The organism is Chitinophaga pollutisoli (assembly GCF_038396755.1).
Lineage (GTDB): Bacteria > Bacteroidota > Bacteroidia > Chitinophagales > Chitinophagaceae > Chitinophaga > Chitinophaga pollutisoli.
In genome coordinates this window covers 2,363,116-2,420,786 of record NZ_CP149822.1, presented here as the reverse complement: position 1 = coordinate 2,420,786, position 57,671 = coordinate 2,363,116, and the positions used below count along the sequence as shown (strand labels likewise).

General features: G+C 52.8%; 50 protein-coding genes (2 of these 50 only partly in view). 37 read left to right on the top strand and 13 right to left on the bottom strand.

Annotated elements, in window-relative coordinates; all coding sequences use genetic code 11:
* The 4 genes in view from WJU16_RS09790 to WJU16_RS09775 are tightly spaced (at most 35 nt apart) and all read left to right on the top strand, a layout consistent with a single transcriptional unit that may run on beyond the window.
* Positions 1-170: the end of a HAMP domain-containing sensor histidine kinase gene (locus tag WJU16_RS09790; RefSeq protein WP_341838137.1), read on the top strand. It extends 1,135 nt beyond the left edge of the window; the window shows 170 of its 1,305 coding nt (coding positions 1,136-1,305); its start codon lies off the left edge, out of view; it ends in the stop codon at positions 168-170.
* Between the two features lie 35 nt (positions 171-205).
* Complete coding sequence (locus WJU16_RS09785; protein ID WP_341838136.1) at positions 206-1,012, top strand: HesA/MoeB/ThiF family protein; 807 nt, start codon at positions 206-208, stop codon at positions 1,010-1,012.
* 29 nt (positions 1,013-1,041) lie between these two features.
* Entirely contained in the window at positions 1,042-1,206 is a 165-nt protein-coding gene (locus tag WJU16_RS09780; RefSeq protein ID WP_341838135.1) for a hypothetical protein, read from the top strand.
* A 13-nt stretch (positions 1,207-1,219) separates the two neighbouring features.
* Complete coding sequence (locus WJU16_RS09775) at positions 1,220-2,038, top strand: alpha/beta hydrolase (RefSeq protein WP_341838134.1); 819 nt, start codon at positions 1,220-1,222, stop codon at positions 2,036-2,038.
* A gap of 16 nt (positions 2,039-2,054) precedes the next feature.
* On the opposite strand, the gene WJU16_RS09770 is transcribed toward WJU16_RS09775, so the two are convergent.
* Complete coding sequence (locus tag WJU16_RS09770) at positions 2,055-2,966, bottom strand: LD-carboxypeptidase (RefSeq protein WP_341838133.1); 912 nt, start codon at positions 2,964-2,966, stop codon at positions 2,055-2,057.
* A 109-nt stretch (positions 2,967-3,075) separates the two neighbouring features.
* Here WJU16_RS09770 and metG point away from each other — a divergent pair, with 109 nt between their 5' ends.
* The 7 genes from metG (at position 3,076) to lpxB (ending at position 11,653) form a co-directional block, all read left to right on the top strand.
* Positions 3,076-5,157: a methionine--tRNA ligase gene (gene metG, locus WJU16_RS09765; protein ID WP_341838132.1), complete on the top strand. Its 2,082-nt coding sequence runs from the start codon at positions 3,076-3,078 to the stop codon at positions 5,155-5,157.
* A 108-nt stretch (positions 5,158-5,265) separates the two neighbouring features.
* Complete coding sequence (locus WJU16_RS09760) at positions 5,266-7,665, top strand: 3-hydroxyacyl-CoA dehydrogenase NAD-binding domain-containing protein (RefSeq protein ID WP_341838131.1); 2,400 nt, start codon at positions 5,266-5,268, stop codon at positions 7,663-7,665.
* Between the two features lie 32 nt (positions 7,666-7,697).
* Positions 7,698-8,591 (top strand): ABC transporter ATP-binding protein, encoded by an 894-nt coding sequence (locus tag WJU16_RS09755; protein WP_341838130.1) that lies wholly within the window; start codon positions 7,698-7,700, stop codon positions 8,589-8,591.
* 10 nt (positions 8,592-8,601) lie between these two features.
* Positions 8,602-9,381 carry an ABC transporter permease subunit gene (locus tag WJU16_RS09750; RefSeq protein ID WP_341838129.1) on the top strand — a complete coding sequence of 260 codons (780 nt, stop codon included), beginning with the start codon at positions 8,602-8,604 and terminating at the stop codon, positions 9,379-9,381.
* 75 nt (positions 9,382-9,456) lie between these two features.
* Positions 9,457-10,230, top strand: a complete 774-nt coding sequence (gene surE / locus WJU16_RS09745) for a 5'/3'-nucleotidase SurE (RefSeq protein ID WP_341838128.1) — start codon at positions 9,457-9,459, stop codon at positions 10,228-10,230.
* A gap of 10 nt (positions 10,231-10,240) precedes the next feature.
* Positions 10,241-10,537 (top strand): hypothetical protein, encoded by a 297-nt coding sequence (locus WJU16_RS09740; protein ID WP_341838127.1) that lies wholly within the window; start codon positions 10,241-10,243, stop codon positions 10,535-10,537.
* 9 nt (positions 10,538-10,546) lie between these two features.
* Positions 10,547-11,653 (top strand): lipid-A-disaccharide synthase, encoded by a 1,107-nt coding sequence (gene lpxB / locus WJU16_RS09735; protein WP_341838126.1) that lies wholly within the window; start codon positions 10,547-10,549, stop codon positions 11,651-11,653.
* Here lpxB and WJU16_RS09730 read toward each other — a convergent pair.
* Positions 11,640-11,807 carry a DUF6728 family protein gene (locus WJU16_RS09730; RefSeq protein ID WP_341838125.1) on the bottom strand — a complete coding sequence of 56 codons (168 nt, stop codon included), beginning with the start codon at positions 11,805-11,807 and terminating at the stop codon, positions 11,640-11,642. The two genes, lpxB and WJU16_RS09730, sit on opposite strands and share 14 nt — an antisense overlap.
* A 79-nt stretch (positions 11,808-11,886) precedes the next feature.
* Between WJU16_RS09730 and WJU16_RS09725 the strand changes: the two genes are divergently transcribed.
* Together WJU16_RS09725 and WJU16_RS09720 are read left to right on the top strand one after the other, a co-directional pair.
* Complete coding sequence (locus WJU16_RS09725; protein ID WP_341838124.1) at positions 11,887-14,436, top strand: glycosyl hydrolase 2 galactose-binding domain-containing protein; 2,550 nt, start codon at positions 11,887-11,889, stop codon at positions 14,434-14,436.
* A 38-nt stretch (positions 14,437-14,474) separates the two neighbouring features.
* Positions 14,475-15,896, top strand: coding sequence for an alpha-L-fucosidase (locus WJU16_RS09720; protein WP_341838123.1), 1,422 nt, complete (start codon positions 14,475-14,477; stop codon positions 15,894-15,896).
* Positions 15,897-15,985: 89 nt separating this feature from the next.
* Here the strand turns inward: WJU16_RS09720 and WJU16_RS09715 are convergent, their stop codons facing one another.
* Together WJU16_RS09715 and WJU16_RS09710 are read right to left on the bottom strand one after the other, a co-directional pair.
* Entirely contained in the window at positions 15,986-16,789 is an 804-nt protein-coding gene (locus WJU16_RS09715; RefSeq protein ID WP_341838122.1) for a hypothetical protein, read from the bottom strand.
* 53 nt (positions 16,790-16,842) lie between these two features.
* Complete coding sequence (locus WJU16_RS09710; protein WP_341838121.1) at positions 16,843-17,874, bottom strand: LacI family DNA-binding transcriptional regulator; 1,032 nt, start codon at positions 17,872-17,874, stop codon at positions 16,843-16,845.
* A gap of 72 nt (positions 17,875-17,946) precedes the next feature.
* Between WJU16_RS09710 and WJU16_RS09705 the strand changes: the two genes are divergently transcribed.
* A complete protein-coding gene (locus WJU16_RS09705; RefSeq protein ID WP_341838120.1) occupies positions 17,947-18,498 on the top strand; it encodes an HPP family protein in 552 nt (183 codons plus the stop codon).
* Between the two features lie 476 nt (positions 18,499-18,974).
* Here WJU16_RS09705 and WJU16_RS09700 read toward each other — a convergent pair whose 3' ends face one another.
* Positions 18,975-21,545, bottom strand: a complete 2,571-nt coding sequence (locus tag WJU16_RS09700; RefSeq protein WP_341838119.1) for a zinc-dependent metalloprotease — start codon at positions 21,543-21,545, stop codon at positions 18,975-18,977.
* A gap of 580 nt (positions 21,546-22,125) precedes the next feature.
* On the opposite strand from WJU16_RS09700, the gene WJU16_RS09695 reads away from it, so the two are divergent.
* The 5 genes from WJU16_RS09695 (at position 22,126) to mnmE (ending at position 26,731) form a co-directional block, all read left to right on the top strand.
* Positions 22,126-22,980 (top strand): MotA/TolQ/ExbB proton channel family protein, encoded by an 855-nt coding sequence (locus WJU16_RS09695; protein ID WP_341838118.1) that lies wholly within the window; start codon positions 22,126-22,128, stop codon positions 22,978-22,980.
* A gap of 71 nt (positions 22,981-23,051) precedes the next feature.
* Positions 23,052-23,711: a biopolymer transporter ExbD gene (locus WJU16_RS09690; protein ID WP_341838117.1), complete on the top strand. Its 660-nt coding sequence runs from the start codon at positions 23,052-23,054 to the stop codon at positions 23,709-23,711.
* Between the two features lie 52 nt (positions 23,712-23,763).
* Complete coding sequence (locus WJU16_RS09685; RefSeq protein ID WP_341838116.1) at positions 23,764-24,351, top strand: biopolymer transporter ExbD; 588 nt, start codon at positions 23,764-23,766, stop codon at positions 24,349-24,351.
* Positions 24,352-24,396: 45 nt separating this feature from the next.
* Positions 24,397-25,233 carry a TonB family protein gene (locus tag WJU16_RS09680; RefSeq protein WP_341838115.1) on the top strand — a complete coding sequence of 279 codons (837 nt, stop codon included), beginning with the start codon at positions 24,397-24,399 and terminating at the stop codon, positions 25,231-25,233.
* Positions 25,234-25,348: 115 nt separating this feature from the next.
* Positions 25,349-26,731 carry a tRNA uridine-5-carboxymethylaminomethyl(34) synthesis GTPase MnmE gene (gene mnmE, locus WJU16_RS09675; protein WP_341838114.1) on the top strand — a complete coding sequence of 461 codons (1,383 nt, stop codon included), beginning with the start codon at positions 25,349-25,351 and terminating at the stop codon, positions 26,729-26,731.
* 398 nt (positions 26,732-27,129) lie between these two features.
* Here the strand turns inward: mnmE and WJU16_RS09670 are convergent, their stop codons facing one another.
* Genes WJU16_RS09670 through WJU16_RS26050 form a run of 3 tightly spaced genes read right to left on the bottom strand, consistent with a single transcriptional unit; the run spans position 27,130 to position 28,658 of the window.
* Entirely contained in the window at positions 27,130-28,116 is a 987-nt protein-coding gene (locus WJU16_RS09670; RefSeq protein ID WP_341838113.1) for a HipA domain-containing protein, read from the bottom strand.
* Positions 28,117-28,119: 3 nt separating this feature from the next.
* Positions 28,120-28,443 (bottom strand): HipA N-terminal domain-containing protein, encoded by a 324-nt coding sequence (locus WJU16_RS09665; protein ID WP_341838112.1) that lies wholly within the window; start codon positions 28,441-28,443, stop codon positions 28,120-28,122.
* Positions 28,440-28,658: a helix-turn-helix domain-containing protein gene (locus WJU16_RS26050; protein WP_404980324.1), complete on the bottom strand. Its 219-nt coding sequence runs from the start codon at positions 28,656-28,658 to the stop codon at positions 28,440-28,442. Before WJU16_RS26050 ends, WJU16_RS09665 begins: the two co-directional genes overlap by 4 nt.
* Before the next feature lie 517 nt (positions 28,659-29,175).
* On the opposite strand from WJU16_RS26050, the gene WJU16_RS09660 reads away from it, so the two are divergent.
* The 8 genes from WJU16_RS09660 to WJU16_RS09625 all read left to right on the top strand — a co-directional run bounded on the left by WJU16_RS09660 (position 29,176) and on the right by WJU16_RS09625 (position 40,948).
* Entirely contained in the window at positions 29,176-30,447 is a 1,272-nt protein-coding gene (locus WJU16_RS09660; RefSeq protein WP_341838111.1) for a glycoside hydrolase family 88 protein, read from the top strand.
* Between the two features lie 72 nt (positions 30,448-30,519).
* Positions 30,520-31,101 carry a sigma-70 family RNA polymerase sigma factor gene (locus WJU16_RS09655; RefSeq protein WP_341838110.1) on the top strand — a complete coding sequence of 194 codons (582 nt, stop codon included), beginning with the start codon at positions 30,520-30,522 and terminating at the stop codon, positions 31,099-31,101.
* A 177-nt stretch (positions 31,102-31,278) separates the two neighbouring features.
* Positions 31,279-32,343 carry a FecR domain-containing protein gene (locus WJU16_RS09650; RefSeq protein WP_341838109.1) on the top strand — a complete coding sequence of 355 codons (1,065 nt, stop codon included), beginning with the start codon at positions 31,279-31,281 and terminating at the stop codon, positions 32,341-32,343.
* A 255-nt stretch (positions 32,344-32,598) separates the two neighbouring features.
* Positions 32,599-36,009, top strand: a complete 3,411-nt coding sequence (locus tag WJU16_RS09645) for a TonB-dependent receptor (RefSeq protein WP_341838108.1) — start codon at positions 32,599-32,601, stop codon at positions 36,007-36,009.
* A 14-nt stretch (positions 36,010-36,023) separates the two neighbouring features.
* Positions 36,024-37,493 (top strand): RagB/SusD family nutrient uptake outer membrane protein, encoded by a 1,470-nt coding sequence (locus tag WJU16_RS09640; RefSeq protein ID WP_341838107.1) that lies wholly within the window; start codon positions 36,024-36,026, stop codon positions 37,491-37,493.
* A 13-nt stretch (positions 37,494-37,506) separates the two neighbouring features.
* Positions 37,507-39,201: a BNR-4 repeat-containing protein gene (locus tag WJU16_RS09635; protein ID WP_341838106.1), complete on the top strand. Its 1,695-nt coding sequence runs from the start codon at positions 37,507-37,509 to the stop codon at positions 39,199-39,201.
* On the top strand, positions 39,147-39,671 hold the full coding sequence (locus tag WJU16_RS09630) for a hypothetical protein (RefSeq protein WP_341838695.1): 525 nt from the start codon (positions 39,147-39,149) through the stop codon (positions 39,669-39,671). Before WJU16_RS09635 ends, WJU16_RS09630 begins: the two co-directional genes overlap by 55 nt.
* Positions 39,659-40,948, top strand: coding sequence for a hypothetical protein (locus tag WJU16_RS09625; RefSeq protein WP_341838105.1), 1,290 nt, complete (start codon positions 39,659-39,661; stop codon positions 40,946-40,948). The genes WJU16_RS09630 and WJU16_RS09625 overlap by 13 nt, the downstream gene beginning before the upstream one ends.
* A 244-nt stretch (positions 40,949-41,192) precedes the next feature.
* Here WJU16_RS09625 and WJU16_RS09620 read toward each other — a convergent pair whose 3' ends face one another.
* A complete protein-coding gene (locus WJU16_RS09620) occupies positions 41,193-43,634 on the bottom strand; it encodes a TonB-dependent receptor (protein WP_341838104.1) in 2,442 nt (813 codons plus the stop codon).
* Positions 43,635-43,732: 98 nt separating this feature from the next.
* Complete coding sequence (locus tag WJU16_RS09615; protein ID WP_341838103.1) at positions 43,733-44,692, bottom strand: fasciclin domain-containing protein; 960 nt, start codon at positions 44,690-44,692, stop codon at positions 43,733-43,735.
* 147 nt (positions 44,693-44,839) lie between these two features.
* On the opposite strand from WJU16_RS09615, the gene WJU16_RS09610 reads away from it, so the two are divergent.
* A complete protein-coding gene (locus tag WJU16_RS09610) occupies positions 44,840-45,454 on the top strand; it encodes a MarR family winged helix-turn-helix transcriptional regulator (RefSeq protein ID WP_341838102.1) in 615 nt (204 codons plus the stop codon).
* 186 nt (positions 45,455-45,640) lie between these two features.
* Positions 45,641-46,042, top strand: a complete 402-nt coding sequence (locus WJU16_RS09605; protein ID WP_341838101.1) for a hypothetical protein — start codon at positions 45,641-45,643, stop codon at positions 46,040-46,042.
* 241 nt (positions 46,043-46,283) lie between these two features.
* On the opposite strand, the gene WJU16_RS09600 is transcribed toward WJU16_RS09605, so the two are convergent.
* Both WJU16_RS09600 and WJU16_RS09595 read right to left on the bottom strand, forming a co-directional pair.
* Complete coding sequence (locus WJU16_RS09600; protein ID WP_341838100.1) at positions 46,284-46,640, bottom strand: hypothetical protein; 357 nt, start codon at positions 46,638-46,640, stop codon at positions 46,284-46,286.
* 61 nt (positions 46,641-46,701) lie between these two features.
* A complete protein-coding gene (locus WJU16_RS09595; protein WP_341838099.1) occupies positions 46,702-47,928 on the bottom strand; it encodes a right-handed parallel beta-helix repeat-containing protein in 1,227 nt (408 codons plus the stop codon).
* Between the two features lie 217 nt (positions 47,929-48,145).
* On the opposite strand from WJU16_RS09595, the gene WJU16_RS09590 reads away from it, so the two are divergent.
* The 5 genes from WJU16_RS09590 to WJU16_RS09570 all read left to right on the top strand — a co-directional run bounded on the left by WJU16_RS09590 (position 48,146) and on the right by WJU16_RS09570 (position 54,735).
* Positions 48,146-48,556, top strand: a complete 411-nt coding sequence (locus WJU16_RS09590; RefSeq protein ID WP_341838098.1) for a hypothetical protein — start codon at positions 48,146-48,148, stop codon at positions 48,554-48,556.
* A 141-nt stretch (positions 48,557-48,697) separates the two neighbouring features.
* Positions 48,698-49,780 (top strand): efflux RND transporter periplasmic adaptor subunit, encoded by a 1,083-nt coding sequence (locus tag WJU16_RS09585; protein ID WP_341838097.1) that lies wholly within the window; start codon positions 48,698-48,700, stop codon positions 49,778-49,780.
* 28 nt (positions 49,781-49,808) lie between these two features.
* Entirely contained in the window at positions 49,809-52,973 is a 3,165-nt protein-coding gene (locus WJU16_RS09580; RefSeq protein ID WP_341838096.1) for an efflux RND transporter permease subunit, read from the top strand.
* The gene (locus WJU16_RS09575; RefSeq protein ID WP_341838095.1) at positions 52,966-54,393 is read left to right on the top strand and encodes a TolC family protein; all 1,428 of its coding nucleotides are present in this window, start codon (positions 52,966-52,968) and stop codon (positions 54,391-54,393) included. Before WJU16_RS09580 ends, WJU16_RS09575 begins: the two co-directional genes overlap by 8 nt.
* 186 nt (positions 54,394-54,579) lie before the next feature.
* Entirely contained in the window at positions 54,580-54,735 is a 156-nt protein-coding gene (locus WJU16_RS09570) for a hypothetical protein (RefSeq protein ID WP_341838094.1), read from the top strand.
* Positions 54,736-54,786: 51 nt separating this feature from the next.
* On the opposite strand, the gene WJU16_RS09565 is transcribed toward WJU16_RS09570, so the two are convergent.
* Positions 54,787-56,199 (bottom strand): PLP-dependent aminotransferase family protein, encoded by a 1,413-nt coding sequence (locus WJU16_RS09565; RefSeq protein ID WP_341838093.1) that lies wholly within the window; start codon positions 56,197-56,199, stop codon positions 54,787-54,789.
* 105 nt (positions 56,200-56,304) lie between these two features.
* On the opposite strand from WJU16_RS09565, the gene WJU16_RS09560 reads away from it, so the two are divergent.
* The 3 genes from WJU16_RS09560 to WJU16_RS09550 all read left to right on the top strand — a co-directional run.
* Positions 56,305-56,535: a thioredoxin family protein gene (locus tag WJU16_RS09560; protein WP_298717393.1), complete on the top strand. Its 231-nt coding sequence runs from the start codon at positions 56,305-56,307 to the stop codon at positions 56,533-56,535.
* A gap of 82 nt (positions 56,536-56,617) precedes the next feature.
* Positions 56,618-57,352, top strand: coding sequence for a YggS family pyridoxal phosphate-dependent enzyme (locus WJU16_RS09555; RefSeq protein WP_341838092.1), 735 nt, complete (start codon positions 56,618-56,620; stop codon positions 57,350-57,352).
* Between the two features lie 251 nt (positions 57,353-57,603).
* Positions 57,604-57,671, top strand: partial view of a carboxy terminal-processing peptidase gene (locus WJU16_RS09550; protein WP_341838091.1) — the 5' portion only. It continues 2,002 nt past the right edge of the window; only the first 68 of its 2,070 coding nucleotides appear in the window; it begins with the start codon at positions 57,604-57,606; its stop codon lies beyond the right edge, outside the window.

Below are 57,671 nucleotides of genomic sequence, written 5' to 3'. Positions count from 1 at the left end.
TCTTCGAGAAATTCTACCGCGCCCACACCGGCAACGTTCACAACGTAAAAGGTTTCGGCCTGGGCCTCACCTATGTGAAAGCCATCGTGGACGCGCATAAAGGCAAGATCCGCGTGGAAAGCGTATTGGGCAAAGGCAGCCGTTTTACGATGGAGTTTCCGCAGGAGTAGGTATCTTTGCCCTGGAAATCAGACTGTAGCACAACATGTTGTCAGAAAAAGAACTCAACAGATATAAACATCCCATCGCAGTGCCCGGTATGGGCGTGCAGATGCAGGAACACCTGAAAAAAGCGCGTATCCTTATCATCGGTGCGGGCGGATTGGGAACCCCCGTGGCCCATTACCTCAGCGCCGCCGGCGTGGGCGTGATCGGCATCGCCGACTATGGCGTGATCCTGGAAGAAGACCTCCACCGCCTGCTCATCTTCAATATGCAGGACCTCCGCAAGCACAAAGCCAAAATGGCCGCCAGCCGCCTCTTCTCCCTCAACCCCTGGAACAAGCATTACCCTTTCCTCATACAGGTCCGCCCGGATAACGCCCGGCAGGTTTTCCAGGGATTCGATCTCATCATCGACTGCTCCCAGCACCGCGCCACCCACCTGGTGGTCAACGATGCCTGCATCCTCGATAACAAACCGTTCGTTATGGGCGAAGTGCATAACTGGACCGCCTGGTGGGGTGGGTTCAACATGGCGCCCGCCAGCGGAGCGCCCCCCGCTTCGTACCGCTGCAACGAATTCCTGCTCGACGACTTCCGCAATTTCGACGCCGGCGCCATGGGCGCCACGCACGGCGCCACCGCCCTGCTGATGGTGAACGAAATCATCAAATACCTCGCGGGCGTACCCGGTCTTGCAGGGAAATTGCATACCTTTAATTACCTGCATCACCAGTTCGACGTACAAGACCTTCATTCCGACGCGGCTAAAATCCAGGGCGTGAAAGAACAGGGGCTCCTCTCCGCCGACGACTACGGCCTGGAGATCGTGCCGGATGTGGAAGACTGACCCGTTTTTACCCAATACCCCGGTCCTGTATGGTTGGTACGAAAGTCTGGCTGATCCCTATCCGCCACAGCGAGAGCCTCCGCGACCTGAATCCCGATAAGGTCACGCTGATCCGCATCCTGGGCGGCGGGCATGACAATCTCCCGTCTTTCCCGGAATACCATACGTTCATCCGCGATATCCTGCAGGTATAAATCCTGAAACAATATGCAAGAGCCGCCGACATTACGCAGATATCTGAAAAAGATCGCCCTCTGGGCCATCGCCGTGTACCTCGTGGCGGGCGTGGTGCTGTATTTCATCCAGGACCGGCTACTGTTCCACCCGGAAGTGCTCCCGGCCAATTACCAGTATAAATTCGACGTGCCTTTCCAGGAGATGCTCATTCCGGTAAATAAGAAAGTGAAGCTGAGCGCGGTATTGTTCAATGCGGAGAAGCCGCGGGGGATGGTGCTGTACTTCCACGGGAATTCCGCGAATATCAACCGGTATGCGAAGTATATGCCCGGTTTCACGAAGAACGGGTATGATGTGCTGATCATGGATTACCGGGAGTTCGGGAAAAGTACGGGAAGATTAACGGAAGAAGCGTTGTATGAAGACGCGCTCCTCATGTACAAAGTGGCCCGGACCCGTTTCGCGCCGCACCAGATCGTGATTTACGGGAAATCCCTCGGCACGGGGATCGCCACCCAGCTGGCGTCTGTCCGCGATTGCCGCCGCCTCATCCTCGAAACGCCTTATTACAACATCGGCGACGTGGCGTCCGAAGCCGCGCCCATCTACCCCTACAGCCTCATGCTCAATTTCAGGCTGCCTACCAACGAATTCCTGCCCAAAGTGGCGGCACCGGTGGTGATGTTCCATGGTACGGATGACGATACCGTGCCTTACGCATCCGGCGAAAAGCTCACATCCTTGTTCAAAAAAGGGGATACGTTGTTTACCATCGAGGGCGGGGAACACAATAACCTGAACGATTATCCCATTTTCCACCAAAAACTCGATTCCGTCCTGCAACTGTAAGGGCTGAACTGCTTTCCTATCGCACTTCTGTCAGCGAAACGCCGCGGGGCGTCACTTTCAGCTCGTGGGGAATGCCCATTTTGAGCGCGAAGTTCTCGTCCTGGTGCCCGACGGGGAAGTTGTAGCACACGGGATATCCGTATTCCGCCACCATGTTCCGGATGATTTCGAACTCGGTTTGCCCGAACTGGGTTTCCGTTTCGCGGGGATCGGCGAAGGAGCCGACCACGAGCCCTGCCAGCTGATCGAGCCAGCCGGCGCGTTTGAGGTTGTACATCATGCGGTCTACGTTGTAACGGTATTCGCCGATGTCTTCCAGGATGAGAATCTTTCCTTTGGTGTTTGGCTGGGAAACGGTGCCGGAAACGTTGGAAAGGAGCGTGAGGTTGCCGCCGGTGAGGGCGCCGGTGGCCTTGCCGGGGCGGTTCATGTCGTGGGCGTCGGCCGCATAACGGCTGCGCTTGCCCGAAAGTGCGTCTTTCAGGCTGGAAACGTAGGCGTTATCCTTTGTGGCCGGCGTGATGCCGCTGCACATGAGGCTATGGATACTGGGTATTTTGAAGGTGGATTGAAGATGGGTGTGGAGAACGGTGATGTCGCTGTAGCCGCAAAGCCATTTGGGGAAGCGGCGGAAGCGGGTGAAATTGATCCGGTCGAGGATGCACACCATGCCGTAGCCGCCGCGGCCAAATAGGATCGCCTTGATCTCCGGATCGTCCATCATATCCTGCAGCTCTTCGAGCCGGAGCTCGTCCGGGGCGGAGAAATTATGGAAGCTGGTGCCCACCGTAATGCCTAAGTGTACCCGGTACCCCCAGGAGCGCAGTACATCTGCCGCAAACTCGGCTGCCTGGAGCTCCATTTTGCTGCTGGGACACATAATGCCTATGAGGTCGCCTTTTTTCAGATATGGCGGAATTTTGATCATTCGTCAGCGCTTTAGTTTACCTTTGCAGATTAGTAATAAAATCACAAATAACCTGCTTCGGGTGACCAAAGTAAGTGTTATTTTCAATTTTTTAACGGAGAATACGCTAATGGAAAAATTTAACAGATACCTGGTGACGGCGGCTTTACCCTATGCCAACGGACCGGTGCATATCGGGCACCTGGCCGGCTGCTATCTGCCGTCCGATATTTATGTGCGGTATCTCAGAGCCAGGAAAATGGACGTCAAATTCGTCTGCGGAACCGATGAACATGGAGTACCCATCACCATCAAGGCCATGCAGGAGAATGTGAGCCCGCAGGACATCGTCGACAAATACTACGCCGTCATCCGCGACAGCTTCGCGGCGATGGGCATTTCTTTCGATATATTTTCCCGCACCTCCCGCCAGGTCCATCACGAAACCGCCGCGGCGTTCTTCAAAGTGATGTATGATAAAGGACTGTTCGAAGAACGGGAGTCTGAACAATATTTCGACGAGATCAAACAGGTGTTCCTGGCCGACCGCTACATCATCGGCACCTGCCCCAAATGCGGGAACGACCGCGCTTATGGCGACCAGTGCGAGCGTTGTGGCAGTTCCCTCAGTCCCGACGAGCTCATCAACCCCCGTTCCGCCCTCAGCGACGCGGTGCCGGTGAAGCGCAAAACGAAGCACTGGTACATGCCTCTCCAGCAATACGAACCCTGGCTGAAACAATGGATCCTCGAAGACCACAAGGAATGGAAAAATAACGTGTTCGGCCAATGCAAAAGCTGGCTTGACAACGGGCTGCAAAGCCGCGCCATGACCCGCGACAGCAACTGGGGCATTAAAGTGCCGCTGCCGGACGCGGAAGGGAAAGTGCTGTATGTATGGTTTGACGCGCCGATCGGGTATATCTCCGCCACAAAGGAGCTCACCGAAAACTGGGCCGATTACTGGTGCAAGGAAGATACGCGCCTGGTGCATTTCATCGGGAAAGACAATATCGTGTTCCACTGCATCATCTTCCCGGCGATGCTGAAAGGCCACGGCGGTTTCATTGTTCCCGACAACGTACCGGCGAACGAATTCCTCAACATCGAAGGCGAAAAGGTATCCACTTCCCGCAACTGGGCCGTGTGGGTACACGATTATATCAGGGATTTCCCCGACCAGCAGGACGTGCTCCGCTACGTACTTTGCTCCACGGCGCCTGAAACGAAAGACAACGACTTCACCTGGAAAGATTTCCAGGACCGGAATAACAACGAGCTGGTGGCTAACCTCGGCAACTTCGTGAACCGCACGATGGTGCTCATGCACAAGCTCTGCGGCGGAAAGGTGCCGCCCATGCACGCATCCGTGAAAGATGCGGCGGACGACGCCATTTACCAGGCGCTGCAGGACGCGAAACTGAAAATCGCCGAGAACCTGGAAAACTACCGTTTCCGCGACGCGCTGGCAGAAGTGATGAACGTAGCCCGCGAAGGCAACCGTTACCTCCAGGAAAAACAACCCTGGATCCTGGCCAAAACGCCGGAATTGCAGGCGGAGAACCAGGAGAAGATCGATAACTGCCTGCACGTTTGCCTGCAGCTGACCGCCAACCTGGCCATCTTCCTCAATCCTTTCCTGCCGTTTACCGCGCAGAAAATCTGCCACATGCTCAAGGTGGTAGACCGGATGCTGGAATGGGAAAACGCCGGCAGCATGAAGCTCGTGAGCGTAGGTTATTCCTTACGCGCGCCTGAACTGCTGTTCAAGAAGATCGAAGACGAGCAGGTGGCCGCTCAGGTAGAAAAACTCCACGCCGGTTTGAAGAAAAGCGCCGCCGCTGCAGCGCCCGCCGCGGCGCCCGTTGCGGAAGCGAAGCCGGCGAAGGCGGAAATCCAATACGACGATTTCGCGAAACTTGACCTGCGCGCCGGCACCATTACCCATGCGGAAAAGGTGCCGAAAGCGGATAAACTGTTGAAACTCACTGTGGATCTCGGTAGCGAACAGCGGACCGTGGTGTCGGGGATCGCGGAGCACTACGCACCGGAGGCCATTATCGGCAAGCAGGTGACGCTGGTGGCCAACCTGGCGCCCCGCAAAATGCGCGGCATCGAAAGCCAGGGTATGATCCTCATGGCGGAAGACAATGGCAAGCTCGTGTTCGTGAATCCCGATGCGCCCGTGGCGCCGGGCAGCGGCATCAGCTGATCATGGAAAAATAATGCTAAAAGGCCGGTGAATTCACCGGCCTTTTTCGTTATACGCAAGTTTCCAACCGTAAAAAATGTTAAATTCATTGCTCTAAAGCTGGAAATTATGCAAAGAAGGATCAATAAAGTTGCTGTGCTGGGCTCTGGTGTAATGGGCTCAAGGATCGCGTGCCACTTCGCCGGTGTAGGCGTGAAGGTGTTACTGCTCGATATTGTGCCGAAAGAACCGAACGAAAAGGAGAAAGCCAAAGGCCTGACGCTGGAAAGCCCGGCTGTCCGCAACCGCATCGTGAACGACGCGCTGCTGGCCGCCGTTAAATCCAATCCTTCCCCGCTTTATACGAAAGAAGCCGCCAAACACATCACCACCGGCAACTTCGACGACGATATGAAATCCATCGCCGGTTGCGACTGGATCATCGAAGTGGTGGTGGAAAACCTCGATATCAAGAAGAAAGTTTTTGAACAGGTCGAAAAGTACCGCACGCCGGGCACGCTCATCACTTCCAATACTTCCGGCATTCCCATCCACCTCATGGCGGAAGGGCGCAGCGCCGATTTTCAAAAACATTTCTGCGGCACGCACTTCTTCAACCCGCCCCGTTACCTCCGCCTCCTGGAAATCATTCCCACCCCGCATACCGATCCGGCGGTGACGGATTTCCTCATGCATTACGGCGATCTGTACCTGGGTAAAACCACGGTGCTGTGTAAAGACACGCCCGCGTTCATCGCCAACCGTGTCGGCGTTTTCTCCATCATGGCCATTTTCCACATCATGCAGGAAATGGGGTTGGGGATTGATGAAGTGGATGCGCTGACTGGCCCCGTCATCGGCCGCCCGAAGTCCGCCACCTTCCGTACCGCGGATGTGGTGGGGATCGATACGCTCGTGAAAGTGGCGAAAGGCGTAGCCGAAAACGCGCCGGACGATGAAGCCCGCGCCATCATGAACATCCCGCCGTTCCTGCAGAAAGTGGTGGAAAACAACTGGCTCGGCGATAAAACCGGTCAGGGCTTTTACAAGAAAACAAAAGGAGAAGGCGGAAAGGAAATCCTGACGCTCAACCTCCAGACTATGGAATACGGTCCGAAGCAGCGCGCGAAATTCGCGTCCATCGACGCGGCGAAGCCTGTCGAAGACCTGAAGCAACGCATCAAAATGCTGGCCGGCGCCGGCGATAAAGCGGGTGAATTCTACAAAAATTTCCACGCTTACCTTTTCTCCTACATTTCCCACCGCATCCCCGAGATCGCGGATGATCCCTACAAAGTGGACGACGCCATGAAAGCGGGTTTCGGCTGGGAGATCGGCGCTTTTGAGACCTGGGACCTGCTGGGTGTGGAAAACGGCATCAAAACGATCAAAGACAAAGGCCTGACGGTGGCTGCCTGGGTGGAAGACATGCTGGCGGCCGGTGTGAAAAGTTTTTATAAAGTGGAAGGCGGAAAGAAATTCTATTACGACCTGGCTTCCAAATCCTACAAGGCGGTTCCCGGCGCGGATGCATTCATCATCCTGGAAAACCTGTCCAACAACATCGTCTGGAAAAACAGCGCCTGCAACCTCTACGACATCGGCGACGGCATCCTGTCGCTCGAATGGAAAACGAAGATGAATACCATCGGCGGCGAGGTGCTGGAAGGTGTACATAAATCGGTGGACCGCGCGGAGAAGGATTTCCGCGGGCTGGTACTCGCCAACGACGCCGCGAATTTCTCCGCGGGCGCCAACGTGGGGATGATCTTCATGTTCGCCGCGGAACAGGAATACGATGAGCTGGATATGGCGATCCGCCTCTTCCAGCGGAGCACCATGCGCTTGCGGTATTCCTCGATCCCCGTGGTGGTGGCCCCTCACGGGCTGACGCTGGGCGGCGGTTGCGAGATGAGCCTCCATGCCGACGCGGTGCAGGCCGGGGCCGAAACCTATATCGGCCTGGTGGAACTGGGCGTGGGATTGATTCCTGGCGGCGGCGGCACCAAAGAGTTCGCGCTGCGCGCTTCAGATGAATACAAGGAAGGGCAGATCGAAAACCCGATTCTGCAGGACCGCTTCCTCACCATCGCGCAGGCCAAGGTGGCGACGTCCGCCGCGGAAGCGTTCGACCTGGGAATTCTCCGGCATGGGACGGACGCGGTGAGCCTCAACCACAGCCGCATCATCGCCGACGCCAAACAGAAAGCCCTGGAGCTGGCGGATGCGGGCTATACCCGCCCGATCGAGCGGACCGACATCCGCGTGCTGGGGCGTGGGGCGCTGGGAGCGATGCTCACCGGCATCAATGCCATGAAATTTGCCAACTATATATCGGAACATGATGGAAAGATCGCCGGCAAGCTGGCTTACGTGATGTGCGGCGGTGACCTTTCGGAGCCTGCACTGGTGAGCGAGCAATACCTGCTGGACCTGGAAAGGGAAGCGTTCCTGAGCCTTTGCGGCGAGCGGAAAACCCTGGAAAGGTTGCAGAGCGTGCTCAAAACGGGCAAGCCGGTTCGCAACTAGATTTTTTATTTTCGCCATTCAAATCTGTCAACTTGGAAAACACACACATGCTATCCCTGCACCAGCTGTCCAAGCGCTATGGGCCCGTCCAGGCGTTGAAAGAAGTTGCTTTCGACGTACCGGCAGGCAGCGTTTTCGGCGTACTGGGCCCCAATGGCAGCGGTAAAACGACGCTGCTGGGGATCGTGATGGACGTGCTGAAGGCGGACGCGGGCACTTATGCCTGGTTCGGCCAGCCGCCACACCATTCCCTTCGCCGCAGGATCGGCGCATTGCTGGAAACCCCGAATTTCTACCATTACTATTCCGCCATCCGCAACCTGCAGATCGCGGCGGCCATCAAGCAGCGCGGGCACGACGATATCGAGCGCGTGCTGAAGCTGTGTGGTTTGTGGGAAAGGAAGGATTCAAAGTTCAGTACCTATTCGCTGGGGATGAAACAGCGGCTCGCCATTGCCAGCGCATTGCTGGGCAATCCGGAAGTGCTGTTGCTGGATGAGCCTACCAACGGCCTCGACCCCGCCGGTATCGCGGAAATCCGTGAGCTGATCCGGGAACTGGGGCGGCAGGGCACTACCGTTATCATGGCCAGCCACCTGCTGGATGAAGTGGAAAAAGTCTGCACCCACGTAGCGATCCTGAAGAAAGGCGTATTGCTGACTTCGGGGCATGTGGATGAAGTGCTCGCGAGTGAGGATATGCTGGAAGTGAGCGCCGTGGATAACGCTACGTTGGAAAATGTGTTGTCCGCCATGCCGGGGCTTCGTTCCCTCCGCCGCCACAACGGCGGGTTCCAGGTTGTTTTCGAAAACGGCTTCAGCGCGGAGGCGCTCAACAAGCACTGTTTCGAGCAGGGCGTTACCCTGAACTACCTGGCGCTGCGCCGCAAGAGCCTGGAAGCGCGTTTCATTGAACTGACCAATTAATCCCACCGTCATGACCGAACTCTTAAAAATAGAATGGCTGAAAGTTAAAGCCTACCGTACTTTCTGGCTGCTTTCCGGACTGTTTCTCGCAATCGTGCCCCTGATCCTGTGGTCGTATGAGCTGATCCTGAAAAACAGCAAGCAGATAGCGGCGTTCCTCGGCGCTTTCAGCTTTCCGAAAGCCTGGGAAACATCCGCCTGGATCGGGAGCGCGATGTATCCCATCATGGGCATTCTCCTCATCATCTTCCTGACCAACGAAAATAATTTCCGCACTATCCGCCAGAACATCATCGATGGCTGGAGCCGCGATCAATACATCCTGGCGAAATTCGGGGTGATGATTTCGATGGCGGTGTTTATGACGCTGGTCATCGTAGCCAGCGCGTTGTTCTTTGGCCTGCGCTCCGGGCAGGGCGACCCTACCGACGGAATCGGCATGATCTGGCTGATTTTTGTGCAAGCGATGGATTACCTGGCCGTGGCATTGTTCCTGGGCGTTTTCATGAAGCGCGCCGGGGTGGCCATCGCGATTTATGTGATGTACGCATATGTATTCGAGTTTTTCATCAGCCGGTTGATAGATTTTAAAGTAAAAGCCCACATGGGGGCTTTGTTCCCGCTGGAATGCACCGACAGGATGATCCCCGGCGAAACGAAACTGGTGAACGAACTGGCGTCGCAGGGGGTAAAGCCCTTCGAACAATCGACATTGCAGATGATCGCCATCGGGTATATCCTGCTGTTCTGCTTCCTCGCTTATCGCAGGTTGAAGCGCTCCGATCTTTAAAATCACCGTTAAAAATGGAAACAGCCGGAGGATTTGTGAACCGGTGCATGTACATTTGTTGATAAAAGTAAAAAGTTGAAGCAGGAAAAATTGATACTGGTGACGAACGACGACGGGATTACCGCCCCGGGCATCCGCAATCTCATCGAGGCGGTGCGCCCCCTCGGGCAAGTGGTTGTTGTGGCGCCCGATAGTCCCCAGTCCGGCAAAGGCCACGCCATCACCCTCGGGTTCCCGCTACGGCTCAATACCGTGGATATCTTCGAAGGGATCGAAGCCTGGCAGTGCTCCGGCACGCCGGTCGACTGCGTGAAGCTGGCCCGCGACAAGATCCTGCACCGCGCGCCGGACGTTTGTGTAAGCGGTATCAACCACGGCGCCAACCACTCGATCAACATTATTTACTCCGGCACCATGTCGGCCGCCATGGAGGCCGCAATCGAAGGGATTCCTTCCGTCGGGTTTTCGTTCCTCAACTACGCTTACGACGCTGATTTTTCCACCTGCCGGGAAGTAGCGCATGAAGTGACGCGCCGCATGCTGGACACGCCGCTTCCCCCGCACACCCTGTTCAACGTAAATATCCCTGATGTACCGGCAAAAGACTACAAGGGCATCCGCATCAGCCGCCAGGCCAACGCCAAGTGGCAGGAGGAATTCGATGAGCGGAGAGACCCCCACGGCAAAAAATACTACTGGCTCACCGGCGCGTTCAAAAACCAGGACAGCGGCGACGATACCGACGTCTGGGCGCTCGAAAACGGATACACCTCCCTGGTGCCGGTGCAGTTCGACCTTACCAACTACCGCCTGAAACAACAACTGGAAGCCGAGTGGAACTTCCGATAATCCTATGACCATGTTGAAACAAGACAAACTATCGCTGGGCATTATACTGGGACTCGTGACCCCGTTCATTGCCTTTCTCCTATATTATTTCGCTGTTTTCTACCCGAAAGGACAGAGCCTGGGCGACGTCCTCACCCAATTCATGAACAACAGGTTCCTCATCCCCAAAATCATCAGCATCTGCCTGCTGGCGAACGGTATCGTGTTTTACCTGTACACCCGCAAACGCCGCGACCTCACGGCCCGCGGGATTTTCCTCGTTACATTGTTATACGCAATCGTTATCTTGCTGCTTAAAATCATCTAGGAACGGGGCATGAAGTATTACATCATTGCGGGAGAAGCCTCCGGCGACCTGCACGGAAGCAACCTGATCTTACAGCTCAAACAGCAAGACCCTTCGGCCGATATCCGCAGCTGGGGCGGCGATCTCATGCAGCAAGCCGGCGCCAACGTGGTGAAGCATTACAAGGAACTCGCGTTTATGGGTTTCGTGGAAGTGATCATGAACCTTCGCACCATCCTTAAAAACCTCGAGATCTGTAAAGAAGACATCACCGCCTGGAAGCCCGATGTGATCGTGCTCATCGATTATCCCGGGTTCAACCTCCGCATCGCCGAATGGGCCAAACAGCAGGGGATCAAAGTGGTGTACTATATCAGCCCGCAGGTTTGGGCCTGGAAAGAAGGCCGCGTGAAGAAGATCCGGGAAGTGGTGGACAAGATGCTGGTAATCCTGCCGTTCGAGCAGGACTTCTATAAAAAATGGAATTTTGAAGTGACGTATGTGGGGCACCCGCTCATCGAAGCCGTGAAAGCCGCACAGCAGGCCCCGCCGCTACCACCGTTTTCCGACAAGCCCATCATCGCGCTGCTGCCCGGCAGCCGCAAGCAGGAAGTTACCAAGAAACTGCCCGTCATGCTTTCCGTGGCGAGATACTTCCCGGAATACCAGTTCATCGTGGCGCAGGCGCCCAGCCTCGACGATGCATTCCTCCGCCAGTACACAGACGCGTATCCCAACGTCTCCACCGTAAAGAACCTGACCTACCCCTTGCTGCTCCAGGCTACGGCCGCGCTGGTCACCAGCGGTACGGCCACCCTCGAAACGGCGCTCTTCGGCGTGCCGGAAGTCGTGTGCTACAAGGGGAGCCCCATCTCGTATTTCTTCGCCAAACGGCTGATCAAAGTGAAATACATTTCGCTGGTGAACCTCATCATGGATAAACTCGTGGTGAAAGAACTGATCCAGCACGATCTGACGGAAGAAAACCTCCTGAAAGAACTCACCCTTATCTTAAAAGACACCGCCCGCCATCAGCAGATGAAAGCCGATTACGCCACGCTCTGGACCCTCCTGGGCGACGGTACCGCATCTCAGAAAGCGGCTGCCGAAATCGTAAAAGTAGTTAGCGGAAAATAAGCCTGTACAACATCACCAGGATCGCGATCAGGAACATCAGGATGGAAATCCGGTTCATGCCGTGCATGAGCTTCGTGTTGGTGTTGAGCTGCTCGGATTTGTCGCGCTTGCGGATAAAAAGGTATTGCAATACCTGATTCCAGATGCTTTTCATACCCCAAATATCCGAAAAGCCTTCCGATTCTTCATAATCTGTTATTTTTACCCGGTATTTAACCATTTTTCAGACAGTTATGAGGAGAGTAATCGGGGTTATCGGGCTGGCGGTCGCCGCCTGGCCCGCATGGGCGCAGCAACAACAGGAATTGGATAAAGGCTGGGAATTCCGGCGGACCGACGAAAACATCTGGCGGCCGGCTACCGTTCCCGGCACCGTACATACCGACCTGCTCGCCCATAAACTCATTCCCGATCCTTTTGCCGGCGCCAATGAAAAAGGGCTGCAATGGATCGATAAAAAAGACTGGGAATACCGGACCTCGTTCGATGTCCCTGCCGCAATGGCCGGCCAGGACCAGCTCGCGCTCGACTTCACCGGGCTGGATACCTATGCTGACGTATACCTCAACGATTCCCTCATCCTGCAAGCCCAAAACATGTTCGTGGGCAAACAGGTGATCGTGAAGGGTATCGCCCGGCCACAGGGCAACCGCCTTCGGATCCTGTTTCATAGTCCGATTGTGCGCGATATGCCTAAATTCATGCAGGACCGGATCGTGTACCCGGCAGGCAACGACGCCAGCGACATTCCCCTGAGCGTCCACGCCCGGAAAGCACCGTACCATTACGGCTGGGACTGGGGCCCGCGCTATGTGACCAGCGGTATCTGGCGCCCTGTCGTGCTCCGTTCCTGGAACAAGCTCCAGCTCCGCGACGCCTGGATCCAACAGCAGCAATTATCCGACGCCAGCGCCACCCTCGAAGCCACGCTCACCGTGGATGTGCAGCAGGCGGGAAAGTATACGGCCGTCATCCACAGCGGCAGCAAGGCTTTCGCCACGCAGAAAGTGCAAAGCACCCTGCAGGCGGGCACGCAAACCGTCCATATTCCCTTCTCCATCCGCCAGCCGAAGCGCTGGTGGCCCAACGGGCTGGGGGAAGCTTATTTGTACCCCGTCACCGTTTCCATCCTCCATGGAAAAGATACCATCCAGCAAACCACCCGCCGCGTCGGGCTGCGCACGGTGGAAGTAGTGAACGCGCCCGATAAAGACGGCACTTCGTTTTTCGTGAAAGTCAACGGGAAACCCGTTTTCATGAAAGGCGCGAACTACATTCCTTCCGATAACTTCCTCCCCCGCGTAACCGGCGACCGTTACCGGAAAATGTTCCGCGATATGGAGGCCAGCCATTTCAACATGATCCGCGTTTGGGGCGGCGGCATTTATGAGAACGATATTTTCTACGACCTCGCCGATGAAAAAGGCATCCTCGTCTGGCAGGATTTCATGTTCGCCTGTACGCTGTATCCCTCGGATCCCGCGTTCCTGTCGCAGGTGCGGGAAGAAACCGCTTACAACATCCGCCGGCTGAGAAACCACCCTTCGCTGGCGTTGTGGTGCGGTAATAACGAAATTGGCGTGGCGATTAAAAACTGGGGCTGGAAAGATGGCTACGCTTATTCCGACGAACAATGGGCTTCGCTGTTGAAAGGCTATGAAACACTGTTCGAGGAGTTGTTGCGTGATGAAGTAAAGGCCCACGACCCTTCGCGGTATTACCTGCCTTCGTCGCCCATCAGCAACTGGGGGCGCGCGGAGGATTTCAAACATGGAGACAACCATTACTGGGGCATCTGGCACGGCATGGAGTGGTTCGAAGCGTTCAATACGCATGTGCCGCGCTTCATGAGCGAATTCGGATTTCAGTCGTTCCCTGATCTGCATACCGTGCGGAAGTTCGCGGATTCCACGCAGTGGGATTTGCACTCGTTCGTGATGCAATCCCATCAGAAGTCGCTCGCGCGCGGCAACGCCGCCATTCAAACGTACATGGATCATTACTATCACCGCCCGAAAGATTTTGCCGGATTCCTGTACATGAGCCAGGTATTGCAGGCGGAAGGGATGAAAATCGGCCTGGAAGCGCACCGGCGCAACATGCCTTATTGCATGGGCACGCTGTATTGGCAACTGAACGATACCTGGCCGGGGCCTTCCTGGAGCAGTATCGATTACTTCGGCCGCTGGAAAGCACTGCAATACTTCGCGCAGATAGCATTTACGCCCATGCTGGTGAGCCTGGTGGAAGAAGAAGGACAAGTGCGCGCCTACGTGGTGAATGATTTGTGGAAAGACGAAAAGGTAAAACTGGAGCTGACGCTGATGGATATGGAAGGTAAGACCCTCCGGAACATCGAACAGCCGCTGACGGCCAAAGCCAACACGGCGGAAGTGGCCTGGCGGATGGAGAAAGACGCGTTATTACAGGGCGCCGATCCCCGGAAGGTAATTTTGTATGCCAAACTGGTAAATGAAAATCAAACCCGGACGGAGAATGTGTTTTACTTTGCCGCACCCCGCGACATGGCGCTGCCCGTTCCGGAGATCCAAACGGAAGTAAAACAAGCGGGAGGAAAGATACTGGTAACCGTCCGCTCCGCGAAGCTGGCCAAAAACGTGTGGTTGCTGCTGGATAAAGACGATACATCTCATTTTTCCGATAACTATTTCGACCTGCTGCCGGGTATGGGCAAAACGGTGGAACTGGAAACCAGCCTCGGGCTGGAAGCGGTGAAATCGCAGTTGCAAACCTGGCATGTGGTCGGCATAACGAAGCCGTAATCAGCAAATTTAACAGTGAACATTAAACAGTGAACAACATGATGAAGATGAAGCATTTGATATTGGCAGGCTGTATGCTGGCAGGCGTTTCGGCGCAAGCGCAGAACGAGCCTTACGTAAAGGAGACTGACCCGCTCGTGCTGGAAAAGCTGGAAGCGTGGCAGGATTGGAAGTTTGGGCTCATGATGCACTGGGGCACCTATTCCCAATGGGGGATCGTGGAGTCGTGGAGCCTCTGTCCCGAAGACGAAGGCTGGACACAACGCCAGCCCGCTGGTATTCCCTACTACGAGTACGTTAAGAAGTACGAAGCCCTGCCTAATACCTTCAACCCGGTCAATTTCGACCCCGCCAAATGGGCGACCGCCGCTAAAAAAGCCGGTATGAAGTACATGGTCTTCACCACCAAGCACCACGATGGCTTCAATATGTTCGACACCAAACAATCGGACTACAAAATAACCGCGCCCAACGTGCCTTTCAGCAAAGACCCCCGGGCAGACGTTACCAAAGAAGTCTTCAACGCATTCCGGAAAGAAGGTATCCACATCGGCGCCTATTTCTCCAAACCCGACTGGCATGTGGACTCCTACTGGTGGGATTACTTCCCGCCGAAAGACCGCAACCCCAGCTACGAGCTCGCCAAATACCCCGAGCGCTGGAATTCCTTCAGGAAATTCACCTTCAACCAGATTCAGGAACTGATGACCGGCTACGGCAAGGTCGACATCCTCTGGCTCGACGGCGGCTGGGTTCGCCCCCTGAACATGCATACCAAAGAATCCCTGTCGTGGAACAAAACCCCGGCGCAGGACCAGGATATCGATATGCCCGGCATCACCGCCATGGCGCGTAAAAATCAGCCCGGCCTCATCGTGGTAGACCGCAGCGTGCACGGTCCGTTCGAGAACTATCGTACCCCCGAGCAAACGATCCCCGACAAACCGCTGGATTACCCCTGGGAAACCTGCATGACCATGGGCGGCTCCTGGAGCTACGTTCCCAACGATCAATACAAACCCACGAATACCATCATCCACAACCTGGTAGACATCGTGGCCAAAGGCGGCAACTACCTCCTCAACATCGGCCCCGGACCCGACGGTACCTGGCACGACGAAGCTTATCGCAAGCTCGACAGCATCGGCTCCTGGATGCAGGTGAATGGCGACGCGATTTACGGCACCCGCTCCGTGGCGCCTTACAAAGACGGCAAAGTGTGCTTCACGCAAAAGCGCGACGGCAGCATCTACGCCATCTATCTGCTCGACGCAGGCGAACAACTTCCGGCTACGGTACGTTTCACCGGCATCCAGCCGAAGAAAGGCGCGAAAGTGCGGCTGCTGGGCTACAAAGGCAAGCTCAGCTGGAAAGCGCAAGACGGTACGGTGGAAATCAAAATCCCCGCGGCTGTACAGAAAGCCGGACTGCGCTATGCGGCGGCGATCAAACTGCAATAACCAGACAACAGATATCAACGAAAAGCGGACTTTACAAAAAGAGCCCCCCGGCAACCGGAGGGCTCTTTCAAAAATATCTGTTATTGACCTTAATTCTTCAGCCATTTCCCGAAATTCAGGGAAATACCGGTGTTGAAAGAGAAAGGCTGGAAATATTCGTTAAGTGTCGGGCCGGCTTCCACGCCATCAGAACGCAGGGGAACGGAGGCGCGCAGCTGCCAGAACCATTTGATATGCTTGAATCCCACGCGCACGGTAGCCGCCGGTTCCATGAACCCGACCACCTTGCCGTCCAGCCGCTGGAAATCCATCCGCATATTGGGATCGCTCTCCCAGGCCAGGGAGCCGCTGGATACATTGTTGAAGTTCACCAGCGAAAAACGGGTGGAAAACGCCACTTCCACCACCTTGTGCGACAATCCGAACGAAGGCTGGATAAAGAATTTATGAAACTTCGTGCGCAACCGGTACGCATCGTACCCTTGTATGGTATCGGCTTTATACAGGTATGCTTCTTCCAGGGTCCTGAATCCGCCGAAACCATACCCGCCGTATATTTCAAACACCGCTTTCTTCGAATCGCCGATCGCTTTGGTGTAGCCCGCTCCGACTTCAAACAAACCGCCGCGGGTATTGGGATCCACCAGCGGATCGTCGTCAATCCCATCGCCATCCAGCGTGATCAGGCGGGAAATATACTGTCCGTTGGCCATCACTGCGAAATTGTCTGTCACAGCATAGGCGGCCTGCCAGTCGGACAGGGAAACGGAAGCTTTCACTTCACCTTTTTCCTTGAGCAGGGGAACGTTGATTTGGTTTGGAACATAAATGTTTCTGTTACAGGCGATGAATGCCATGGCGGGCGTCAGCAGAAACAGGTAGCATTTCTTCATACTAAAGTTGTTGTAGGTTGATCGGCTATAGAACGGATTTTATAGTTGTTAGGTTACAGCGCGGAGGATTCCCGCGGGATTAATTCCACCTCGAACACGTAATTCTTTACGATTTTGATTTTTTCCTCCTTATTGATCAGCTGAACGAGCGTTTCCACCGCTTTTTCCCCCATTTTATACCCCGACTGTTCGATGGTGGTGAGGGAAGGACTGATGATCCGGGAGGAAAGGTCATTGGAATACCCTACCACTTTGATTTTTCCCGGAATATCGATCCCTACTTTCCGCGCTTCCTGGATAAAGGCGACGGCGGAGCTGTCGTTAGCCGCGAAAAGCCCGTCGGGCAGTTCTTTCCCGGCGAATATCTGCCTGGCCGCCTCGGCGCCCGCGTCGAGCGTGAGGTTGTGGACGTACAGGAGCGATTCGTCGTAGGGGATTTTATATTTGGCCAGGGCGGCTTTATAGCCTGCGAGGCGCTGCTGGTAAAGGTTGCAGGTCAGCTGCCCGGAGAAATGCGCGATGCGCTTGCATCCCTGTTTGATGAGGTGCTCCGTGGCCAGGTACCCGCCTTTGAAATCGTCGCCCGTGATCGTGTAACCGGGGAAGTCCAGCGGTACGCGGTCGTAAAACACAAGCGGGATATTATTCTTGATGAAAGGGGAGAAGTGGTCGATGTTGGTCGTGAACATGGAGGAAGACGCCAGCAGGCCGTCAACCCTCAGCGAAAAGAAGGTGTGGGCCAGTTCCTTTTCCATGGCCACGGTTTCGTCCGATTGCCCGATCACGATGCTGAAGCCGTATTTATGGGCTTCGTGCTGGATGCCGCTGATGGCGGTACTCTGGAAGTACATGCTGGTGCGGGGTACGATCAGGCCGAGGATGTTGGACCGCTTTTTACGCAGGCTCGACGCGATCCAGTTGGGCACGTAACCCATGCTGGCGGCGGCATCCTGCACTTTGGTGCGGGTTTCTTCGTTGATCAGCGGGTTGTTCTGCAACGCGCGCGATACCGTGGAAGCGCTGAGCCCCAACGCCTGGGCGATGTCGTAGATCGTGATTTTGTTGGTGTTAGGACGTTCTTTCACGGTGTAACAGTAGATTTAGGGCGATATTAAGAAAATTTATTGATAGGTGTATTTTTGCACCCGATGAGACGGATGAAACGAACCTACCGCATAGCAAAGTATGTGATTTACCGGGAGACGCTGATCGACCGGAAGGATATGGCCTGGTCGTTCCTCGGGGCTTTCCTCGGGGTGGGACTGATCGGCATGATTAACCATTTTTACCTGCCCGCCAAGGACAATCTGTTTGTGCTGGGCTCTTTCGGGGCCTCGGCGGTGCTGATCTACGGGCATACCCAGAGCCCCCTGGCGCAGCCGCGCAATGTGCTCGGGGGGCACGTCCTGAGCGCGATCACGGGCGTTACCCTCGGGCTGCTGATTTCGTCGCCGGAGTGGGAATGGCTGGCGGGTGCGCTGGCCGTGGCCTGCTCGATCGTGGTGATGCAGATGACGAAAACGGTGCATCCGCCCGGAGGGGCTACCGCCCTGCTGGCCATCGCCGGCAGTGAGAGGATCCGGGACCTGGGGTACCTGTACGTGCTCACACCGGTGGCTTCCGGAGTGTTATTGCTGCTCTTGGTGGCTTTTGCCGTCAATAACATCCCCGGCAACCGGAACTACCCCGCCGGAGGAAAATGGTGGTAAAAACGGTACTACGCAGATACAATGCATCCCCGCAACATAATTTTACACCTGTACTTTTATTAGTATAGGGAAAATGACAGGACCGCCTAATCATGGGCGGTCCTTTTTTATGGCCAATGCTTCGTCAATCCTTCGTTCATCCTTCGTCCATCCTTCGTTCAAACACCCTCAAACCCGCACCACGAACGAACACGTTCGAAGGATGAACGAAGGATGTCAGTAGGATGTCAGCAGTATTTGAGATCCTGGTTTCAGCAATCCTCCAATGATCCTTCAGTCATCCTTTAAGCAAACACCCTGAAACCTAAGCCAGCATTGGAGCCACTTGAAGGATCATTGAAGGATGTCAGTAGCATGTCAGCAGGTTTTGCAAACGATTGTTTTTAGAATGTATTGCGGGACAATGCGTTATGCAAAAAGCCGTACCCAGTGAAGGATACGGCTTTCGCTACTTATCAATTTATCAACCGTGGTAATTAACCTTTCGGGTTCAGGGCCTGGCCGATTCGCTCGGAGAGGTCCTGGAGGTGGAAGCGGGTCATCTGGTCGGGCGCTGCCGCGGCTGCGGAGCGGACTTCGCTGCGCAGGGTGGTCAGTTGCGCGCGCGCGATGCTGGCCGCGTCGGAAGTGAGCGGGTTGGGACTGCTGCCCATCATCATAGCCAGCGGATTGTTGCTGGTCTCCGGTGCAGTGATCAGCTTGCTTAGCTGCGTTACGTAAGATTTCTGCAGGTTGCGGCGGTAGATATCCACCGATTTGCCGGCATAGATCTCGGAGAAGATGCCTCTTTTCAGGTCGTTCGCGTAGTCAACGGCTTTGTAGGCAGCCGGGTTCACGGCTTCGTTGTTCAGCAGTTTCACGAAAGTGTTGGTGCTGAGCAGGCGGCCGAGCACTCTTTCCTGTTGGCCGAGGATGAGGGAGGGGGCGTTGCCGCCGATGCGCTCGAGGATGTCCTTGTTCAGCAGCCAGGTGGGCGTGGTGAACAGCTGGGCATTGAGGAATTTCAGGGCTTCCTGCTGGGTAGCTTTGGATACGTGTTCGTAAACGGCGCCGGATTGTTCAACGGTTTTAGGCGTTTCGTAGATGCCGGCGATGTTTTTGGCTACGTGGCCGTTGTAGCGGCCGAACTGGCCCAGGAGCTCCTGGTACATGGTGGCGAGGTTGGAATAGCCTTCGTTTTCGGTACGGGTCCAGGCTTGCAGGTTGGGCAGGATGCGCTGGAGGTTTTTGATACCGTATTCGCTGGCTTTCATGGCGTTATCGCCAAGGTCCTCGTTCTGGCTGCGGGGATCGTCGGGGTTGGTTTCGGTACCGAACCAGTAACGTTTGTCCTGCAGGCGGTTGATCACCCATTTGTTGAGGGTGGCTTTCTCTGTATCCGCGTTGGTGCCGGGGATATTTTTGTAACCCCATTCGATGGCCCATTTGTCATAGTAATTGATGCGGGGATAGAGATCGGCTCCGGAAATGCCGTCGCCGGGCTGCGCCACGTAGTTGAAGCGGGCGTAGTCCATGATGGAAGCGGCGTGGCCGTGTTCTTTCACCCAGTTTTTATCGCGCAGTTTTTCTACGGGATAGGTGGAGCTGGATCCGAAGTTGTGGCGGAGGCCGAGGGTGTGGCCTACTTCATGGCTGGAAACGAAGCGGATGAGTTCTCCCATGAGCTCGTCGTCGAACTGCATTTTACGTGCGCGTTCGTCGTTGGGCGCAGCCTGGATGATGTACCAGTTGCGGAGGAGGCTCATGACGTTGTGGTACCAGTTGATGTGGCTTTCGAGGATCTCGCCGGAGCGGGGATCGTGTACGTGGGGGCCGGAGGCGTTGGGAACGTCGGACGGCTTGTATACGATGGCGCTGTAGCGGGCGTCTTCCAGGCTCCAGGTGGAGTCTTCGGCCGGGGTGGGCGCCATGCGGGCGTAGATCGCGTTTTTGAAACCGGCTTGTTCGAAGGCGCCCTGCCAGTCGTTCACACCCTGGATGAGGTATTTACGCCATTTTACAGGGGTGGCGGGGTCGATGTAGAAAATGATGGGCTTTTTGGGCTCCACCAGTTCGCCGGCGCGGAATTTTTCCATGTCTTCCGCTTTGGGCTCAAGGCGCCAGCGGGTGATCATCGTAAGTTTTTTCACGCCCTGGGGGTCGGCATCGAAGTCGGTGAGGCTGGTGGCGAAATATCCAACGCGGGGATCGAAGTAGCGGGGTTCCATGGGCACAGCCGGGAGCAGAACGATGGAGCTGTTCAGCTCAACGGTGGCGAATCCGCCGCCTTGCGGGGGCATGCCGGGCATGGGGGAACTTCCTTGTTTGGCATAGGTTTTAACCGTCTTGATCTCGATGTTTTCGGGATAGGACTTCACGTCGTTGATGTACGACTTGTCGGGTTGTGCGCCGCCGAGTTTGAGGGTGCCTTTCACGGAGTTGTCGAAGAACAGGATGTCGTTGTCACCGGCGATGTAGTCGGTGAGATCCACCACGGAGCCTTTGCCGTTCTTGGAGAAGGCTTTCACGTCGAAGGAAGCGACGATGGGCTGGATGTTGGAATTGGTCACCGAGTTGAACATGGGTTGCGTCGAGTCTTTGGAGCGCTCGGCGAAGGAGATGTTCTTGAGGAAGACGCGGTTGTTCGGGCCTTTTTCGAAGCGGATGACGGTTTCGTTGATCTGGTCGCCGGCGAAGCCCATCATGCGGGCGCGGAGGCCGGCGGCGGATTTGGAGATGCGGCTTACCACGAGGAGGTCGCGGCCGAGGAGGGCATCAGGGATTTCTGCGAAGAAGCGGTCGTCTTGCTTATAAATGTTGAACATTCCGGAGTCGGCGACTGCGGAGGCGTTGATAACATCCGCGAACTTTTTGGGTTGCGGTTTGGGCTGACCGGCGGGCCTCATGGGGCCGTTGGGCCTGGCGGTTGTGTCTTTGGCCGGGGACGCTGCGGCAGGAGGTGTTTTTTCGTCTTTCTTCCTGCGCTGGGCGTGGGTGGCAGACGGCATCAGCAGTGCTGTGCACAAAACGCCTGTGACGGCAGCGGCAAAGGTGCGCTGTAGTTGCATGTGCGTGGTGATTGGTTTTTGTGTAGTAAATAATAAGCGGAGCAAAAGAAAGGTAAGAAAGTCATAATTAATCGTTAAAATCCATAAAAGACAAAAAATCCATTAAGAGTGGAAAGTAAAAATCACTAAATTGCCTGAAGGCATTCCCGGTAACTGGAGCGTTACTGCGGCGGGAATGCATTCGGGGGGCCATGAAGTGAATCGTAAGTATTTAAAATTTCTGTTGGAACATTTGGAAATTTTCTTAAATTGTGCGTCCAACTTTGAAAAAAAATCAATCGATTCCCCAGCGACGACTTTGGGGCTAAGTTGGGAGAGGACAGTAAGAATAACATTATTTATTTTTTCTATCTAAGTGTTTGCTCAATTAATGTGAAGGGGAGAAGAATGCCCTGTGGAAGGGGTTTGTGAAGCCTGGTTAAATTTTTTGGGTGACACTTGTTTTTTTGAGGAAGGCTTATAACTTTGCGAATCACTGATTATAAGCGGATTATCTGTGTATATTGTGAAATCATTGCGACTAAAATTTTAATTTCTAACAAACAAACAGTTTAATTTTTAACACTAAAATTCAATCAACATGGCTGAGACTAAAACAACTGTGACTGCAGCTGCTGCCAAAACGACTTCTCACCAAGCCAAAAAATCGTCCAATTTATTTGCGATCCTGGCTGTACCCATTTGTATCGCCATCGCGTACATTTTTTACATTTTTGTATTGGGCAATCCCGCCAACTTCATGGGTAATAATCCTGAAAACCACCCGATTGAGGCAGGTATCGGCAAATGGTTTGGTACCGTTCACAAAGGCGGAGCTATCGTACCTATCCTGATCTCAATCCTGTTGATCTGTATTACTTTCGTAATCGAGCGTTTCCTGTACCTGTCAAAGGCAAAAGGTAAATTCAGCGGTTCCGAACTGGTTCGTAAAGTTCAGTATCACCTGGCTAACAAGAATGTGGACGCTGCGATCTCTGAGTGCGACAAGCAGAAAGGTTCCGTAGGCAACGTACTGAAGGCCGGCCTGAAAAAGTACAAGGAAATGATCAGCAACACTGATCTGGACACGGATCAGAAAATCCTGACCATCAAAAACGAAATCGAGGAAACGACAGCACTGGAACTGCCGATGATGGAAAAGAACCTGGTGTTCCTGTCCACAATTGCTTCTGTGGCTACCCTGGTAGGTCTGTTCGGTACGGTACTTGGTATGATCAAGGCGTTCTCCGCGATGTCTACCGGTGGTGCACCCGATTCTGCGGCGCTGGCACTTGGTATCTCCGAGGCCCTCATCAATACCGCACTGGGTATCGGTACCTCCGCAATCGCGATCATCATGTACAACTACTTCACTACCAATATCGACAGCATCACTTACGCTATCGACGAATCTGGCTTTACTTTGACACAGTCTTTCGCCGCCAACCACAAATAATTCGTAAATTATTGTGTGGAATTCCGCGCGAACTGAATCTAATTAAGTGAACCAAACAAAAGGAGTGTAAGATGCCAAAGGTAAAAATGCCAAGGAAAAGCACCCTCATCGACATGACTGCGATGTGCGACGTGGCTTTCCTGCTGCTGACCTTCTTCATGCTCGCCACCAAATTTAAGCCGGACGAACCGGTTGCGGTGGTGACTCCCTCCTCCATCAATACCCAGTTGTTGCCGGACTCCGATGTGGTCCTGCTGACGGTGGACAAAGACGGACGAGTGTTCTTCAGCATGGACGGTCAGCCGAAGAGACAACAACTCATCGAGGACCTGAATACAAATTTCAAGCTTGGCCTCGGCCCTACTGAAATCAATAATTTTAAGGTTGGTTCCAGTGTTGGCGCTGACTTCAAAACCCTGAAACAGGTTTTGAACATGTCTGGAGACGAGCGTAAGAGCAGTAACATTGAGAAAGGGATTCCCATGGATTCCACGAACAATGAGCTTGCGATCTGGATCGAGTATGCCCGTGCCGCGCAAGGGAACAACAACAAGCTGAAATATTGCATTCAGGCTGACAATGGAACGCCTTATCCCGTGATTAAACGGGTGTTGGATACCTTCAAGGAGAAGAAAATCCAGAAACTGAATCTGGTGACTAATCTGAAGGCTAAACCGCCGGGTTCCGCTGCTGCCCTGTATGAAGAACAGCAACAGGATAATGCGCATTAATGCAAGTTCCTGACAGTAAACAACATTAAATCATCAAAAAAATATTGCTACCATGGCTGAAATGGATACCAGTAGTCAGGGCGGTGGTAAGAAACACGGTGGAACGAAGTCCAAAAAGCTTTCTACCCGTGTGGACATGACTCCGATGGTGGATCTCGGGTTTCTCCTGATCACCTTCTTCATGCTTACCACCACCATGTCGAAGCCCAAGACTATGGACCTGATCATGCCCAAGGATACAGAGAATGAAGAAGAGCAGAACAAGGTGAAGGAATCCACCGCTCTTACCATCCTGTTGGGCAAGAAAGACCAGGTTTATTACTACGCAGGATTGGCGCAGGATCCCAACGCTTCCAGCAACCCGGACTTCTTCAAGGCGACTACCTTTGCCAACACCGGCGGCATCCGCGATATCATCATCCAGAAAAGGGATGAAGTAGCGCGCCTCCGGAATCACAAGGGTGAGCCCGAGGATGTGGTTGTCATCATCAAAGCGGATGATGGCGCTACTTACGAAAACTTTGTAGATTTATTGGATGAAATGGCCATCAATCGTATCCAGCGTTATGCTACGGTGGATATCAGCGACCAGGACAAGCAATGGATCAAAGCTACCGAAGCCACCAACGGCATTCAGTAGTATGGAAAACAATCATTTTTTGCATCCATCAATAAACGTGTAACAATGGATACAGCTAAAATTCTCAAGTCCGATTTTCTTGACATCCTGTTTGAAGACAGGAACAAGAACTACGGTGCTTACGAGCTTCGCAAGAAGTACGACAAGCGCGTTCGGAACTCTATCCTGGGAACGGCTGCTCTGGCGTTACTGATTGTCGGCTCTTATTTCATCTATTTGAATCTGAAAGCAGACAATACAGATAAGAACACCAAGCCCGTTATCGAGGATATCAAACTGGAGGATGTGAAGTTGCCGGACGATCCGAAAACTCCCCCTCCGCCCCCTCCGCCGCCCGCTCCGCCCCCGCCGGTGAAGCCGTCCGTTCAGTTCACCCCTCCGGTGATCAAGAAAGACGAAGAGGTGAAAGCCGAGGAAGAACTGGTGAAACTTGACGAGATCAAAGACAAGGCCGTTTCTACCAAAACCGTAGAAGGCGATCCCAACGGTATCGACCCGGGTCTGATCAATGACTCTAAAGGTACAGGCGTAGTTGACGCGCCCCCGCCGCCCCCGAAAGAGGAGATCTTCACCTTCGTGGAGCAACCTCCGACCTTCCCTGGTGGTGACGAAGCGCTCAACAAGTTCCTCAGCAACAACATCCGTTACCCGCACCTGGCCACCGAAAACGGCATCCAGGGTACCGTGTTCGTATCCTTCGTGGTAGACTCGGAAGGTAACATCAAGGATGTTAAAACGGTAGGTCAAGCCAAAGGCGGCGGTCTTGAAGAAGAGGCCATCCGCGTGGTGAAGAAAATGCCGAAATGGAAACCCGGTAAGCAGAACGGACGCCAGGTATCTGTGCAGTTCAACCTGCCCATCCGCTTCACCCTCCAAGAGTAGTATTTAGTCTCACGCTAGTAGTACATACTAAATCCCCCTGGTTCAACCGGGGGGATTTTTTATTTGCGGCCCGCGCCATCGGGGCCGGAAGACGGAATTTCTTTAATTTCGGGCCATGATAGGAAAACTTGGAGGACACGACGATACCATCGTAGCCATTGCCACCGCGCCGGGATTGGGCGCTATCGCAGTGATCAGGCTGAGCGGAAAACAGGCCGTAGCGATTACCGACCGGCTCTTCCCATCGAAGGATCTTTCCGCGCAAGCCACGCACACCCTGCACTTTGGCGGGCTCCACTTCCAGGGACGCCTCGTGGATGAAGTGGTGGTGTCGCTATATCGCGCGCCGAAGTCGTACACCGGTGAAGAAGTAGTCGAGATTTCCTGTCACGGTTCGCCATACATCCAGCAGCAGATCGTGGAAGCCTGCATCGCTGAAGGTGCTCGCCTGGCCAGGCCGGGTGAATTTACGCAAAGGGCGTTCCTGAACGGCAAGCTCGACCTCACCCAGGCGGAATCCGTTGCCGACCTTATCGCCAGCAATACCGCTGCGTCCCACCAGACGGCCTTGCAACAGATGCGCGGCGGATTTACCCGCGAACTTCACTCCCTCCGCGAGCAACTCATCAAATTTTCCGCCCTCATCGAGCTGGAACTCGACTTCAGTCAGGAAGACGTGGAGTTTGCGGACCGCACGGCATTGTATGAACTGGTGAACGAATCACTTACCGAAGTGTCGCGCCTGATTTCCTCTTTTAAAGTCGGCAACGTCATCAAAAACGGCGTGAATACCGCCATTATCGGCCGCCCCAACGCCGGTAAATCCACGTTGCTCAATACCCTGTTGAACGAGAACCGCGCGATCGTCAGCGATATCGCCGGGACCACGCGCGACACCATTGAAGAAATCCTCAACATCGGCGGCATACTTTTTCGCCTCATCGATACTGCGGGCATCCGGGAAAGCAACGACGCCATCGAAAGCATCGGCGTACAGAAATCCCTGGAAAAGATGCGCGAAGCGGGTATCGTGGTATACCTGTTCGACGTATCGGAACTGACGGTCGACGACTTGTTGGAACAAATAAGGGCTTTTGATCACGAGGGGCTTTCGTACTTGTTGGTCGGTAATAAGACCGATATGCTGGGAACCGAAGTGGCGCGCGCGAAATTCAGTTTCATTCCAGGCATCATTTTCATTTCGGCTCGCGATCATTCCCAGATCACGGAGCTGAAGGATCAACTGGTGCACAAAGTAATGGGCGGCGCCATCAACACGGAGAACACCATCATCACCAACGTCCGCCATTACGCGGCGCTCCAGGAAGTATTGTCGTCGTTAAAAGGCGTGAAGGGAGGAATGGATCATGGAATACCGGGGGATCTGCTGGCATTGGATATCCGGAGGTGCCTGCATTACCTGGCGGATATCGCCGGAGAGGTGACGAACGAGGATCGGTTGGATTATATTTTTTCGAAGTTTTGTATTGGGAAGTAGGGGCTTGTTTTTAATTGCTTTAATTTTTCTTTGTTTATCTAACGTAATGTAATACAGTAGGGCAATCCAGCGGATTGCCCTTTTTTGTTCCCGTTTTATTTTGCTCGTGTTTTGAAAAGGCTTAGTATTGTTTTGGGATGAAACAGTACAAAACGTGATGGGGAGATCAGGAGAAGTTGTCAGTACGAAAGTCTGTGAGTGCTCGAATGGGAGTACAAAATTCGTAACTTTAACTATGTGATTAAAGTACCGGACTTATCATCGTTTGTGAAATGGTGGCCCACCGGTACCATATTCCTCTCTTTCACCGATATTTCCATTGATAATAATGATCAAACTGAAATGGGCGATTCGTTATAGTTCCTTGAAGTGATGCGGGAAATCCAGGCGTTAGTCTTTTACGTCTTTTCTAGTTGCCGCAATCGACCTTGATACGATTGCCAATAATTGCGTTTAGTGGTTTCGTCAAGATAGGATGCAAAGGTTAATTCCTCTACTTTATCTGTTTCGGAAAGTATGAGTTGCCTGATTGCATTGAAGGTGGCTCGGGAAATACCTGCCTGATCGGCCAATACTGAGAACTGTTCAATAATTTTCCCCTGCGCTAAATTTTTTGGTAATAGGCCATCGTCTAAAGCGAAATCCTTGTCCTTGATGTGGATACGGCTGTTAAGCAAGTCATACGCCGGACTCAAGCGGTAATCCCCCATTGGCGTTTCGAGGAGAGAAAAATTCTTGAAATGAGCATCCCCATTAGAGAAGAGATAGTTGAATATCAGCAGTTTCAGTAATTTCGGTGCTTCTACAGGATATGCCGGAACGTATTTTTGCATGAGCTGAAATAACTCCAAATAGTTGCCGAGATATTTATAATGTTCTCCATGTGTTTGAGGTGTGCGCCCGGCTAGTGATGCAAAATCTTCTTGCGCGAGTTTTCTATCATTTTCATCGACGTCAAAACGTTTGGTGATGTACGCGGGTGCTCCATTCCGAAAGAAGATCAGCGCGTTCTCCGCCGTTTCGATATGATATACTTGTCGCGCAATCTGCATTGTAAGGTGTTCATTTGCGGGCATCTGGTCCGGTCGACGGCCGGCTGCCGGAATTGGTTTCAAGATGTAACTACCCCATTCGCCCTCGTTAATCAATCGAAGTTTGTTCTTCTCGAGCAGAACAGAGAATTTTTCTTGCACACCCGAGATGGATATACGTTTTCTGTTTTCATCAAAGAGTTCGTCCATTGCCGCATTAGATGCGGGTGAATCATAGGGAAGAAGATGACTTACCTTGCGGCCCTTGAAGACCCGGACGAGTGCCGTTCGACTATAGGTATGATAGCCAGAGGCCAGCGTACCGGGACAGTGTTGGATATCTGGTAAACTCATTTTTTAATCGATTTTAGACACGGTAACCGCGCCGATGGTATCCGTTTGCGCAATCGTCAGCAATAAGCCGAAATAGTCGGTTTTGTCCAAGTGGTTAAGTTGACAAACGACCTGTTTGTTTGACCCTTCCGGCAGCATGTTGTAAAAGAATGGGAATAGGTAACTAGAATGGTATGGTGAGGCGATCTTCGGCAATGTTAGGCTGATCGCTGGCTTGTTGCTGTCATCTACCCAAGATGCATTATACTGGAATGTGAACGTACCGTCGTCATGTTGTGTTAGGACGCCGGCTTCTTGCCCTTTGAAAAGAATCTTGGCTGCTCTCATGAGTTACTCCCCCTGTTTTTAATGATGACGGTTACCTCAAGGCCCAGTGCGTCACCCAGCTTTTGGAGTGTTTGTAAGGTAGGATTGCCTTTGCCGCTTTCAAATTGTTTCAAGGTTCTCAATGCTATGCCTGAAAGTTGAGCGAGCGTCTCTTGCGTAATATTTAGAGATTCCCGCCTGGATTTAACGATGTTAAAAATTTCTCCAGAGTGCATTATAACGCCTTTTTAGAGCAAATTTAAGGGTTTTAAGCTAAAAATGTAATAAAAAGTGCAGTATAAGACACTTTTTGAATCAAATACCTCGGAAGCCTAACGAAAGACATTAAAAAGTGCGTTATGATGCCCCTTTGGTACTTTTTTTCTATTTACACTAAACAAGAACAAGAATATTAAGAAGCATCCACCAGGGCCTAAATTGTACGGACTAAGGGGCAAGCAATTCAGTGTCAATGGAAAACACATTCTGTATCGGGGGAAGTAGCGCCTTGTTTTTAATTGCTCTAAATTTTCTTTGTTTATCTAACGTAATGTAATACAGTAGGGCAATCCGCCGGATTGCCCTTTTTTGTTCCCGCTTTATTTTGCGCGTGTTTTGAAAGCATATCTGCAAAGGAATTTAATCTATATGGAATAAACCAATCTACATGGGATTTTTCATTTTTCGACGGTCTTATTAATGCGGTGCGGTCTTCGACGAAGGCTTGTCGTTAAAACACATAAACCTAAGAAAATGAAAAATAGTGCAGCAAAGCGGATTCGATTTTTCTCCGTTGTTTTCATCCTGGTATTGGCAGGCAGTTGCGGGGACGCAAAGCAAAGCGATTTTGTGGCGGAGTCCTTCCGGGCTGCAGCCCCATTGTACAAAAATATGATAAGCGCCACCGCAGGTAATTTTAATGATTACCCGCATTCCCTTCTCCCGGATGGCAAAATCAAGTTCTTGCAAATCGACGAATGGACCGGAGGGTTCTGGCCAGGTATACTATGGAATATGTATGCATACACCAGGGATGAGGAATGGCGGGAAGCAGCAACTCAGTGGACCGAATCCCTGGCATCGAATCAATATAATACCGCGCATCATGATATCGGTTTCATGATGTACTGCAGCTATGGCAACGCCCTGAAGTTTAACCCGGATAGTACTTACAGGGATATTCTGCTCCAGTCCGCCAGGTCATTATGCCAACGGTATAATCCTGTAGTCGGCAGCATTCAGTCATGGAACGAACGAAAATCCAAAGGAGATATTAATACCTGGCTTTTTCCCGTCATCATGGATAATATGATGAACCTGGAATTGTTATTTTACGCGAGTAAAACCACCGGAGATGCCACATACCGCGATATCGCTGTCAGTCACGCAGAATTGACGATGAAAAACCATGTGCGGCCTGATTACAGTTCATTTCATGTTGTCGATTATGATCCCATTACTGGGGCGGTAGCGCATCGTCAGACTTTGCAGGGATTTTCCGATAATTCCACCTGGGCAAGAGGCCAGGCCTGGGGTTTATACGGTTTTACGACATGTTATAAGGAAACCGGAGATGAACGTTTCCTGGCTACGGCTATGGGAATGGCGGATTTTTACCTCAATCACAGGAATCTCCCTCCCGACCTCATACCCTATTGGGATTTCAATGTGGGAGAGGAGGGATATCGCCCCGATTGGGATTATCAGCCGGATGCGGATAAGGCAATTCCAAGAGATGCTTCCGCGGCGGCGATCACAAGCGCTGCATTACTGGATCTGTCCCAATTGGCGGACAGCTCAAAGAGGGGAAAGTACTTTGCGGCAGCAGAAATGATGTTGAAGACATTGAGCGCTAACCGGTATTTGAATACAGGCAAGGATAATCCTTATTTTCTTTTGAAGCACAGTACCGGAAATTTTCCGTCCGGCAACGAAATCGATGTTCCGCTGATATACGCGGATTATTATTTCCTGGAAGCACTTTTGAAATATGATAAAATATTGAAAAGCGCCGGAAATCCCTGATTGCCAACATGCCGGATTTAGGGAGAATATGAGTTAACCGAATTATTCAATAAATTTGGTTAACGCATAGATATGATTAAACAATACAATAAGGCGGAAGATATGATGTTGCTGGCGGAAATCCGTGACGGTAATTCCAGTGCTTTCGACGCGCTTTATGATAAGTATTGGGAGCTGGTGTATGCTGCCGCATACAAACGATTGAAGGACGCTGTGTACGCAAAGGATATTACTCAGGATATTTTTTTGCAACTATGGCTGAGAAGGGAAGAGCTGGATATCGATAACCTGGCGTCGTATCTTTTTATTGCGGTGCGAAATAATGTATTCAAGTGGCTGGATAAAACACAGCGTTATATACCCATGCCAGAATTGCTGGCAGACCTGGACAAGGCCATGGATCAGGCGGATGCTGAGCTGCTGAAGAAGGAACTGATGGTAAAATATGAGGCTGTCGTAGATACACTGACGCCCGGGCAGCGGGAAATATTCCGGCTTAGGTATCATGATGACCTTTCCACAAATGAGATCGCAAACCGGTTAAACATCAGCCGGAAAACAGTGCAGAACCAGCTGCGGAAAAGCGTTGTAATTTTGCGATCGTCCCTGGGATCGGTTGCTTTCCTGTTGGTTTTGCTGCATTTGGAAAAATAAATACTGCTTACGTGGGACTTTGGGCCGGCCGGCGGTCTATTATAATGGGAAGCTACTCTTAAGCTTTGAAATTTAATGGATAGGGACGCGTTTTTACACATTTTAAGGAAATACAGATCAGGAAATGCTACTACGGAGGAAGTATCGTTCCTGCATGCCTATTACAATCTCTTTGAAATGCAGGAGAGCGGCCTGGATACCATGGGGCCCGTGGAGAAAAATGCACTGAAGGCGGACATTAAAGCAGGGCTTGACAACAAGATCGCACTGGCTGCTTCAGCTCCCCGCTTCCATATATGGAAATGGATCCGCATCCCGGTGGCAGCTGCAATACTCATGGCAGCAGCCGTCGGCGCGTACTATGCCCTGCAATTGGATGGTCCCCGTCAAAGTTCGCAGCAACCCGCTGCAAACAATACCGTCAATATACCGCCGGGTGGCAATCACGCGGTCCTTACCATGGGAGATAATTCGGTTGTCAAACTGGATGAACAATCGGAAGGCGTCTTTGCCAGGGAAGACGGCGCTGTTATCCGGAAGAACAAAAACGGGGAAATTACTTATACACATGATGGCACCGCCAGCACGGGCGTCTTCAATACCATCACCACACCCCGGGGCGGACAATACCGCCTCATCCTGGCCGACGGCACCAAAGTGTGGCTCAATGCAGCTTCCTGGCTTAAATTCCCTGCCGTTTTTCAAGGCGCAAACAGAAGTGTGGAAGTGTATGGAGAAGTTTATTTCGAAGTGGCAAAGGATATGAAAAGGCCCTTCGTGGTGAAATCCCGCAATCAGGAAGTGGAAGTATTAGGCACCCATTTTAACATGAATACTTATGAAGATGAGCCTTTCGATAAAACAACCCTCCTGGAAGGAAGCATCAAAATCTCCAGCCTGGGGGCAGACGGGCATGTGCACGCTACTCAAATCCTAACACCCAGCCAGATCGCCGCAATTGAAAAGGGCAGCAGCAGCATCCGTGTAACTGCCGCCGATGTGGAGGAAGCAGTAGCCTGGAAAAACGGCTATTTCAAATTCCATAAAACAGATCTAAAATCTTTCATGCGGCAAGTATCCCGATGGTATAATCTCGAGGTAGTCTACCAGGGAAATTTTGATCAGGATCTGTTCAGCGGAAAAATCAATAGGACAGACAGTGTATCCGGGGTATTGAAAATCCTGCAGCTCAGCAACATTAATGCTATGATAAAAGGCAGGACGATAATAATTTCCAACTAATGCTTGTTAATAATTAAAATACACGTACATGAGAACGTAATGACCACACCCTGGCATTTTCCACGAAAAAACCGGCGTGCTACCAACACAACCGGCCTTCGACTGATCCAATGGAATCAGCCCGCCTGGATTTGCCTTTAGAATTCAATGCGAGAATTTATCAACCAATCCAAACAGTACAAAAGTATGCAATTAAATGGTTCCAGTAAAGTCCGGATCAGATGCCGGCTACTCCCTACAAACGTGTTTCTTACTATGAAACTGACCATTGTACTATTAGTTGCCGGCTGCCTGCAAATCAGCGCAAAAGGCTTTTCGCAGGGCATCAACCTGATCGGGAAGAACATCACGCTGGAAGAGGCGCTCATCTCCATCGGGGAGCAGAGCGGGTTTTATTTTTTCTATAAGTATAACGAACTCTCCAGGGCCCGCCCCGTCACGCTCAACCTCCAGGGTGTAAGCCTCCGGGAGGCTTTGGAGGAGAGCTTCAAAAACCAGCCGTTTGTTTATACGATCGAAAGTAAAACTATCATCGTTAAGAGTATTCCGCTTCCCCGGCCCACGGCTGCTACCTCAGAGGCCGGCGGCAGGGTTAAGGACGAAAAGGGGCAACCCCTTCCGGGCGCCGTCATCAAAGTCAAAGGTACCAGTCGCGGTACTACCACCGACGCCGCCGGAACTTTCCTGTTAAAGGATTTGCCGGAAGCCGCGGTTTTAGTTATCTCCTACATCGGTTATGAAACGCAGGAAGTCCGGGTTGATGGAAACGCCCGGATCGAAGTAGTGTTGAAAGAAGACAAGCAAAGCCTCAATACGGTAGTGGTGGTCGGATATGGCACGCAGCAGAAAAAGGATATTACCGGATCCATCAGTTCAGTCGGCGCGGATAAAATCAAAGACCAGCCTGTTGTGAGCCTTGACCAGGCAATGGCCGCGCAAATGGCGGGCGTCCAGGTTACACAAACCACCGGCGCACCGGGCGGCGGCGCAACGGTTCGCGTTAGGGGCGCCGGCTCTTTAAGCGCCGGCAACGAACCACTTTACGTGGTCGACGGGTTTCCCGTAACCAACGACTATAACCAGCGCTCCAATCCTCTTAATACCATCAACCCCGCGGATATCGAGAACATTCAGGTTCTGAAGGACGCTTCGGCTACGGCGATTTACGGCTCCCGCGGCTCGAACGGTGTAGTACTCATCACAACCAAATCCGGAAAATCGGGTGCCTCCAAAATGGAATTTAACCTGAGTACCGGATTCCAGCAGGTGGAGAAAACCCTGGATGTCCTCAATGCAAGTGAATTTGCACAATACATCAACGAAGCCCGGAACAATGCCTGGGTGAACTCCGGCCCCGGCAGATTGCCCTCCGACCCCAACAGCGTCCGCAATAACGTTATGTACAACCTGCCCGCAATTTTCGCCAATCCCGACTCCCTGGGTACCGGCACCAACTGGCAGAACGAAATCTTCAGAACAGCGCCCATGAGCAACGTGCAGGTAAATTTCTCGGGAGGCAACGAAAAAACACGCTATTTCCTGTCGGCCGGTTACCTGACGCAGGACGGCGTCGTACTGAACTCGGATTTTAAACGCTATGCTTTCCGTTTGAATATAGAATCGCAAGTCAACAAGTTCATCAAAGTTGGCGCGAACATGACGCCTTCTTATGCTACTTCCAACCAAAGCCTTGCCGAGGGCAACTGGCAGGGAGGAGGTATCATCCAATCCGCCATTACCGCCGGACCTCACCTTTCGCCATTCGATGCCAATGGTAATTATACCAAGATTACCGGCCAGGGAATCGGCACCAGTGAAGTAGACAACCCGGTAAAAATAGCCCGGGAATATTACCATAAGCAAAACACATTGAGATTACTGGGGACCGCTTTCATGGATATCGAAATCCTCCCCGGTTTACAATTCAAAACTTTGGTAGGCGCTGATTTGAAAAACTTCGACCAGGATGTATTCAGCCCGTCCATCATCAATCCCAACAGCGTCAACAATACAAAGCAACCGGTGGGTACTTACGAAGACGCCGGCTCCAGGAACTGGCTTTCCGAATTCACGCTGCATTATAAAAAGAAACTCGCCGGACATAGTTTCGACGTGCTGGCGGGTTACACGGTGCAAAAGGAAAGAACAGAACTGACAATCCTCAACGGCACCAATTATGCGAACGACCTGGTAAAAACGGTGAATGCCGCGGGGCTGGTAACCACCCATCCTTCCTCCGGTCCCCAGGAATGGGCACTGCTTTCCTACCTCGCCCGGCTGAATTACAGCTTTAAAGATAAGTACCTCTTAACCGCCACCATCCGGCGCGACGGATCTTCCAGGTTTGGAGCGGATAATAAATGGGGGACATTCCCCTCCGTTTCCCTCGGTTGGCGCATATCGGAAGAACCATTCCTGCAGGACCTTCACTGGCTGAGCGAGCTTCGGCTGCGCACCAGTTATGGATTGACAGGCAATAATTTCATAACGAACTATGGCGCCATCGGGCTTACCGGCGTGGAAAATTATGTGTTTGGAGCGAGCGGCGGCAGTGTGAATAACGGTATCAAACTGGCGAATATTGAAAATTCCAGGTTGGGATGGGAAAAGAACAAACAAGTAGACCTAGGCCTTGAACTGGGCGTTTTCCGGAACAGGTTCCTGATGTCGTTTGATTATTATGACAAAACCACTTCCGACTTATTGCTGAATGTGCCTGTTCCGACATTGACGGGCTACAGCACGGCATTGCAGAATATCGGGGAAATCAGGAACAAGGGTTTTGAAGTGACATTGACCAGCCGGAATATGATGGATGCATTCAAGTGGACGACGGACGTGAATTTCTCTTCGAACAGGGTTAAAGTAGCGGCACTCGGGCCCGACGGCTCGCCGATTCTGGCCCGGCAGATTACATTTGCGGCGGGCTCCACGCATATTACGGAGATCGGCGCGGAACCGGGATCTTTCTACGGCTATAAGGTTATCGGCGTATATCAGAACGCGGCTGACGTGGAGAAAAATGCGGCTTTTGAAAATGCATCCGGAGTCAAAACGAGCAAGCCCGGCCAGCTGAAATTCGCGGATGTGGACGGTGATGGTGTAATCACGGCCAACGATAGAACGAGGATCGGCAATCCTTTTCCTGATTTTACATATGGTTTGACCAATACCTTCTCCTGGAAAAACATTGATTTTTCATTTACGTTGCAGGGCGTACACGGGTTCGAAGTATTGAATGCCGCCAGGAGATTTTACGGGAACTATGCCGGATCATACAACGTATTGCGGAGCACTGCCAACGGCTGGAAGTCCGAAACGGATCCCGGCGACGGTGTAAGCCCGCAGATCGACCGGAATTTCGGTGCGCTCGGCGCCGCATCCGTCATCAACAGTGTTACCTCCACATTCGTCGAAGACGGCTCGTTTCTCAGGATCAGGAACGCCACCCTGGGATACAACCTGCCGCTTTCGGTATTGAAGAAAATTAAAGTAGCGAATGCGCGGATGCATTTCTCCGTTCAAAATGCCTGGACGTTTACCAAATACGAAGGCTATAACCCGGAAGTAAGCGTGGAAGGGGCTAACCCTTTGGTGCCCGGTGTTGATTCCGGCGGATATCCACTCGCACGCACCTTTATGTTCGGTTTAAATTTTGGGTTCTAAAACGGCAATACAACATGAAAAATATCATCATATTATTCGCTGCGGGAGTAATTGTTGTTTTTACAGCCAGCAGCTGCAAGAAGGATTTTCTGGATCTGGCACCGATTGCCCAGCAGAACGGGAATAATTTTTATAAAACCGCGGAGGATATGAAAAATGCCCTCGCCGCTGCCTATGGCGGGTTACAGTATGGCGGGCTCTACTATTCCTCTATGCACGTCATCGGTGACTTGCGGTCGGACAATACGGAAATCACCAACGTGAATGCCGGGGCGGATCCGCATGCGGTGGATAACTTCCAGAATCTTGCGACCAATTCCATCAGCAGCACCACCTGGGCGGATCATTACCGCGCCATCCAATCCACGAACATCGTACTGACGAAAATAACATCCGTGGCGATGGACGAAAATCTGAAATCCCGTTATACCGGCGAAGCCAAATTCCTGAGAGCGCTGATGTATTTCAATCTGGTCAGGATTTTCGGGGATGTGCCTTTGGTGACCCAAATGATCGCAAATCCGCAGGAAGGGTACGACTACGGAAGAGAAAGCAGCGAAAAGGTGTATCAGCAGATCGCCACCGACCTGACGGACGCGGCCGCCGTTCTGCCATATGAATATACCGGCGGGGATATCGGCAGGGCAACGAAAGGCGCGGCTATGTCTTTATTGGGGAAAGTATACCTGACCCAGAAGAAATGGGACCTGGCGGCGCAGCAATTAAAAGCCGTCATTGACCAGACGAATCTGAACAAATACCAGTTGCTGCCAGCATATGCCCAGGTTTTCGGTATCGCCAATGAAAACGGGCGCGAGTCTATTTTCGAAGTGCAGTTTAAGAAAGGGTCAAACGGTGAAGGGAGTCCTTATGCCAATCAGTTCGCGCCAATCGGATCCGGCACGGCGGTGGTAGCGATCGGCAATCCGCTGGGGCAGAATATCCCTACGGCGGATATGAACAATGCTTATGAGGCGAATGATCTGCGCAAGGAGGTTTCTATGCGAAATTCCTACGTGTTGAATGGAAATACCGTCGCTTACAATTACATTGTAAAATATACGGGCGTACCCGCCGCAAACCTGGACAGCGATAACAACTGGATCGTGCTGCGATATGCGGATGTATTGCTGATGTATGCCGAGGCGTTGAATGAGATGGGTTTTGTGGCGGATGGGCCCGCTTTCGGGTATTTGAACCAGGTAAGGAACCGGGCAGGGCTGGACAATAAATCGGCCGCGAATGCAAATGTTGCGTTGCGGGTGGCGGATCAATCCGCATTCCGGCTGGCAGTAGAGCAGGAAAGACGGGTTGAACTGGCATTTGAGGGCCATCGGTGGTTTGACCTCGTGCGTACGGGAAGGGCGCATGCTGTATTGTCGCCTCTGGGTATGCAAGAGCATCATGCCGTTTTCCCGGTTCCGCAGTCCCAGATCGACATCAATCCCGGCAAGATCAAACAGAATCCCATGTATCCGAATTAAATTCGAGCAACTGATGAAAGGTATGATAACCTTGTTATGCAGCGTCCTGTGCTATGGCGGAAGCGCCCTGGCACAGGACGCGGTAACTTTAAACCAGCCCGATAGCGGGTATCGGGGCATCTGGTACAGCAACCAACCCTCCCAGGATGAGTACAAGTATAAGTACAGCGGTGGACTGGGCACCTACCCGGCAAACCATTATCCGTTTTCGGTGTACGCCAAAGCCGTGAACAAGACGTTCTTCTGCTATGGCGGAACAGACGCAACGGGCAGCACCCTGCTGCATATGGTTTCGTACTTCGATCACAATACCGGCCTCGTTCCCAGACCCACGGTCGTGCTGGACAAGAAGACGGACGATGCACACGATAACCCGGTATTGAACATAGATGAAGACGGCTACATCTGGCTATTTTCCACCGCGCATGGTACAAGCGGGCCATCGTACATCCATAAAAGCATCAAACCATACGATATCTCCGCTTTCGTGCAGGTACGCCCGACGAAACTGGTGGATGGGACGGAAGTGCCGATGAATAATTTTTCTTATTTGCAAGCCTGGTTCCAGCCGGGAAAGGGATTTATCCATCTCTTCACGCATTACGACAGGAATGTTATTCCGGGGCAACCCGCCAAACCCAGAAGAACCATCAGTTACATGACTTCCCCGGATGGCATACGGTATTCAGCCTGGACTGACATTGGGGCCATCGAAGAAGGGCATTATCAAACCAGCGGGCAGGCGGGGACGAAACTGGGCTCCGCTTTCAATTTCCATCCGGTTGTTAAGGAAGGGAATGGATTGAATTACCGGTCTAACCTCTACTACGTACAAACGACGGATTTCGGGAAATCATGGACCACCGCCGAAGGAGAACCGTTGCAATTGCCCTTGCGCACAAGGGATAATATTGCCCTGGTGAAGGATTATTACAGTCAGGGCCTGAACGTATATATCAATGATCTGGCATTCGACAACGAAGGCCGCCCGGTTATCTTATATGTAACGGGGAAAGGATATGAGGCCGGTCCTGCCAACGGCCCCAGAACGTGGCACACGGCGAGGTTTACTGGTCGTAGCTGGGAAATATTGCCAGTCACCATATCAGATAATAATTACGATATGGGCTCGCTGTATGTGGACGGGAAAGGCGTGTGGCGAATCGTCGGGCCAACGGCAGAGGGAGCGCAGGCTTATAATACCGGCGGGGAAATGGTGCTATGGACCAGCAGGGATCAGGGAAGGACCTGGGCTTCCCGCAAGATGACAGCAAACAGCCCGTACAATCATTCCTATGCCAGGCGGCCGGTGAACGTCCATGATGGGTTTTATGCATTTTGGGCCGATGGGCATGGCCGGAAAAAATCGGCGTCCAGGTTGTATTTTTCGGACAAGAAAGGGAATGTATACCTGCTGCCTGAATCGATGCATTCGGAATTCGCAAAACCTCAACAAGTCAAACTGAAAAAAGAGAAAGAAAAGCAGAAGAATAATATGAAGAAATATAGAACATACCTGCTGCTGCTGTGGTCGATGATCCCGCAGGCAATAATGGCACAACAGACCGATGCGCGGTTGACCAATCTGGGGCCTCAAGTTAGCGCAACCATGATCCAGGGGAGCCTTTTCCTGGAAGACGGTAAAGGGAAGGAATGGCTTTATACCGTGGTGAGGGGGAGCCCGCTCATTTGCTTGGGTATGATGTAAAAACGGGCAAGCTCGTGCTTGATCAGGCTTTGCCAGGCGCCGACGGCGCCTGGGATATGGCGTATACTTCAGATGGTTACCTGTATATTCCCGGCGCCAGTGGTTTCCTGTTCAGGCACCGGCCCGGCGCGAATGTCGTGGAAAACCTCGGCATGGCGCTGCAGGGCGAAACATATGTATGGAATCTTACCGAAGGGAAGGATGGGGAAATTTTCGGCGCTACTTACCCGGGGTGCCGGGTTTTCAGGTATCATCCTGAAAAGGGTTTTTCCGATGTAGGGAAAGGGCCATTGGTAAGCAGCGAAAACTACGTCAGAAGCCTGGCGTTCCACCGGCCATCAGGCTTGTTGTATGCCGGTATTGGATCGCACGCGCATTTGATTGAGCTCAACCCCGTAACGGGAGAAAAAGAGAGATACTGCCCGATAAGTATAAATCCCTGGAGTTTGTTTACGGATTGGAGCCCGTAACCGGGAGCGACGGTAAAGACCGTTTATTGGCGCTGCTGACGTCGAGCCATCAAACGCTGGTGTATAATATCGGCACGGGCCAGGTAGAGCAGGAAATTTCCGGTATGGATATGAAAGCGGTGTGGAATGACCGGCAGGCCGGCCAGGTATATTATACCTCACAGTCCAGCCTGAAACGCTTTGATCCCTCCGCGCCATCGCAATCGGCCGAAACGCTCGCGACAGGAGTGGGCACGGCAAATGCCATCACAAAAGGGAAAGACGGAAAGATTTATTTGCTGACATCAGGTGGTGTGCTGGTGAAGTACAATCCAGGTAACGGGAAAGTCGAAAGACAAAAATTGGATATACCCGCACAGCCTATTCCTATCAACGCCATCCTTTACGGGCCAGATGGGAAAATCTGGATGGGAGGGTACCTGGCTGGCGGTCACGCGGCTTATGATCCTATAACAGGAAAGACGACACGTCATCCGGGGTTGGATCAAACCGAGAGTATGGTCGTAAAAGGGAAATCCATCTATCTCGGTATTTATCCCAAAGGGCGTTTTTATGTATATGATTCTGAAAAGCCATGGGATGCTGCCTCCGGCAATCCCCGTAAGTTGGGAGCGATCGAAGGGCAGGGGCGTTCATTCGCCATGCTGGATGTTCCAGGCCACGATCTTGTGGTTTTCGGGATGATCCCGGAATATGGCAAGCTGGGCGGAGCGCTGGTGACGTATCATTCGGCCAAAGACCAGCTGGTTTCACACGGTGCGGTTGTGCCTTCGCAGGCCATCGCCAGCCTTGTGATGGCGGATAGCCTGGTATTGGGAGGTACCACCATTTCTGGTGGATTGGGCATCCGGCCCGCCGCCAGAGAGGCCGTAATTTTCGGCTGGAACGTCCGGGAAAACAAGAAGGAGTTTGAAGTAGTGCCGGTTCCCGGCGCGGCTGCCGTCACCTGTATGATCCAAGGGCCTGATGGAAATGTATGGGGTATCGCGGGTGGAGTGCTTTTTATTTTTGATACAGGGAAGCGGGAAGTAATTGCCAGCCGGCGGTTGTTCGAAGTTCCGCCTTTGACAAGCCACGTCTGGAGAGGCGCGACAATGGTGCTGCATCCTTCGGGAGATGTATATGGCACGGGTAATGACCAGCTTTTCAGAATTGATGGGAAAACCCATGATTTTACGGTGCTGGCAAAGGGCGCAAGCCTCCTCGCCATGGATAAGGACGGACATCTGTATTTCAGGAAGGCGAGGGAATTATGGCGCTACACGATAGAAAAATGAGTAATATGGCAATCCCATGCCTGTAAATATTCATCAGCCGGCGTGCGGTTCCGCTTCCTTGGCCGCGGCAATGGCGTCTGTAACTAAAGCTCGCCGGGCCAATACGGAAACCACCTGCCGGTTTTGGGGTGCAACAAAACGTCATTGTTTCGTTGCACCCCTCTATCTCTTCCAGCTTGAAGGCAATCCTGACCAGGAACGGGTTACTTCGTACATAGCAAAACCAATTGATTTTTTGTCTGGGCTAAAATTCAAAAATTACCCCGAAAGATGGTATGAGATTGCCCGACGCCGTCTTCAGGATCGTCGGCAGCGCATTGGAGCCGTCTGGCCGGATCGGAGCTCCGTCTATCGTCTCAAAGTCAGTGTTGTCGCCGCTCCTTTTAAAAGTATATTTCGGAAAATCGTCGTTTTGACGTTTTAGGATGTTTTGAATGTCAATATAGAAATTCACCGCCGTTTTCCTGAAATTGAAACGTTTGTCGACCCGGAAGTCGACCTGGCTAAATGCAGAAAGCCGTTCCGTATTCAATTGTGAATAATCTGGTATGCCCGTTCCCAGCGACAGGTAATTTTCGCGGGATTTTTGCAGATCGAAAGGCGTATATGGCGATCCGCCGGCAAAACGATACTTCAAACCCAGATCCCAATTTCCTTTCAATTTGTATCCAAGCGTTGCGGACACCAGATGCCGGTTATCCCACGAGGAAGATATCAGTTTGCCATCCAGGCCTGAAAATCGACTAATGACAAACGTATAACTCGCGACATAGAAAAAATTCCGGACCAGCTTTTGCTGCACAAACAATTCTGCTCCGAAAGTTTTCCCATCGCCAACGCTTCGCACAACTTCGCTGCCTACTGATGCAAATTCAGCCCCCTGGTTGGCCAGTGAAGTGCCATTCGCGACAGATACGGGATAATGGCGGTATTGTTTGTGAAAAGTCTCGAATGTAAAACGCAGGTCATTCCTGGGTAAAAATTGCGTTCCCAACACATAGTGCGTGGATTGAATATATCGCGTGTTGTTATTGACGGCTGCGCCATAATTATCCAGATAGCCCAGGATCGTATAGGGCGGAATCTTGAAATAAGTGCCGACGGATGCGTTAATATCCCATTTAGATGTGAGGTGATAGGAGAAAGACAACCGCGGAGAAAGTGTCTTCAAAGGATTGCTACCCTCGTGCGTAAACGTATTCATATCTGTGCGAACGCCCCCGGATACCAGCAATTTTTCGCCGAGCATTTCCCGGGACGCTTGTGCAAATGCGCCATACTTCCAAAAATGAATCTTACTGTCAAACCGCTGTACCTTTTCGGGCGACACTACATTTCCCTGCGCATCTTTCACTGTTGCGGAAATAATACTGAAAAGTCCGCCCTGATAAAATACCGACTGAGCCATTATGCCGGCAGACAACCGCCATCCGCCCAGGTACCGGTTGATGTCGATACGAAACTTATTCTCCGTTTCACGGGATGCAACTTTTAAGGTTCGCTTGCTTTCATCTTTTTTGCCATCTTCAAATTTGTTCAGATTGTTATCAAACGCGTTACGGCTGATGGTAAGGTTTATGCTACCGTTGCCGATCAGTCTGTTCAGGTTGAATCCTACTGTATAATTCCATTGGTCGATATAGGGAGTGGAACGCAGCGTGTAGATGTTTTCGGGAGTGGAGACTTTGGTAGTTGCAAATCGGAAGCGATCGATGGCCCCCAGGCCTATCGCCGTAATTTTGGTTTTGCTGTTCAGCCTGTGTACTACTTTGTACTGGAAGTCATCAAAATCCGGCCTGATGGGCAGATCGATTAGCTTGAACAAGACGCTGAGATAGGACTTGCGCGCAGAAGCCAGGAAAGTTGTACGTTTTGATAGCGGGCCTTCCAGCGTGAGCGCCGTTTCAGTAAAACTGACGCGGGCATTACCGGATACCCTTTCTGAGTTGCCCTCCCGTTGCCGGATAACAAAAGTGGAAGCCAGGGCATTGTCGTATCGGGCATCGAATGCGGAAGAGCTCAATTTGAGGCTTTCAATAAATGAGATATTGAGTATGCCCTGTGCGCCACCGGAGCTGCCCTGTGTCTGGAAATGGTTGAGTACGGGAATCTCAATGCCATCAAGATAATACACATTTTCGTTGGGTGCGCCGCCGCGGATGATGATATCGTTGCGCTCTCCCACGCCGTTGCTGATGCCTACACCAGGTAAAGTTTGGACGACTTTGGAAACGTCGAAGTTTCCGCCAGGGTTGCTTTTTATTTCCTCCGTCGTCAACTGCTGGACGGACAAGGGGGTGATCATGTCTGCTGCTACGGCGGATTTCCCTTTCCTGAAATTGATACTGACTTCATTGAGATTAGTGGCCTGTGGCGTCAGTTCAAAATTCACAATCAGAGGACTGCCGCTTCCGACGACGTTATTATACTTGATCTGTGTGGCGTGTCCGATGCTGGCGGCGGAAATCTGATAAGCACCAACGGGTACCACCGCGCGGTAGCGCCCCACGGTATCGCTGAAAGCGGGATTAGTTAGGTTGCCGATTACTATGGTGGCGCCTGGTAATGGCTTACCGGTGTTGACATCTGTCACGATGCCGGTTATCAGGCCCGTTTGCTGACCGGCGGCTACGCTCCAGGCAATCAGGCTGGAAATCAATAAAAGACAGGATAGTGTCAGGTTCATGAATGACTTGTTGATGGATTTAGGTAAAGGGAAAATACCAAAGCAACTGCCTGGTTGAGCGGCAGTCGCTTTGGCTACGGAAATTCATGATGATAACACTATGGCAACAGCACGTGGTCGATTACATGAATAACGCCATTGGTTGTGAGGAGGTTAGCGGGAGAGATGACCGATGCAGTCGTATTCCCGTTTCCTTTCACCCTGGCACCTCCCGCGAGGGTAATGGTTACTGTTCCTCCATTTGCTGTCGCTGGTTTGGCGCCTTCCGACAGATCGCTGGAGAAAATTCTCCCCGGTACTACGTGGTAAGTTAGTATGCTCGTCAGCACCGCGGGATCAGCCGCCTGGATCGCAGCTGCGTTTGCGAATCCGGCGTTGATAAACGCCTGGTTGGTTGGTGCAAACACCGTAAGCGGCCCTTCGCCGGATAATACCTGTGCCACATTTGTGCTTCCCTGGCTGGCCCTTGTTACAGCAGCCACCAACAGACTGAAGTTGGGATTTGCTGCGGCTGTTTCAACGATGTTGCCAGCCGGTGGCATCAACACGGAGTTGATAACGTGGATCACGCCGTTGCTTGCCGAAACATCGGCCTTTTTTACTGGAATGCCGTTAACAAAAACACCATTGCCGTTTTTGGTGACGTAGATAGTTAGGTCATTGGCTGTTTTCACGGCAACATTGCTGGCAGTGGCGATTTGAGAGGAAGAGATTTTTTGCGGGACAACATGATACAATAAGATTTTCTTCAGCGTCTCCGCAGGAACGGCCTTGATTTTGGCTTCAGTTTCGAGGCCTGCCGCGGCAAAAGCGGCATTGTCAGGAGCAAATACAGTGAAGGGCCCTGTTCCGGACAATGCATCGGTAAGACCGGCGTGGATTAATGCACTTTCCAGCAGTGAAAAATTGGCATCAGTAACAACAACTGTGGTAATTGTGTTAGCTGGCATGCCATCTTTGTCATCATTTTTATCACAGGCGCTGAACAATATGGCAGCTGCAACGGTGCAAATCATTCCCGTTTTTCTAAAAATTCCAGATGTTACTTTGGTAGTCATGGGTAGTGTGTTTTTGTACTTTATTTGGTCAAAAATAATACCAATTAGTTCATAAATGACCCAATGTTCCCATGTTTTATATGTTTTTATTGAATAATAGTGTATAAGTGCACTAAATTGATTAATTTTATATCAAATTGTACGGTTATGTACTATAATCTCTTAACGGATATTTTAGGGCTTGTGCGCATGTATGAGCAGGAAATGGACAAAGAGCGTCCGGATGTCTACGATTTCAGCCGATGGCTCCACCAATACACCGCGCGGCAGGGGCATATGGCCACAGATGAGCCCGAATGGGAGGGTAAAGCCAATGGTCGGTCAGCCGATAGTGTTATTAATACCAGTCTTGTGCATCTCTACCGCTATGCGAAGCTGCAGGCGAAGGCTGCGATCGCTGATACTGAATTTTCTACGCCGGATGATTTTATCTACCTGATCAGTCTCGTCGCATTTGGCAGTATGACGAAAACGGCATTGATCAGATTAAACGTTCATGAAAAATCGGCTGGTATGCAAATCGTGAAACGGTTGATTGATAACGGGCTGGTGGAGCAGACTGCGAACGACATCGATAAGCGCAACAGGATGTTGCACATCACTGCAAAGGGTACGCGTTTACTGAACGAGAGTATGGAGAACATCCGGCAGGCTTCCAGAAACGTTACAGAACCGCTAACTAGTGAAGAAAAAATGGAACTGATTAAGCTGCTCACAAAACTGGAGAAATTTCATGAACAGCGGACACGGGGAGACGGCTAGGTTTCCCGGGGAAGGTGACTATGAGGCGACCGCGGCGGAAGCTTGCCCCGGGGTTATAAACAAAGCTGTCCGGGTACATGTTATGGGTATTTGACAGATGCTAAAGGTTTGGAAAAGTTGCGGATAGTAGGAAAAACAACAATTCCGGTATGCCTTTTGCATTTCATTAAGTATAAACCTACCCATATGAAGAGATTCTCACTTTTATTGCTCCTGCTGGGCGTGATGGTAACTTCCGCCTGTACCAAGGAATATAATACAACCGAAGTAATTCCCAACTTCACCGTGGTACATACAGTGGCTGTCGCTGATTGGACGTACACACAGGCTGATGGCACTTATAATGCGATCATCAATATGCCTGAAATCGACAATACATCATTCGAGAATGATGGAGTGATCGTTGCGGCAATGTTCGACGGCGTTAATTATGAAGCGCTTCCGCAGGTGTATGACGGGTACAGCTATACCTTCTTCTATCAGCCCGGGTATGTTTCATTATCCGTTCAGGGAGCAAATGGTGGGCAGGGAGCCAGACCAACCGGTCCGGTGACGTTTAAAATCGTACTGGTTCCATCCGCGCAGTAATTCAGGTGTAATATATACTTCCGGCAGCATCGCTTTGTGCGGTGCTGCCTTTTTTGTTTATAATTACATTCAGACTACGGGTTGCAGGGCATCGGTGGGAGAATTCGAAGCATATGTGCAGATGCAGAATAGCGAACAGACTCCCGTCAGCAACTGAAAAGGGTTGTAGGTGCGAAAGTTTTGGAGAATTTTTCATAAAAAAGACCCGCCTTCCGGCAGGTCTTTCTAATATGTTCAACAGTTATTTCGAAATAAAATTCCCTGGAAGCCGCATGCCCTGTTCATCACTCAGCACTTTTTCCAGTGCGTTCTGCAAAGGTTTCGGGATGGCGCTTTTTATGTCGTCGGTGATGGGGTGCAACAATTCATGAAAATCATCGTCCTCATCGTAATGCCCGAAATAGAGGAAATACTTGTCGCTGCCGTAAACGCGTAAAGAAATTTCATTGTCTTCGTCGGTGTGGGTGGTGATAACGGCCCACTGTTCGCTGTCATTGTAATCGTGCCGGATGTCAAAAACCTTTTTGCCGAGGACTTCCGCGATTAAATTCTCCACCATTTCACCGGCTTTGGTTTTAACCATTTCTTCGTAGTTCATAATATAGCGTTTCTTATTGCGCCGAAGTTAATAAGATTCTGTTTGAAAAAAGGCGCCGCCATCATTCTTTTACTTCAAATGCACCGATCGACCGCGGCGACCGGAAACGGGTACGGGCATGGTCGCGGTCGGCCGCGGTAGCCGGGAACCCCGCTCCCGCGGCGGGGCTATCCGGCGGAATAGCGAAATTTCCCTGTTCCGCATCCGGGAAGAGCGGGTCTTTCCCGGTGACGCTCCCGTTTTCCTGGGCCGGCAGTTGTGGCCCTTCCCATCCGGGATCGCCAGTGTGGAACCAAAGGTTGTGGGAAAAGGTGAATGTCTCCGCAGCAGTACCGGGGCCAACGCTGCAAGCGGCGCGCAGCCGGCCGTCCGTGTACACAATGTTGTTCCGGAAAGTGTTGCCGCCGCATTTGGCGAAACGAACGGTATCCTTGTTTTCCTGCAGGATGCGGATGGCCCAGCGGGCGGGTTTGTAAATGGTATTGTTGACGACGGTGGATTCGGTACAGCCGACGAAGGCCACCGGTACGTCGGATTCGGTGAAGACGTTGGCACACACCGTAAGACGGGCTGCTTCCCAGGTGGCGTTTGCCGGCCGGAAGTATGCTGTGCCCGTGCTGCCGCCGAGGTTGACGGCGCGGCTCCCGGCGTTTTTAAAGTGGCAGGCTTCCACCCGGATGTCTGCGCTGCCGCCTTTCATCTGCACGCCGTTGGCGCCGAGGTTTTCGAACCGGCACTGGAACACGGAGCCGTTATGGCAACCCACCATGTCGATACCGCTGCCGCCGGCCGCTCCGTTCAGGAAAGTACAGTGCATTACAGTGAAGTCGCTGGCGCCGGAGAGTTTGAGGAGATCGTTATTGCCGGCTGCGGCCATGTCCCGGAAAATGCACTGCTCGAAAACAAGGTGGTGCGCGGGGGAAGATGCGTTGTTGCCATCGTCGAAATTAAGGCCGTTGCCGGTTTGCTTTTCGAAGACCATTCCATATATATGCAGATAGGCATTGGCGCTGCCGCTCCAGGCGGTTTCACCACCCTGAAACACCACCGCACCTGGGTCCGCGGCGCAAATGTAGATCCACCGGCCGGGAGCGCCCTGCAATCCATCCAGCGAAACATCGCCTGGATAATTGCCCGGGTAAATCAGGATGGAATCTCCAGGAACCGCTGCCGCGGCAGCTGCCGCCAGCGTAGGATAACGCTGCCCGTAGCCCGTGTGCAACGTGGCAGCTTTCAAAGGGCCGGCCCAAACGGCCATAGATGAGAGCAGCAGGGAAAACAAGCGCATGAATCCGGGTTTTGCTTAAAAATACGGCAATGTTCCTGGAATTATGTAATCGCATGAAAATAATGTAAATGTGTTTTTTAAGGTCTTTTTAAGGAAAAATTAATCCTCTTTTTTGAGGTGAGGTTTGCAGTTTGCCGGTAATCCATTTAATTTTACACCCGTTCATCGGAATGCCGTCGCCGGCATGCAAAACGGGCACGACAATTAAATAGTCTAAATGACACGCTTGTTGATCGGATTAATGCTATCGGTATATATCCTCCTGTTGGGAGGATATTCGCATACATGCCATCAATCCGCCAGTTTTTCCCCCGGAAAATATTTCCTCAACCTCACCGCCAACGAATTTCCAGACAACACACACTGCGACGAAGACCAGTTCCGCAACCCCACGCCGCCAGACGCCCGGGAGGCTTACGAAAAAGTAAAGGGCCTCGAAGCGCAGGAGGATGAAGACACACAATCCTTCCGGAAACAACATCTCCTTTTCCGGTTGATCCTGACCTCCTTCTTTGCCGACGCCAACCGCCTCACCGCCGTTCACCCAGAAGAACCGCTCCCATTCTGTCCACATTTTTCCTACGCGTCTCCTGCCCAATTTATCGTGCAGCGCGTGATCCGGATTTGAACCCGGAACGCCCGCCCCACGGTTGGTTACAGCCGATGAGGCCTGCATCATCTTCCATCTGCGACCATTCGCGGACAGGCATTCCATATGCCTGCGGGGAAGCATTTCTTCAATAAAACTGTTTTCAGATTCAAACTCCATATGAAACAAATCCTCGTTTTATCGGGCTTGTGTGCCCTCCTGTGCCATACCGGCTGCCATCCGAAAGAAGAACATCACGAAGCGGCGTCCAAACTGCTGGTGACGAGCCCGCTCACGGCAGACACTACCATCACCCGCGAATATGTTTGCCAGATCAAATCCATCCGTAATATCGAAGTGAGGGCCCAGGAAAAGGGGTACCTGCAGGATGTCCTGGTCGACGAGGGACAACATGTGAAAGCCGGCCAGCTCCTGTTCCGCATCATGCCGAAGCTCTACGAAGCCGAATTGCTCAAGGCGGAAGCCGAAGCCCAGGCCGCGGAAATCGAAGTGCAGAATACGAAGTCGCTGGCGGATAAAAACGTGGTGTCGAAAAACGAACTGGCCATGGCCAACGCCAAACTGAAGAAAGCCAAAGCCGAGCTCGCCCTCGCCCAGGTTCATCTCGCTTTCACGGAGATCCGCGCACCGTTCGACGGCATCATCAATCACCTGCATCTCAAACTCGGCAGCCTTGTCGAAGAAGGCGACCTGCTGACCAGTCTTTCCGACAACAGCCGCATGTGGGTGTATTTTAATGTATCGGAAGCGGAGTACCTGGATTATGCGTCCGCCATCAAGCCGAAGGAAAAAATCAACGTACACCTGCGCATGGCCAACAAAGAAGAATTCAAGTATCCCGGCGTGGTGGAAACCATAGAGGCGGAATTCAACAATGAAACGGGCAACATCGCGTTCAGGGCTACTTTCCCGAACAGCGAAGGGCTCCTCCGACACGGCGAAACCGGTTCCATCCTCGTGCGCGAACAAATGAAAAACGCGGTGATCATCCCGCAGAAGGCTACGCTGGAGATCATGGACCGCAAATATGTATATGTGGTGGACAAAAACAATACGGTGCAGCTCCGCCCGGTGACCATCGGCGCCGAAATGCCCGATCTTTTTGTGGTGAAAGAGGGGTTGAAGGGGGATGAGAAAATCCTGCTGGAAGGATTGCGCAAGGTGAAGAACAACGATAAAATCGCGTTCGACTTCGAAAATCCCCGCTCCGTCATTTCGCAGCTGGTACTGCCGTCTGAATAATACACCAACTCATTAAACAGCCAATCGAATGTTCAATATATTCATGAAACGGCCGGTCTTCGCGATCGTCATCTCCATATTCATTCTCTTTCTGGGAGTACTGGCCATCTTTTCACTGCCCACCTCGCAATTCCCCTCGATTGCGCCTCCGCGCGTGATCGTGAGCGTGGCCTATCCGGGCGCCAGCGCCGACGTGCTCGTGCAATCGGTGCTCATCCCCATGGAGAAAGCCGTGAACGGCGTTCCGGGGATGAAATACATGACTTCCGACGCCGTGAGCGCCGGTGAAGCCAACATACAGGTAGTGTTCGAACTCGGGACGGATCCCAATCAGGCCGTGGTAAACGTCAAGAACCGCATCGAGCAGGTGACCAGCCGGTTGCCGGAGCTCGTGCAACGCGAAGGGATCATCGTTAACATCCTCCAGCCCAACATGCTCATGTATGTGAACGTGTACAGCAAGGATCCCAAGGCCGATGAAAACTTCCTTTACAACTACGCCAACATCAACATCCTGCAGGAGCTGCGCCGCGTGAAAGGCATCGGCAGCGCCCAGATCCTCGGTAGCCGCCAGTACGCCATGCGCATCTGGCTGAAGCCTGACAGGATGCGCGCCTATAACGTTTCTACCGAAGAAGTGATGGAAGCGCTCTCCACCCAAAGCATCATCGGGTCGCCAGGGCGGCTCGGGCGGAGCGACGGCAAACGCTCAGAAGCGCTGGAATACGTGCTCACCTACCAGGGCCGTTACAACAAACCCGAACAGTACCAGGATGTGATCATCCGCGCAAACCCGGAAGGGGAAGTGCTGTACCTCAAGGATGTGGCCGAAGTCGAATTTGGTAGCGAATTCTACGATATCTATTCCAACCTTAACGGCCACCCCTCCGCCGCTATTGTACTCAAGCAAACATACGGCAGCAACGCGAGCGACGTGATCCGGGATATCAAAGCCAAACTGGCGTCCATCAAAGCCGACTTCCCGCCGGGGATGGATTATGAAATCAGCTACGACGTGTCCAGCTTCCTCGACGCGTCCATCGAAAAAGTGATCCACACGCTGGGCGAGGCGTTCATCCTCGTGGCCATCGTGGTGTTCATCTTCCTGGGCGACTGGCGCTCTACGCTCATACCGACTCTGGCGGTGCCCGTGTCGCTGGTGGGCGCGTTTTTCTTTATGCAGATGTTCGGGCTCACGATCAACCTCATCACCTTGTTCGCGCTGGTATTAGCCATCGGCATCGTGGTAGATAATGCGATCGTAGTGATCGAAGCCGTGCATGCGAAGATGGAAGAAGAGCATTTATCGCCCTACGCCGCCACGGTGAAAGTGGTGCACGAGATCAGCGGCGCCATCGTGGCGATCACGTTTGTGATGGCGGCGGTATTTATCCCGGTGGCGTTCATGTCAGGACCGGTGGGGATCTTTTACCGGCAATTCGCCGTGACCATGGCCACTTCCATCGTACTGTCCGGCGTTGTGGCGCTGACGCTCACGCCGGTGTTGTGTGCGATGATCCTGAAAAATAATCATGGCAAACCGAAGAAGAAAAACCCCGTCGACAAGTTCATCGACGGTTTCAACCGCGCATTCGGCAAACTGACCGGCCGGTACGAAAAGTTGCTGCGCGTGATCGTCAACCGGCGGGTGATCACCTGGGCCGTGCTCATCGGCTGCGGCGTGGGGATTTTCGGTATCTCGAAAAACCTGCCCAGCGGTTTTATCCCGAACGAAGATCAGGGGATGATATACGCCATCATCCAGACGCCTCCCGGTTCCACGCTCGAGCGTACCAACGAGATCGCGCGGAAGTTGCAGGAGATCGCCGAAAAAGTGGACGGGATCCGTTCCGTGTCGGCTTTGGCGGGGTATGAAGTGTTGACGGAAGGGCGCGGTTCCAATGCCGGTACCTGTTTGATCAACCTGAAAGACTGGTCGGAGCGCAAGCACAACGTCACCGAGATCATCGAAGAGCTGGAAGAAAAAGCGCACGAGATCCCCGGCGCCACGATCGAGTTTTTCGGTCCGCCTGCCGTGCCGGGATACGGCGCCGCGGGCGGTTTTGCGCTGCGCCTGCTCGATAAGACCAACAACGACGATTACAAAGAGCTGGAGAAAGTGAACGACGACTTCATGGCCGCGCTCGAAAAGCGGAAAGAGCTGACAGGCCTTTTCACGTTTTTCAGTGCCAACTATCCGCAATACGAGCTGCAGATCGATAATAAAGCCGCCATGCAGAAGGGTGTTTCCATCGGCAAGGCCATGGATAACCTGTCGATTTTGATCGGAAGTACGTATGAGCTGGGGTTTGTGCGTTTCGGCACGGCCTTGAAAGTGTATGTGCAGGCTTCGCCGGAATACCGCGCGCTGCCGGATGACCTGATGAAATTGTATGTAAAAAACGACCGCGACGAAATGGTGCCGTATTCGGCGTTCATGTCCATCCGAAAAACGCATGGGCTGAACGAGATCACGCGGTATAATATGTATACGTCTTCCGCCATCCGAGGCGAGCCCGCGGCGGGATACAGCAGCGGCGAGGCCATTGAAGCGATCCGGGAAGTGGCGGCGCAGACCCTGCCGCGCGGGTACGATATCGATTGGGAAGGATTGTCGAAAGATGAATCGGAACGCGGCAACGAAGCGTTGTACATTTTCCTTATCGTGCTGGCATTCGTGTACCTGATATTGGCGGCGCAATATGAGAGTTTTATTCTTCCGCTGGCGGTGGTGCTGTCGTTGCCTGCGGGCGTGTTCGGCGCGTTCCTGCTGGTAAAAGCGATGGGGCTGGCCAACGATATTTACGCGCAGGTGGGTCTGGTGATGCTTGTAGGCTTGCTGGGCAAGAACGCGGTGCTTATCGTGGAATTCGCCGTGCAGAAGCACCGGGCGGGCATGTCCGTGCTGGAAGCGGCGATCGAAGGGGCAAGGGTGCGTTTCCGCCCGATCCTCATGACGTCGCTGGCATTTATCGCCGGGCTGATACCGCTGGTGTTTGCCACGGGCCCCGGCGCCATCGGCAACCGGACCATCGGCGCGGCTTCGGCCGGCGGCATGATCCTGGGGACCCTGGGCGGGGTGCTCGTCATCCCCGGCCTGTATTACATCTTCGGTCGCATCGCGGAAAAACGTAAGCTGATCCGCGACGAAGAAGAAAATCCTTTAACAGAAGAATTAGAACACAATGTTTAAACGTCGATATTTTACTTACATCCTGCTCGGCGCCACCAGCCTGACTTACACGGCGTGCAAAATTCCCGCGTTAACGGGCAGGGAGGCGGATAAAAACGTGCCGGCCGCATTCAATGGCACGCCCGGCGCCAGCACGGCTCCCGTGGCCTGGAAGGATTTCTTCGCCGACGCCGACCTGACATCGCTCATCGATACGGCGTTGCAGCGGAACCAGGAACTGAACATCGTGCTGCAGGAAATTGAGATTTCGCGGAATGAAGTGCGCGCCCGGAAAGGCGAATACCTGCCTTCCGTAGGGCTCCGCGTGGGCGCGGGCGCAGAAAAAGTGGGCCGCTATACCAGCCAGGGCGCCAATGATGCCAATACGGACATCAAGGAAGGGAAAGAAATGCCCGAACCCCTGGGCGACTTCCTCGTGGGAGCGTTCGCCAGCTGGGAAGCCGATATCTGGCACAAGCTGCGCAATGCGAAAAACGCCGCCGCCGCGCGGTACCTCGCTACCGTGGAAGGGCGGAACTTCGTGGTGACCAACCTTATCGCCGAAATCGCCGCTTCGTATTATGAACTGCTCGCACTCGACAAGCAACTGGAGATCGTGGATCAGAATATCGCTATCCAGACGAATGCGCTGGAAGTCGTGAAATTGCAGAAGGAAGCCACCCGGGTAACGGAGCTGGCGGTGCGGAAATTTGAAGCGGAAGTGCTGCGGACGCAAAGCCTTCGTTTCGACATCCTGCAGCGCATCACCGAAACCGAAAACAAGATCAATTTCCTGGCGGGCCGTTACCCGCGGCCAGTCCGCCGGAACGATCAGCTATTCGGCAGCGCCGCGGCAAAGATCGCCGTCGGCATCCCGGCAGATCTGCTGGCCAACCGACCCGACATCCGGCAGGCGGAATTGAACCTGGCGGCGGCGAAGCTCGATGTGAAGTCGGCCCGTGCGCAGTTTTATCCCTCGTTGGGGATTACGGCGGGCGTTGGCTTTAGGGCTTTCAATCCATCGTACCTCGTTAAAACACCGGAGTCGCTGCTGTATTCGCTCGCCGGCGACCTGGCGGCGCCGCTCGTGAACCGGAACGCCATTAAAGCGGCCTATTACAACGCGAATGCGAAACAGATCCAGTCGGTGTACGAATACGAGCGCACGATCCTGAACGCCTATGTGGAAGTGGTGAACCAGCTGTCGAAAATCGGTAACCTGGATAAGCGAAGCGCATTGCAGGTGAAACAGGTGGACGCGCTCACCCAGTCTATCGACATCTCCAGCAGCCTCTTCGCCTCCGCCCGCGCGGATTACATGGAAGTGCTCCTGACGCAGCGCGATGCGCTGGAATCGAAATTCGAGCTGATCGAAACCCAATTGCAGCAGATGCAGGCCCTGGTGGGCGTGTATCGCGCGCTGGGCGGCGGTTGGAAATAATAAGCATGAAAAACCTCCGGAAAAGCAGGCCTCGCATCAATTTGCGGGGCCTGCGCTATTTGGGGTAATTTGTTACGAAATACCGCCAATAAAATATAACCTTGTGAAGGCAGACTTGTACAGCTTGTTGTTAAATTCCACCCATGCGAACACCCGTTTTCAGTTTTTTATCGGCTGTATTTTTTGATGATGCACCTGTCCGCAACGGCGCAGCGGGACAAGCGATACAAGGTGCTCGTATTGCTGACCGACGATCAACGCTTCAATACCATCCGCGCCCTCGGTAATTCCGACGTCCAAACGCCGAATATGGACCGGATGGTAAAAGATGGCACTCCGTAATGGGACTTTTCAAAATGCACAAATAGGTATTTTCTCACCCGACAGCAATGATTACAACAGCGCCGCCAGCGCTTTGAGCCCTTCTTCCATTTGCTCCCCGGAAACGGAGCCGTAACTCAGCCTCAACCCGTTGATCGTTTTGCCGCAGCTGTAAACATCGGGTGTGATGATCCGAATGCCTTGGGCCTGCAGTTTTTCGGATACTTTCCGCCAGTCGGGTGGCTTAACGGGTACGATCCAGATCGCAAGACCACCGTCGGGCGGGGAGAAGGTAGCCTTGTGCCGGAGGTGCTTGTGGAGCAGCGCCACGGCCGTTTCGCACCGGGATTTATAATATTGCGTCGCTTTTTTGAGGTGGCGTTTGATGGTGCCGTCGCTGATGAGCTGCAGTACAGCCTGCTCCATGATGGCATCGCCCTGCACATCGATGATCTTCCGCAGGTCACTCACTTTCTCCATGAGGCCGGGTAAATTGCTGGCGAGATAGCCGATCCGTAGCGCCGGGGCCACCACTTTGCTCATCGTGCCGATGTAAACGAAACGTTTCAACTCCCCGTAACTCGACAGCGGCAACACGGGCCGGTAGCCGAAATGGAATTCGTTGTCGTAATCGTCTTCGATGATGGTAAACCCGTGCTGGTTCGACAACCGGATCAGCTCCAGCCTTCTCTGCAGGCTCAGGGTAACGGTGGTCGGGTATTGATGGTGGGGCGTGGTGTACAGGGCTCTGATGGGTTGCCCCGACCGCAGGTGCGCTTCCACGTCGGCGATCACGAGGCCTTCCGCGTCTACGCGCACGGGCAGCACCCTGGCGCCGGCATGCCGGAAGGCTTTCCAGGCGGGCTGGTAGCCGGGGTTTTCCACCATCACACAGCTGTCTTTTTCCAGCAGGCATTGAGCCGTAAGGTACATGGCCATCTGGCTGCCCCGCGTGATGCAAAGCTGCTGTTCATTTACCTGCATGCCGCGTTTCTGGTTGAGCATCTGCACAATCGCATGGCGGAACCCGGAATCGCCCAGCTCACTGCCGTAGCCCATAAGTTGCCATTTTGCTTTGCGCTGGAAAATTTGCCGGTAGGCGCGCGCCAGTTCGGCGATGGGCGCGATCTTGCTGTCGGGGTGGCCGTCATCGAAGCTGATGTGGTAATGCGGTGCGGGCGCGGGCGCAGGGAAAGCCGAAACCGGCCTGCTCTTCCGGATCACCGGCAGCACATCCGCCACGAAGGTGCCTTTCCGCTCGCGCGATACCAGCCATTCTTCGTTCAACAACACGTTGAGCGCTTCCACGATCGTGTTCCTGTTCACCCCGAGGCCATGCGCCATCGCGCGGCTCCCTGGCAGGGCGGTGCCGCCTTTCAGCCTGCCGGATTGAATATCGGCCACGATCGCATCGGCGATCTGGAGGTACACGGCTTTGCCGGACTTATCGTTGAGCTGGATTTCCAGCTTCCAGGGTCTGAGCATCTGGACTACCCGTTTTTATGAAAACTGTATCATTTGGCTGGTCCAAATGTAGGGTAATTTTGTGTCGTGATACAAAGTTCTTTCACTCCTTTAAATAAATAAATCATGGCAAAATCGGTATTTTATCACGCAGGCTGCCCGGTTTGTGTGAGCGCGGAACACGACATCATCAACCTTGTTGGCGCAGAAAACGTTGAAGTAGTGCACCTCGGTGATCAGAAGAACAGGGTGGGCGAAGCGGAAGCCCTTGGCCTCAAATCCGTTCCCGCCCTTGTAACACCCAACGGAAATGTGCTGCATATCAATTTCGGCGCATCCATCGAGGACCTGAAATAAGCTTTCCCCACCGAAGTACCCGGCAGCTGGTCTAAAGGACGCGGGCTGCCGGGCTTCGCCATTACGGTTAAAACTTTTTGCCATGAACGACAACATCCTGCATCACCTCGCCGCCATCAATGACCGTATTGCAGCGGCTTGTAAAGCGGTGGGAAGAAACCCCGGCGAGGTGCGCCTCCTGCTGGCGACCAAAACCGTTCCCGCCGCCCGGATTCGGCTGGCGCTGGAAGCCGGGCAAACACTCATCGCGGAAAATAAGGTGCAGGAATTGAAAGAGAAATTTGCGGAGCTGGAGGATATTCCCCACGAAAACCATTTCATCGGCCACCTGCAAACCAATAAAATCAAGGACCTGCTGAAATACAACGTGTCCTGCCTGCAATCCCTCGACCGGCTGGAACTTGCTGAAAAATTGCACCAAAGGCTGTTGGCGGAAAACAAAGAAATGGACGTTCTTATCCAGGTTAATACTTCGGGGGAAGACAGCAAATTCGGTGTCCCTCCCGCTGAAGCGAAAGTGCTGGTGCAGGCCGTTGCCGCGTTAACGACGCTGAAAGTGAAGGGATTGATGACGATCGGGTTGTTCAGTGCCGACACGGAAAAAGTGAAACACTGCTTCCGCCTGCTCCGTCATCTCCGCGACGAAATCGCCGCGGCAAAAATAGAAGGCGTGGAGATGAAGGAACTGTCGATGGGCATGAGCGGCGACCTGGAAGCCGCCATCGCAGAGGGTGCTACCATCGTGCGGGTGGGTACCGCGGTTTTCGGGCAGCGGCCCACGCCCGACAGTTATTATTGGAACGAGAACGTGGGATAATTTACATGCCCGGCTTGCTGCCGGAAATCGTGCTGTCATAGCCGATGCAGACCGCCAGGTGATGCCAGAAGTATTTTTTCTTCATAGACTTTATCACCGCCAGTGTTGGAGAAGCTCGGGCCGGAGCTTGAAGCGATTGCCGCACACCGCGAAGATGAGCCCCTGCTGAAATATTTCGACTTCAGCGGCTGGGCGATCCGGTATTTCGGCGGGTAATTCACCCGATTTTACGGTCTGGTTGCCTAAAGGGTATGAAACATACGCTCCGCCTCAGGGCGCTTTTAGTTGCGGCGGCGCTGCTCGGCGCCGGAGGTGCCGC

Excerpts from the sequence above, each read along its gene's own strand:
- WJU16_RS09660 (WP_341838111.1), top strand. The coding sequence starts at position 29,176 with ATGAAAAATAGTGCAGCAAAGCGGATTCGATTTTTCTCCGTTGTTTTC.
- WJU16_RS09600 (WP_341838100.1), bottom strand. The coding sequence starts at position 46,640 with ATGAACTACGAAGAAATGGTTAAAACCAAAGCCGGTGAAATGGTGGAG.
- WJU16_RS09700 (WP_341838119.1), bottom strand. The coding sequence starts at position 21,545 with ATGCAACTACAGCGCACCTTTGCCGCTGCCGTCACAGGCGTTTTGTGC.
- WJU16_RS09760 (WP_341838131.1), top strand. The coding sequence starts at position 5,266 with ATGCAAAGAAGGATCAATAAAGTTGCTGTGCTGGGCTCTGGTGTAATG.
- WJU16_RS09615 (WP_341838103.1), bottom strand. The coding sequence starts at position 44,692 with ATGACTACCAAAGTAACATCTGGAATTTTTAGAAAAACGGGAATGATT.
- WJU16_RS09670 (WP_341838113.1), bottom strand. The coding sequence starts at position 28,116 with ATGAGTTTACCAGATATCCAACACTGTCCCGGTACGCTGGCCTCTGGC.
- WJU16_RS09680 (WP_341838115.1), top strand. The coding sequence starts at position 24,397 with ATGGATACAGCTAAAATTCTCAAGTCCGATTTTCTTGACATCCTGTTT.
- WJU16_RS09595 (WP_341838099.1), bottom strand. The coding sequence starts at position 47,928 with ATGCGCTTGTTTTCCCTGCTGCTCTCATCTATGGCCGTTTGGGCCGGC.
- WJU16_RS09785 (WP_341838136.1), top strand. The coding sequence starts at position 206 with ATGTTGTCAGAAAAAGAACTCAACAGATATAAACATCCCATCGCAGTG.
- WJU16_RS09725 (WP_341838124.1), top strand. The coding sequence starts at position 11,887 with ATGAGGAGAGTAATCGGGGTTATCGGGCTGGCGGTCGCCGCCTGGCCC.
- WJU16_RS09645 (WP_341838108.1), top strand. The coding sequence starts at position 32,599 with ATGAAACTGACCATTGTACTATTAGTTGCCGGCTGCCTGCAAATCAGC.
- metG (WP_341838132.1), top strand. The coding sequence starts at position 3,076 with ATGGAAAAATTTAACAGATACCTGGTGACGGCGGCTTTACCCTATGCC.
- WJU16_RS09750 (WP_341838129.1), top strand. The coding sequence starts at position 8,602 with ATGACCGAACTCTTAAAAATAGAATGGCTGAAAGTTAAAGCCTACCGT.
- WJU16_RS09605 (WP_341838101.1), top strand. The coding sequence starts at position 45,641 with ATGAAGAGATTCTCACTTTTATTGCTCCTGCTGGGCGTGATGGTAACT.
- WJU16_RS09640 (WP_341838107.1), top strand. The coding sequence starts at position 36,024 with ATGAAAAATATCATCATATTATTCGCTGCGGGAGTAATTGTTGTTTTT.
- WJU16_RS09655 (WP_341838110.1), top strand. The coding sequence starts at position 30,520 with ATGATTAAACAATACAATAAGGCGGAAGATATGATGTTGCTGGCGGAA.
- WJU16_RS09715 (WP_341838122.1), bottom strand. The coding sequence starts at position 16,789 with ATGAAGAAATGCTACCTGTTTCTGCTGACGCCCGCCATGGCATTCATC.
- WJU16_RS09730 (WP_341838125.1), bottom strand. The coding sequence starts at position 11,807 with ATGAAAAGCATCTGGAATCAGGTATTGCAATACCTTTTTATCCGCAAG.
- WJU16_RS09690 (WP_341838117.1), top strand. The coding sequence starts at position 23,052 with ATGCCAAAGGTAAAAATGCCAAGGAAAAGCACCCTCATCGACATGACT.
- WJU16_RS09780 (WP_341838135.1), top strand. The coding sequence starts at position 1,042 with ATGGTTGGTACGAAAGTCTGGCTGATCCCTATCCGCCACAGCGAGAGC.
- WJU16_RS09705 (WP_341838120.1), top strand. The coding sequence starts at position 17,947 with ATGAAACGAACCTACCGCATAGCAAAGTATGTGATTTACCGGGAGACG.
- WJU16_RS09555 (WP_341838092.1), top strand. The coding sequence starts at position 56,618 with ATGAACGACAACATCCTGCATCACCTCGCCGCCATCAATGACCGTATT.
- WJU16_RS09620 (WP_341838104.1), bottom strand. The coding sequence starts at position 43,634 with ATGAACCTGACACTATCCTGTCTTTTATTGATTTCCAGCCTGATTGCC.
- WJU16_RS09635 (WP_341838106.1), top strand. The coding sequence starts at position 37,507 with ATGAAAGGTATGATAACCTTGTTATGCAGCGTCCTGTGCTATGGCGGA.
- WJU16_RS09695 (WP_341838118.1), top strand. The coding sequence starts at position 22,126 with ATGGCTGAGACTAAAACAACTGTGACTGCAGCTGCTGCCAAAACGACT.
- WJU16_RS09775 (WP_341838134.1), top strand. The coding sequence starts at position 1,220 with ATGCAAGAGCCGCCGACATTACGCAGATATCTGAAAAAGATCGCCCTC.
- WJU16_RS09630 (WP_341838695.1), top strand. The coding sequence starts at position 39,147 with ATGGCTTTATACCGTGGTGAGGGGGAGCCCGCTCATTTGCTTGGGTAT.
- WJU16_RS09610 (WP_341838102.1), top strand. The coding sequence starts at position 44,840 with ATGTACTATAATCTCTTAACGGATATTTTAGGGCTTGTGCGCATGTAT.
- WJU16_RS09650 (WP_341838109.1), top strand. The coding sequence starts at position 31,279 with ATGCAGGAGAGCGGCCTGGATACCATGGGGCCCGTGGAGAAAAATGCA.
- WJU16_RS09565 (WP_341838093.1), bottom strand. The coding sequence starts at position 56,199 with ATGCTCAGACCCTGGAAGCTGGAAATCCAGCTCAACGATAAGTCCGGC.
- WJU16_RS09665 (WP_341838112.1), bottom strand. The coding sequence starts at position 28,443 with ATGAGAGCAGCCAAGATTCTTTTCAAAGGGCAAGAAGCCGGCGTCCTA.
- WJU16_RS26050 (WP_404980324.1), bottom strand. The coding sequence starts at position 28,658 with ATGCACTCTGGAGAAATTTTTAACATCGTTAAATCCAGGCGGGAATCT.
- WJU16_RS09585 (WP_341838097.1), top strand. The coding sequence starts at position 48,698 with ATGAAACAAATCCTCGTTTTATCGGGCTTGTGTGCCCTCCTGTGCCAT.
- mnmE (WP_341838114.1), top strand. The coding sequence starts at position 25,349 with ATGATAGGAAAACTTGGAGGACACGACGATACCATCGTAGCCATTGCC.
- WJU16_RS09685 (WP_341838116.1), top strand. The coding sequence starts at position 23,764 with ATGGCTGAAATGGATACCAGTAGTCAGGGCGGTGGTAAGAAACACGGT.
- WJU16_RS09770 (WP_341838133.1), bottom strand. The coding sequence starts at position 2,966 with ATGATCAAAATTCCGCCATATCTGAAAAAAGGCGACCTCATAGGCATT.
- WJU16_RS09580 (WP_341838096.1), top strand. The coding sequence starts at position 49,809 with ATGTTCAATATATTCATGAAACGGCCGGTCTTCGCGATCGTCATCTCC.
- WJU16_RS09560 (WP_298717393.1), top strand. The coding sequence starts at position 56,305 with ATGGCAAAATCGGTATTTTATCACGCAGGCTGCCCGGTTTGTGTGAGC.
- WJU16_RS09720 (WP_341838123.1), top strand. The coding sequence starts at position 14,475 with ATGATGAAGATGAAGCATTTGATATTGGCAGGCTGTATGCTGGCAGGC.
- WJU16_RS09570 (WP_341838094.1), top strand. The coding sequence starts at position 54,580 with ATGATGCACCTGTCCGCAACGGCGCAGCGGGACAAGCGATACAAGGTG.
- WJU16_RS09590 (WP_341838098.1), top strand. The coding sequence starts at position 48,146 with ATGACACGCTTGTTGATCGGATTAATGCTATCGGTATATATCCTCCTG.
- lpxB (WP_341838126.1), top strand. The coding sequence starts at position 10,547 with ATGAAGTATTACATCATTGCGGGAGAAGCCTCCGGCGACCTGCACGGA.
- WJU16_RS09575 (WP_341838095.1), top strand. The coding sequence starts at position 52,966 with ATGTTTAAACGTCGATATTTTACTTACATCCTGCTCGGCGCCACCAGC.
- WJU16_RS09740 (WP_341838127.1), top strand. The coding sequence starts at position 10,241 with ATGTTGAAACAAGACAAACTATCGCTGGGCATTATACTGGGACTCGTG.